The organism is Rhodococcus xishaensis, from assembly GCF_004011825.1.
Lineage (GTDB): Bacteria > Actinomycetota > Actinomycetes > Mycobacteriales > Mycobacteriaceae > Prescottella > Prescottella xishaensis.
Genome location: NZ_RKLO01000006.1, coordinates 172,158 through 229,828 on the forward strand (window position 1 = coordinate 172,158; position 57,671 = coordinate 229,828).

50 protein-coding genes, 1 tRNA gene, 1 pseudogene and 1 riboswitch (2 of these 53 cut by a window edge) are annotated in these 57,671 nt (G+C 66.9%); of the genes and pseudogenes, 33 read left to right on the forward strand and 19 right to left on the reverse strand.

The window, feature by feature from the left end; genetic code table 11:
* The 3 genes from EGT50_RS14980 to EGT50_RS14990 form a co-directional block, all read left to right on the forward strand.
* Window positions 1-6,836 carry the end of a non-ribosomal peptide synthase/polyketide synthase gene (locus EGT50_RS14980; RefSeq protein ID WP_127955461.1) on the forward strand. The gene continues 10,111 nt to the left of window position 1, outside the view, so only the last 6,836 of its 16,947 coding nucleotides appear in the window; its start codon lies beyond the left edge, outside the window; it ends in the stop codon at window positions 6,834-6,836.
* Window positions 6,837-6,977: 141 nt separating this feature from the next.
* Window positions 6,978-8,312 (forward strand): lysine N(6)-hydroxylase/L-ornithine N(5)-oxygenase family protein, encoded by a 1,335-nt coding sequence (locus EGT50_RS14985; RefSeq protein WP_127955462.1) that lies wholly within the window; start codon window positions 6,978-6,980, stop codon window positions 8,310-8,312.
* Window positions 8,309-8,542, forward strand: a complete 234-nt coding sequence (locus tag EGT50_RS14990) for an MbtH family protein (RefSeq protein WP_127955463.1) — start codon at window positions 8,309-8,311, stop codon at window positions 8,540-8,542. Before EGT50_RS14985 ends, EGT50_RS14990 begins: the two co-directional genes overlap by 4 nt.
* A 208-nt stretch (window positions 8,543-8,750) precedes the next feature.
* On the opposite strand, the gene EGT50_RS14995 is transcribed toward EGT50_RS14990, so the two are convergent.
* Window positions 8,751-9,131, reverse strand: coding sequence for a nuclear transport factor 2 family protein (locus EGT50_RS14995; RefSeq protein WP_127955464.1), 381 nt, complete (start codon window positions 9,129-9,131; stop codon window positions 8,751-8,753).
* Between the two features lie 83 nt (window positions 9,132-9,214).
* On the opposite strand from EGT50_RS14995, the gene EGT50_RS15000 reads away from it, so the two are divergent.
* Window positions 9,215-9,286, forward strand: a tRNA-Thr gene (locus tag EGT50_RS15000).
* Between the two features lie 186 nt (window positions 9,287-9,472).
* On the opposite strand, the gene EGT50_RS15005 is transcribed toward EGT50_RS15000, so the two are convergent.
* On the reverse strand, window positions 9,473-10,834 hold the full coding sequence (locus EGT50_RS15005) for a beta-propeller fold lactonase family protein (protein WP_127955465.1): 1,362 nt from the start codon (window positions 10,832-10,834) through the stop codon (window positions 9,473-9,475).
* Window positions 10,835-11,258: 424 nt separating this feature from the next.
* On the opposite strand from EGT50_RS15005, the gene EGT50_RS15010 reads away from it, so the two are divergent.
* A complete protein-coding gene (locus EGT50_RS15010; protein ID WP_127955466.1) occupies window positions 11,259-11,567 on the forward strand; it encodes an alkylmercury lyase in 309 nt (102 codons plus the stop codon).
* A gap of 11 nt (window positions 11,568-11,578) precedes the next feature.
* Here the strand turns inward: EGT50_RS15010 and EGT50_RS15015 are convergent.
* From EGT50_RS15015 to EGT50_RS15025, 3 genes and pseudogenes are all read right to left on the reverse strand, one after another.
* A pseudogene (locus tag EGT50_RS15015) lies at window positions 11,579-11,722 on the reverse strand (IS30 family transposase); the annotation flags it as partial.
* A gap of 98 nt (window positions 11,723-11,820) precedes the next feature.
* Window positions 11,821-12,522, reverse strand: a complete 702-nt coding sequence (locus EGT50_RS15020; protein ID WP_235870771.1) for a potassium channel family protein — start codon at window positions 12,520-12,522, stop codon at window positions 11,821-11,823.
* A gap of 179 nt (window positions 12,523-12,701) precedes the next feature.
* Entirely contained in the window at window positions 12,702-12,887 is a 186-nt protein-coding gene (locus EGT50_RS15025; RefSeq protein ID WP_127955468.1) for an enoyl-CoA hydratase, read from the reverse strand.
* A 968-nt stretch (window positions 12,888-13,855) separates the two neighbouring features.
* On the opposite strand from EGT50_RS15025, the gene EGT50_RS15030 reads away from it, so the two are divergent.
* The gene (locus EGT50_RS15030; RefSeq protein ID WP_127955469.1) at window positions 13,856-14,575 is read left to right on the forward strand and encodes a dienelactone hydrolase family protein; all 720 of its coding nucleotides are present in this window, start codon (window positions 13,856-13,858) and stop codon (window positions 14,573-14,575) included.
* Here the strand turns inward: EGT50_RS15030 and EGT50_RS15035 are convergent.
* Window positions 14,558-15,334: an ABC transporter gene (locus EGT50_RS15035; RefSeq protein WP_127955470.1), complete on the reverse strand. Its 777-nt coding sequence runs from the start codon at window positions 15,332-15,334 to the stop codon at window positions 14,558-14,560. The two genes, EGT50_RS15030 and EGT50_RS15035, sit on opposite strands and share 18 nt — an antisense overlap.
* Before the next feature lie 42 nt (window positions 15,335-15,376).
* Entirely contained in the window at window positions 15,377-15,691 is a 315-nt protein-coding gene (locus tag EGT50_RS15040; RefSeq protein WP_127955471.1) for a DMT family transporter, read from the reverse strand.
* 15 nt (window positions 15,692-15,706) lie between these two features.
* A riboswitch (guanidine-III (ykkC-III) riboswitch) is annotated at window positions 15,707-15,767 on the reverse strand.
* Between the two features lie 200 nt (window positions 15,768-15,967).
* On the opposite strand from EGT50_RS15040, the gene EGT50_RS15045 reads away from it, so the two are divergent.
* Both EGT50_RS15045 and EGT50_RS15050 read left to right on the forward strand, forming a co-directional pair.
* Window positions 15,968-16,669: a response regulator transcription factor gene (locus EGT50_RS15045; protein ID WP_127955472.1), complete on the forward strand. Its 702-nt coding sequence runs from the start codon at window positions 15,968-15,970 to the stop codon at window positions 16,667-16,669.
* 9 nt (window positions 16,670-16,678) lie between these two features.
* A complete protein-coding gene (locus tag EGT50_RS15050) occupies window positions 16,679-18,091 on the forward strand; it encodes a sensor histidine kinase (protein WP_127955473.1) in 1,413 nt (470 codons plus the stop codon).
* 6 nt (window positions 18,092-18,097) lie between these two features.
* Here the strand turns inward: EGT50_RS15050 and EGT50_RS15055 are convergent, their stop codons facing one another.
* Window positions 18,098-18,523 carry an HIT family protein gene (locus tag EGT50_RS15055; protein WP_127955474.1) on the reverse strand — a complete coding sequence of 142 codons (426 nt, stop codon included), beginning with the start codon at window positions 18,521-18,523 and terminating at the stop codon, window positions 18,098-18,100.
* Window positions 18,524-18,706: 183 nt separating this feature from the next.
* Here EGT50_RS15055 and EGT50_RS15060 point away from each other — a divergent pair, with 183 nt between their 5' ends.
* From EGT50_RS15060 to purD, 4 genes are all read left to right on the forward strand, one after another.
* Entirely contained in the window at window positions 18,707-19,366 is a 660-nt protein-coding gene (locus tag EGT50_RS15060) for a YdcF family protein (RefSeq protein ID WP_127955475.1), read from the forward strand.
* A 125-nt stretch (window positions 19,367-19,491) separates the two neighbouring features.
* Entirely contained in the window at window positions 19,492-20,724 is a 1,233-nt protein-coding gene (locus tag EGT50_RS15065) for a bifunctional glycosyltransferase family 2/GtrA family protein (RefSeq protein WP_127955476.1), read from the forward strand.
* Window positions 20,721-22,847 (forward strand): glycosyltransferase family 39 protein, encoded by a 2,127-nt coding sequence (locus EGT50_RS15070; protein ID WP_127955477.1) that lies wholly within the window; start codon window positions 20,721-20,723, stop codon window positions 22,845-22,847. The genes EGT50_RS15065 and EGT50_RS15070 overlap by 4 nt, the downstream gene beginning before the upstream one ends.
* A 93-nt stretch (window positions 22,848-22,940) precedes the next feature.
* Entirely contained in the window at window positions 22,941-24,194 is a 1,254-nt protein-coding gene (gene purD / locus EGT50_RS15075) for a phosphoribosylamine--glycine ligase (protein ID WP_127955478.1), read from the forward strand.
* 78 nt (window positions 24,195-24,272) lie between these two features.
* On the opposite strand, the gene EGT50_RS15080 is transcribed toward purD, so the two are convergent.
* On the reverse strand, window positions 24,273-25,346 hold the full coding sequence (locus EGT50_RS15080) for a methyltransferase domain-containing protein (protein ID WP_206615841.1): 1,074 nt from the start codon (window positions 25,344-25,346) through the stop codon (window positions 24,273-24,275).
* Between the two features lie 222 nt (window positions 25,347-25,568).
* On the opposite strand from EGT50_RS15080, the gene EGT50_RS15085 reads away from it, so the two are divergent.
* The 6 genes from EGT50_RS15085 (at window position 25,569) to EGT50_RS15110 (ending at window position 31,149) form a co-directional block, all read left to right on the forward strand.
* Window positions 25,569-26,792: a pyridoxal phosphate-dependent aminotransferase gene (locus tag EGT50_RS15085; protein ID WP_127955479.1), complete on the forward strand. Its 1,224-nt coding sequence runs from the start codon at window positions 25,569-25,571 to the stop codon at window positions 26,790-26,792.
* A gap of 64 nt (window positions 26,793-26,856) precedes the next feature.
* A complete protein-coding gene (locus tag EGT50_RS15090; RefSeq protein ID WP_127955480.1) occupies window positions 26,857-27,468 on the forward strand; it encodes a TetR/AcrR family transcriptional regulator in 612 nt (203 codons plus the stop codon).
* Between the two features lie 36 nt (window positions 27,469-27,504).
* Complete coding sequence (purB, locus tag EGT50_RS15095; protein WP_127955481.1) at window positions 27,505-28,926, forward strand: adenylosuccinate lyase; 1,422 nt, start codon at window positions 27,505-27,507, stop codon at window positions 28,924-28,926.
* 14 nt (window positions 28,927-28,940) lie between these two features.
* A complete protein-coding gene (locus EGT50_RS15100; RefSeq protein ID WP_127955598.1) occupies window positions 28,941-29,642 on the forward strand; it encodes a dienelactone hydrolase family protein in 702 nt (233 codons plus the stop codon).
* Between the two features lie 69 nt (window positions 29,643-29,711).
* Window positions 29,712-30,140, forward strand: a complete 429-nt coding sequence (locus EGT50_RS15105) for an HIT family protein (RefSeq protein ID WP_127955482.1) — start codon at window positions 29,712-29,714, stop codon at window positions 30,138-30,140.
* Window positions 30,133-31,149, forward strand: a complete 1,017-nt coding sequence (locus EGT50_RS15110) for a 1-aminocyclopropane-1-carboxylate deaminase/D-cysteine desulfhydrase (protein WP_127955483.1) — start codon at window positions 30,133-30,135, stop codon at window positions 31,147-31,149. The genes EGT50_RS15105 and EGT50_RS15110 overlap by 8 nt, the downstream gene beginning before the upstream one ends.
* A gap of 18 nt (window positions 31,150-31,167) precedes the next feature.
* Here the strand turns inward: EGT50_RS15110 and EGT50_RS15115 are convergent, their stop codons facing one another.
* Window positions 31,168-31,452, reverse strand: coding sequence for a SelT/SelW/SelH family protein (locus EGT50_RS15115; RefSeq protein WP_127955484.1), 285 nt, complete (start codon window positions 31,450-31,452; stop codon window positions 31,168-31,170).
* Between the two features lie 84 nt (window positions 31,453-31,536).
* Here EGT50_RS15115 and EGT50_RS15120 point away from each other — a divergent pair, with 84 nt between their 5' ends.
* Complete coding sequence (locus tag EGT50_RS15120; protein ID WP_127955485.1) at window positions 31,537-32,886, forward strand: lipase family protein; 1,350 nt, start codon at window positions 31,537-31,539, stop codon at window positions 32,884-32,886.
* 59 nt (window positions 32,887-32,945) lie between these two features.
* Here EGT50_RS15120 and EGT50_RS15125 read toward each other — a convergent pair whose 3' ends face one another.
* The gene (locus EGT50_RS15125; RefSeq protein WP_127955486.1) at window positions 32,946-34,394 is read right to left on the reverse strand and encodes an MDR family MFS transporter; all 1,449 of its coding nucleotides are present in this window, start codon (window positions 34,392-34,394) and stop codon (window positions 32,946-32,948) included.
* 210 nt (window positions 34,395-34,604) lie between these two features.
* On the opposite strand from EGT50_RS15125, the gene EGT50_RS15130 reads away from it, so the two are divergent.
* Together EGT50_RS15130 and EGT50_RS15135 are read left to right on the forward strand one after the other, a co-directional pair.
* Window positions 34,605-35,489, forward strand: coding sequence for a phosphoribosylaminoimidazolesuccinocarboxamide synthase (locus EGT50_RS15130; protein WP_127955487.1), 885 nt, complete (start codon window positions 34,605-34,607; stop codon window positions 35,487-35,489).
* Between the two features lie 7 nt (window positions 35,490-35,496).
* A complete protein-coding gene (locus EGT50_RS15135; RefSeq protein ID WP_127955599.1) occupies window positions 35,497-37,644 on the forward strand; it encodes a S9 family peptidase in 2,148 nt (715 codons plus the stop codon).
* A 30-nt stretch (window positions 37,645-37,674) separates the two neighbouring features.
* Here the strand turns inward: EGT50_RS15135 and EGT50_RS15140 are convergent, their stop codons facing one another.
* Window positions 37,675-38,376, reverse strand: a complete 702-nt coding sequence (locus tag EGT50_RS15140) for a response regulator (RefSeq protein WP_127955488.1) — start codon at window positions 38,374-38,376, stop codon at window positions 37,675-37,677.
* A complete protein-coding gene (locus tag EGT50_RS15145; RefSeq protein WP_127955489.1) occupies window positions 38,373-39,983 on the reverse strand; it encodes a sensor histidine kinase in 1,611 nt (536 codons plus the stop codon). The genes EGT50_RS15140 and EGT50_RS15145 overlap by 4 nt, the downstream gene beginning before the upstream one ends.
* Before the next feature lie 173 nt (window positions 39,984-40,156).
* On the opposite strand from EGT50_RS15145, the gene EGT50_RS15150 reads away from it, so the two are divergent.
* The 3 genes from EGT50_RS15150 to EGT50_RS15160 all read left to right on the forward strand — a co-directional run bounded on the left by EGT50_RS15150 (window position 40,157) and on the right by EGT50_RS15160 (window position 42,997).
* Complete coding sequence (locus EGT50_RS15150) at window positions 40,157-41,596, forward strand: cation:dicarboxylate symporter family transporter (protein WP_127955490.1); 1,440 nt, start codon at window positions 40,157-40,159, stop codon at window positions 41,594-41,596.
* Between the two features lie 115 nt (window positions 41,597-41,711).
* Entirely contained in the window at window positions 41,712-42,206 is a 495-nt protein-coding gene (locus EGT50_RS15155; protein ID WP_127955491.1) for a glutathione peroxidase, read from the forward strand.
* 86 nt (window positions 42,207-42,292) lie between these two features.
* Window positions 42,293-42,997 carry a DUF2334 domain-containing protein gene (locus EGT50_RS15160; protein ID WP_127955492.1) on the forward strand — a complete coding sequence of 235 codons (705 nt, stop codon included), beginning with the start codon at window positions 42,293-42,295 and terminating at the stop codon, window positions 42,995-42,997.
* Between the two features lie 42 nt (window positions 42,998-43,039).
* On the opposite strand, the gene EGT50_RS15165 is transcribed toward EGT50_RS15160, so the two are convergent.
* Window positions 43,040-43,687, reverse strand: coding sequence for an MBL fold metallo-hydrolase (locus tag EGT50_RS15165; RefSeq protein ID WP_127955493.1), 648 nt, complete (start codon window positions 43,685-43,687; stop codon window positions 43,040-43,042).
* Between the two features lie 141 nt (window positions 43,688-43,828).
* On the opposite strand from EGT50_RS15165, the gene purS reads away from it, so the two are divergent.
* The 6 genes from purS (at window position 43,829) to EGT50_RS15195 (ending at window position 50,811) form a co-directional block, all read left to right on the forward strand.
* The gene (gene purS, locus EGT50_RS15170) at window positions 43,829-44,065 is read left to right on the forward strand and encodes a phosphoribosylformylglycinamidine synthase subunit PurS (protein ID WP_127955494.1); all 237 of its coding nucleotides are present in this window, start codon (window positions 43,829-43,831) and stop codon (window positions 44,063-44,065) included.
* Complete coding sequence (gene purQ / locus EGT50_RS15175; protein WP_127955495.1) at window positions 44,062-44,742, forward strand: phosphoribosylformylglycinamidine synthase subunit PurQ; 681 nt, start codon at window positions 44,062-44,064, stop codon at window positions 44,740-44,742. The genes purS and purQ overlap by 4 nt, the downstream gene beginning before the upstream one ends.
* Before the next feature lie 47 nt (window positions 44,743-44,789).
* Window positions 44,790-45,140 (forward strand): VOC family protein, encoded by a 351-nt coding sequence (locus tag EGT50_RS15180; RefSeq protein ID WP_127955496.1) that lies wholly within the window; start codon window positions 44,790-44,792, stop codon window positions 45,138-45,140.
* Window positions 45,141-45,163: 23 nt separating this feature from the next.
* Complete coding sequence (locus tag EGT50_RS15185; protein ID WP_164873426.1) at window positions 45,164-46,501, forward strand: M18 family aminopeptidase; 1,338 nt, start codon at window positions 45,164-45,166, stop codon at window positions 46,499-46,501.
* Between the two features lie 245 nt (window positions 46,502-46,746).
* Complete coding sequence (gene purL, locus EGT50_RS15190) at window positions 46,747-49,026, forward strand: phosphoribosylformylglycinamidine synthase subunit PurL (protein ID WP_127955498.1); 2,280 nt, start codon at window positions 46,747-46,749, stop codon at window positions 49,024-49,026.
* Between the two features lie 3 nt (window positions 49,027-49,029).
* Complete coding sequence (locus EGT50_RS15195) at window positions 49,030-50,811, forward strand: alpha/beta hydrolase (RefSeq protein ID WP_127955499.1); 1,782 nt, start codon at window positions 49,030-49,032, stop codon at window positions 50,809-50,811.
* 9 nt (window positions 50,812-50,820) lie between these two features.
* On the opposite strand, the gene EGT50_RS15200 is transcribed toward EGT50_RS15195, so the two are convergent.
* Window positions 50,821-51,258, reverse strand: a complete 438-nt coding sequence (locus EGT50_RS15200) for a PPOX class F420-dependent oxidoreductase (protein WP_127955600.1) — start codon at window positions 51,256-51,258, stop codon at window positions 50,821-50,823.
* A gap of 69 nt (window positions 51,259-51,327) precedes the next feature.
* Here EGT50_RS15200 and EGT50_RS15205 point away from each other — a divergent pair, with 69 nt between their 5' ends.
* From EGT50_RS15205 to purM, 3 genes are all read left to right on the forward strand, one after another.
* Complete coding sequence (locus tag EGT50_RS15205) at window positions 51,328-51,714, forward strand: sterol carrier family protein (protein WP_127955500.1); 387 nt, start codon at window positions 51,328-51,330, stop codon at window positions 51,712-51,714.
* A gap of 143 nt (window positions 51,715-51,857) precedes the next feature.
* Window positions 51,858-53,438, forward strand: a complete 1,581-nt coding sequence (gene purF / locus EGT50_RS15210; protein ID WP_127955501.1) for an amidophosphoribosyltransferase — start codon at window positions 51,858-51,860, stop codon at window positions 53,436-53,438.
* 151 nt (window positions 53,439-53,589) lie between these two features.
* Window positions 53,590-54,669 carry a phosphoribosylformylglycinamidine cyclo-ligase gene (gene purM, locus EGT50_RS15215; protein ID WP_127955502.1) on the forward strand — a complete coding sequence of 360 codons (1,080 nt, stop codon included), beginning with the start codon at window positions 53,590-53,592 and terminating at the stop codon, window positions 54,667-54,669.
* A 252-nt stretch (window positions 54,670-54,921) separates the two neighbouring features.
* Here the strand turns inward: purM and EGT50_RS15220 are convergent, their stop codons facing one another.
* From EGT50_RS15220 to ygfZ, 4 genes are all read right to left on the reverse strand, one after another.
* The gene (locus EGT50_RS15220; RefSeq protein ID WP_127955503.1) at window positions 54,922-55,122 is read right to left on the reverse strand and encodes a DUF3073 domain-containing protein; all 201 of its coding nucleotides are present in this window, start codon (window positions 55,120-55,122) and stop codon (window positions 54,922-54,924) included.
* A gap of 187 nt (window positions 55,123-55,309) precedes the next feature.
* The gene (locus EGT50_RS15225) at window positions 55,310-56,263 is read right to left on the reverse strand and encodes an asparaginase (RefSeq protein ID WP_127955504.1); all 954 of its coding nucleotides are present in this window, start codon (window positions 56,261-56,263) and stop codon (window positions 55,310-55,312) included.
* A 2-nt stretch (window positions 56,264-56,265) separates the two neighbouring features.
* Window positions 56,266-56,910 (reverse strand): MOSC domain-containing protein, encoded by a 645-nt coding sequence (locus EGT50_RS15230; protein ID WP_127955505.1) that lies wholly within the window; start codon window positions 56,908-56,910, stop codon window positions 56,266-56,268.
* A protein-coding gene (ygfZ, locus tag EGT50_RS15235; RefSeq protein WP_127955506.1) for a CAF17-like 4Fe-4S cluster assembly/insertion protein YgfZ crosses the window boundary here: on the reverse strand, window positions 56,907-57,671 show its 3' portion. It continues 366 nt past the right edge of the window; 765 of the gene's 1,131 nt are visible here — the last part of the coding sequence; the start codon falls outside the window, past its right edge; the stop codon is at window positions 56,907-56,909. Before ygfZ ends, EGT50_RS15230 begins: the two co-directional genes overlap by 4 nt.

Consider the following 57,671-nt stretch of genomic DNA (forward strand, 5'->3'; position numbering starts at 1 on the left):
TGCGACCGAACGAGTCCGTCGCGGATCTCATGCGTCGCACACAGTCGGGGCGGCTCGAACTGATGCCGTACGACTACCTCGGACTCGCGACGATCCAGCGAGCGAGCGAGCACCGCGAACTCTTCGACGTGCTGTACGTGTTGCAGAACTTCGTCGACGAGCGGCAGGTGTCGGCGCTGCATGCCGCCCACGACATCAGCGGCGGCGACAGCATCGACCACACGCACTACCCGCTGACAGTGGTCGTCACCCCGGGCACCGAGACCAAGGTGAAGTTCGAGTTCCATCCCGACAAGGTGTCGGCGTCCGACACCGAACGCCTGCTGGCGGGATTCGTGCGGTTGCTCGAGCAGTTCGCCGATGACGTGGACGTGCCCGTCGGGCGGACGGGCACTCTCGCACCGCCTGACCGCGCCCGCCTGGAAGCCCGGCTCACCGAGACCACACACCCGGTGCCGGAGAAGACGATCGCGGACCTGTTCACCGCGACCGCACAGCGGATCCCCGACGCGACCGCGCTGGTGTTCGGCGACGACCTCGTCACCTACGCGGACCTCGACGCGAGGATCAACCGCCTGGCGCGGATGCTGCTCGCACACGGTGCCGGCCCGGAACGGATCGTCGCTCTGGCACTGCCGCGGTCGGTGGAGACCGTCGTCGCGCTTTTCGCAGTGCTGCGGACCGGCGCCGCGTATCTCCCGCTCGAACTCGATCACCCCTCCGAGCGCCTGGTCGGGATGCTCGAGGACGCACGACCGGTGACGATGGTGACCACCACGGCGGTCGCCGAAACCCTCAGCGCGGCAACGGTCGATGTGATCCTGCTCGACGACTCGGCGGTTCACGACACGCTCCGAGCCACCGACGACTCGGTCCTCGCCGACGCCGAACTCGGCGGCTTCGCACCCGGAACCCCGGGCCGCATGGACCATCCCGCGTACGTGATCTACACGTCGGGCTCCACCGGCAAGCCCAAGGGTGTGGTGACGCCGTACCGCGGCTTGACCAACATGCAGTTCAACCACCGCGAGGAGATCTTCGAACCCATCGTTCGTTCCGGGGGCGGGCGCACGCTGCGCATCGCTCACACCGTGTCGTTCGCGTTCGACATGTCCTGGGAAGAGTTGCTGTGGCTCGTCGAGGGGCACGAGGTGCACATCTGCGACGAGACGCTGCGTCGTGACGCGCGGGCGCTCGTCGAGTACGGCGACCGGCACGCGATCGACGTCGTCAACGTGACGCCGACCTACGCACGGCACCTGATCGAGGACGGGTTGCTCGAGGACGGGCCGGGACAGCACCGGCCCCCGCTGGTCCTGCTCGGCGGTGAAGCCGTCTCCGACCAGGTGTGGGACGCGTTGCGCGAGACCGACGGAACCTGCGGCTACAACCTGTACGGCCCCACCGAGTACACCATCAACACGCTCGGCGGTGGCACCAGCGACAGTGTGACGCCCACGGTGGGCCGGCCGATCTGGAACACCGTCGCGCACATCCTCGACGGCTGGCTCCGCCCCGTCCCGGACGGGGTCGCGGGCGAACTGTACATCTCCGGTGTCGGACTCGCGCGCGGCTACCTCGGCCGGTTCGGCCTGACCGCTGAGCGGTTCGTCGCCGACTCGATCGTCGGCGGTGGCGCTCGCATGTACCGCACCGGCGATCTCGTCAGACGTGGACCCGACGGCAACATCGACTTCCTCGGGCGCACCGACGACCAGGTGAAGATCCGCGGGCATCGCGTGGAACTGGGCGAGGTCGAAGCGGTGCTGGCCGCGCACGACTCGGTGCGGCAGGCCGCGGTGATCGCCGACGCCGGGCCCGGCGGCATCAAGCGCCTGGTCGCCTACGTGGTGTCGGCACACGCGACCCCGTCCGCGGAGGTGGCCGCTCACGCGCGCAAGGCGCTGCCGGACTACATGGTTCCGGTCGCTTTCATCGCCGTCGAGACGTTGCCGATGACCGTCAACGGCAAACTCGACGTGCGCGCGCTGCCGTCTGCGGACACCGTCCTCGGACGCGCCGGGGGTGAGTCCCGCGCGCCGCGGAACCCCGTCGAAGACACGCTGTGCCGGCTGTTCGGCGAGGTTCTCGAGCTTCCCGAGGACACGGGACCCGGGATCGACGACAACTTCTTCGACCTCGGCGGTCACTCATTGCTCGCGACCCGGCTCATGAGCCGGGCACGTGCCGAATTGTCCGCCGAGTTGACGATGCGGGACCTGTTCGAGGCGCCCACTGTGGCCGAACTCGCGGAGCGCATCGCGGGTCGATCCGAGTCGATCCGTCCGGTCCTGGTCACGGGACAGCGACCCGACCATCTGCCGCTCTCGCCTGCGCAACAGCGGCTGTGGCTGATCCAGCAGATCGAGAAGGGCAGCCAGGAGGGCACAGAGAAGGGCACCGAGCAGGACACAGCGGCGTCCTCCGCCTACAACTTCCCGATCGTTCTGCGCCTACGCGGTCTCCTCGACGTCGAGGCGTTCACACAGGCCCTCGGTGACGTCGTCGCCCGACACGAGGTGCTCCGCACTGTGTTCGACGAGCACGAAGGCGATCCGGTCCAGGTGATCCTGGACGACGCCCACCTCGAGGTGAACGTTCTCGACGCCCAACCCGACGACGCAGAGCCCGACGAGGCCAGCCGCCTAGTGGCGGCCGCCGTCGCCCGACCGTTCGACCTAGCCTCCGAGATCCCCGTGCGTGCCACGGTGATCCGTGTCGGTGATGACGAGTACGTTCTTGCCCTCGTTCTGCATCACATTGCAACCGACGAATGGTCGGACCGGCCGTTCCTGCGGGACCTGATGGTCGCCTACGCGGCCCGCATCCACGGCGCGGCACCCGAATGGACGCCACTACCGGTGCAGTACGCGGACTACACGTTGTGGCAGCGGGCGTTGCTCGGCGATCCGTCCGATGCCGACTCGCTGATCAGCCGCCAACTCGACTACTGGACAGAGGTTCTCGACGGCGCGCCCGAGGAACTGGCGCTGCCCACCGACCGCACGCGGGCTGCCCGGCCCAGCTTCGCCGGCGGTGCAATCGAACTGGACCTTGCCGCAGAGACAACCGTCGCCCTGCGAGCCCTCGCCCGTGAACGCGGCGCGAGCATGTTCATGGTGCTGCACGCCGCTTCGGCGGCTCTGCTGCACCGGCTGGGTGCCGGCGACGACCTGCCGTTGGGGGCGCCGGTCGCCGGGCGCGCCGAGCAGGGCCTCGACGATCTCGTCGGCTTCTTCGTCAACACCGTCGTGCTCCGCACCGATGTCTCGGGCGACCCGACGTTCGCGCAGCTGCTGGGCCGGGTCAAGGAGCTCGACCTGGCGGCGTTCTCGCACGCGGACGTGCCGTTCGAGTCGGTCGTCGAACGCGTCAATCCGGCGCGCACGCTGGCCCGGAATCCGTTGTTCCAGGTGATGGTCGGCTACCACAGCCGAGTCGCCGAGGCGGTGTCGTCGCCGGAGCTGACGCTCGCGTCGGTGTCGTCGTCGGACCTGGCGCTCGCGCCGGTGTCGATCGAGGAGCGCAGCGCCAAATTCGATCTCGCGTTCAACTGGACCGAGTTCCTCGACGAGGACCGGGTGCAATTGCGGCTCGAGTACAGCGCCGACCTGTTCGACCACGACACCGCCACGCGCATAGCGCGCCGCCAAGCGGCCGTACTCGGTGCTGTCGCGTCGAATCCCACGGCCCGTGTATCCGCCGTCGACGTGTTCCTCGACGGTGAACGCGGCGCCGTCCTGCACCAGTTCAACGACACGCTCCGCCCGGTCGAGGAGCTGACGTTGCCGGACGCCTTCGACCGCTGGGTGCGGTGGACCCCCGATGCTGTGGCCGTGTCGGACCGGGACGGCGCGGCCACCTTCGCCGAGCTCGACGAGCGGTCCCGGCGCATTGCCGGAGTGCTCGCCTCACGTGGGATTCGCACTGAAAGCGTTGTGGGTCTAGCGGTCCCGAGGTCGATCGACATGGTCGCCGCGGTCCTCGGGGTGCTGCGGCTGGGCGCGGCGTACCTGCCGCTCGATCTCACCCATCCGGCGGACCGCATAACGTACATGCTCGAGGACTCGGGTGCTCAGATCCTGCTCACCACAGCGCCCGAATCGGCGCGAATCGTGACCGACGTGACCAGGGTGCTGCTCGACGATCCGGACGTGCGGGGCGAACTCGCAGGTCCACTGCCCGACGACCTGCCAACCCCGCCTGGGGGCCTCGACCATGCGGCCTACGTCATCTACACGTCTGGATCGACGGGACGGCCCAAGGGCGCTGTGCTGCCGCACGAGGGCATCATGAGCTTGGTCGCCACGGCCGAGGACCGGATGAGGCTCACGACCGGTTCGGTGGTCATGCAGTTCGCGTCTGTCGGCTTCGACGTCGCTGTGTTCGAGTTGTCGATGGCGCTGTGCACAGGGTCGAGGTTGGTGATCATCCCGGAGGAGGCGCGGGTTGCCGGACCGGAGCTCACCGATTTCATGCACGAGCGTGGCGTCACGCATGCGATCCTGCCGCCGTCGCTGATGGCGGCGCTGCCTCCGGGATGCCTTGTACCGGAGGGTTGCACCGTGCTTGTGGGCACCGAGACGGTGCCGCCGGACCTCGTCGGACGCTGGGCCGAGCGACTGAATCTGTTGGCCGCCTACGGGCTCACCGAGGCAACCGTCAACAACACTCTGTGGCAGGCGCAGCCGGGCTGGACCGAGGCGGTGCCGATCGGCATCCCCGACCCCAACGAACAGGCATACGTGCTCGACGACCTGCTGCGTCCGGTACCGCCGGGCATCGCCGGCGAGCTGTACATCGCCGGGCGTGGCCTGGCTCGTGGCTACCTCGGCAGGCCGGCGCTCACGGCGGGACGGTTCGTCGCGAACCCGTTCGGTCCCGGCCGCATGTACCGCACCGGGGACCGAGCCCGGTGGCGGGTGGACGGGAACATCGACTTCCTCGGCCGCGTCGACGACCAGGTGAAGATCCGCGGATTCAGGATCGAACTCGGCGAGATCATTGCCGCGCTCTCGAGCCATCCGGCGGTCAGCCAGGCCGCGGTGGTCGCGGATCGGGACGTCGGCATCACCCGCCTCGTCGGGTATGTCTCGCCCGAGTTCGACGACGGCGCGGACTCCGTTGTCGCCGTGGACGCCTCCGACGTCAAGGCACATGCTGCGGGACTGCTGCCGGACTACATGGTGCCCACCATGGTCGTGGTATTGCCGGGTGCACTGCCCCTCACCCCGAACGGCAAGCTCGACCGCCGGGCGCTGCCCGCGCCGGACTGGGCGGCCCTGGCCGGAGATGGCACTCCGCGCGACGAGGTCGAACGGCAACTCTGCGAGATCTTCTCGGAGATCCTGCATCTGCCGGCGGTCGGCGTCCACGACGGCTTCTTCGACCTCGGAGGGCACTCCATGGCGTCGATGAGACTCGTCGGACGGGTCCGCGCCCTGTTCGGGTGCGAGATCACCATCCGGGACATCTTCGACACCCCGACGGTGGCAGAACTGGCCGAGGTCGTTCGCCGCCGCAACACACCCGCTCGGCCGGCGCTCGTCGCGGCCGGCGCCGCGACACCCGTTCCGTTGGCGCCCGCACAGCGACTGCACTGGTTGCGGCATCGTGCGGCGGGTTCGTCCGCGCGCGCCGACCACGCGCTCGCGCTGCGACTGCACGAGACGATCGACGCGGACGTGTTGGCACGGGCGCTCGATGATGTCGTCGACCGCCATGTCACGCTGCGAACCGTGTTCGCTCCAGATGGTTCGGAGGTGTTCGCCTACGACGGTCCGCGGCCAGGAATCGACGTCATCGAGGTGGGTGATGACGACCTGTACCGTCGGGCGTACGAGTTGGCGCAGTTGCGGATCGACCTCACCGGAGAAGCGCCGCTGCGAGTGCATGTGGTCAGTGACGACGCCGGACGTCAGGTGCTCCTGCTGACGATGCACCATCTCGCGGTCGACGAGTGGTCGGTAGTGCCGCTACTCGGAGACCTGTTGTCCGCGTATGTATTCCGTTCTTCTGGTGTCGAGCCGCAGTGGGAGCCACTCACGGTGGAGTACCCCGACTACGTGCGGTGGCAGCACGTGGTGCTCGGCGATCCGGCCGATCCGGATAGTCGGCACGCGCGCCAGCTCGACTACTGGCGGAAGCGGTTGTCGGGCATGCCGGCCCGGATCCCTCTCCCCGCCCCGGCGGGGATGCGAGAGGCGCGCCGCGAGATGGTGCCAATCGAGATCGATGCCGGTCTGCACGAGGGGATCGACCGGCTAGCCGGCCGCACCGGGACAAGCATGTTCATGGTGCTGCAAGCGGCGTTGGCGACGCTATTGACGATGCACGGTGCGGGCAGCGACATTCCGATCGGTGCGCTCGTCGCGGGGCGGACGGAGGACGCGCTCGCGCCGATGGTCGGGTGCTTCTTCAACCTCGTTGTGATGCGGACCGACACGAGCGGAACGCCCGACTTCGAGGAGTTGCTCGCCCGGATCCGCGTCTCCAATCTCGACGCGCTCGATCATCCGGATGTCGGTTTCGCCGACGTCGCCGCCGAAATCGATGGCGTGGGATCCGGAAGCCGCTTCCCCCAGGTGATGCTGATACACCACGAGCAGGCGCGCTTCGACGCGCTCGACGGCGTACTGGACGGGTTCTTGCCGGTGCCGGTCGGGTTGCCGTCCGCGGAGTTGGCGCTCAGCTTCTACGAACCGGTCGGCCCCGGTCCGGTCCATGCCTACTTCGAGTTCTCGACCGCAACCGTCGATGGTGACGTTGTCGCGGCATGGGCGCGCGAGCTGCCGGCGCTGCTGACCTCGGTCGTGGATGCCAGCGAAGGAAGGTGACGGGGAAGGGAAGTGATGGCTTTGTGACGAGCCACACCCTGTCCGAATGATCCCTTAGGGTTACTTAATGAGGATAGCCTTTGCTATCTTCTGCAACGGACAAAGAACGAACCAAACAGGCTACGAAGACGGGTATGAGCGATGACTGAGGATCGACCATTCGACACCGAAACATTCGACGTAGTCGGGATCGGGTTCGGCCCGTCGAACCTCGCGCTGGCGATCGCGATCGAGGAGCACAACGCGGGCTGCGGCCCCGACGAGAAGATCACCGCATGCTTCATCGAGAAGCAGCAGCAGTTCAGCTGGCACGCTGGCATGCTGCTCGACGGCGCAACCATGCAGATCGCATTCCCCAAGGATCTGGTCACCTTCCGCAACCCGCGCAGTAGCTACAGCTTCTTCTCGTATCTGCATGACCGCGGTCGTCTGGTCGACTTCGTGAACCAGCAGACGTTCTTCCCCACCCGAGTCGAGTTCCAGGACTACCTACAGTGGGCGGCCGGGCGCGTCACCGCAGACGTCCGGTACGGCACCACCGTCACAGCCGTTGATGGCGTCGATGGCGGGGCAGTCGTAGACCGCCTCGCAGTGTCGCTGTCCGACGGCACCACCGTTCACGCCCGAAACGTCGTGGTGGCTGCGGGGTTGCGTGAACGGCTACCGGAGTGGGCGACGCCCTCGGCGCGGTGCTTCCACAACCACCAGTTCCTCCACCGGATCGCCGCTATGCCCGAGCCTGTGCATCAGCGGTTCGTCGTTCTCGGTGCCGGTCAGAGTGCCGCCGAGGTCGTTCAGTACCTGCACAGCAACTACCCGCAGGCCGAGGTCCACAGCGTTTTCTCCAAGTTCGGGTACAGCCCGGCCGACGACAGTCCGTACGCGAACCGGATCTTCGATCCTGCCGCAGTGGACGAACTGTACGCGGCACCCGCGTCCGCGCGTGAGCACCTACTCGAAGTGCACCGAAGCACCAACTACTCGGCGGTCGACATCGAGTTGATCAACGAGCTCTACGCCACCGAGTACCAGGAGCGGGTCCAGGGACAGCGGCGTCTGTTCATGCGGCGTGCATCCGAGGTCAGCGCAGTCCAGGAGACGGGCGACGGCATCGAGGTGTCGGTGACCAGCGCACTCGACGGGCTCACCGACGCACTGATGTGCGACGCTCTGGTGCTGGCTACCGGCTTCGAGCCGACCCCGCTGGAGTCGTTGTTCGGTGCGTCGATGCCCGGGATCGGTACGCACCAAGATGTGGGACGTGACTACAGGCTCGAGGTCGGTCCGGCCGGTCACGCCGGCATCTATCTACAGGGCGGAACGGAGAAAACACACGGTCTGACATCGTCGTTGTTGTCGAATGCCGCGGTGCGTGCGGGGGACATACTCAATTCGATTCTCGCTCATCGAGATATTAGCGCTGGCCTTGCTAGGCTGAGCGAAGACAACCCATACGCGACAAGCGAGGTTAGATGAGCACCAACCCGTTCGACGACGAAGACGGCCGCTTCTACGTGCTGGTCAACGACGAAGATCAGCACTCCTTGTGGCCCACGTTCTCCGAGGTCCCGCAGGGCTGGAGGATTGTTTTCGGTGAGGATTCGCGTCAGGCGTGTGTCGAGTACGTAGAGAAGAACTGGACCGACATGCGGCCCAAGAGCCTGCGTGAAGCCATGGAGCAGGACCAGAAGAACGCCGACAAGTGATACGCCCGCTCCGGTTACCGAAGTGCTAGGCGCACCGGAACCGGACACGGAAATGCTCATCACCACACTGCGTCGCCCGAATCGCGGGCGGCGCAGTTTGGCGTTTCGGCATAAAGCCGTATTTCTCCGTATTTCTCCGTATTGCTCCGAACCCGTCGCGGCTGCCGTCTCGAGGAGACTGCCGATCGACGCCTGAGACTCGCGCGCGTCAGAGGTCGGTGACGAGATCCTTGTCGGTGAGCTCGGTGGCCTCCAGTGCGGCCTCGAGGGTTTCGTGCCGGAAGACGGCGGTTACCTGATCGTTCACGACGCGGAAGGCGGTACCCACAGTGCTGGACTCGCCCGGCTTCGACGCCAAGGTGGCCTGCTCCTCTACCACGATGACACCGTCGTGCTGGAACATTCGGCCGGGCACCAGTCTGATGTCTGCCGATGCCGCCCACTCCCGCAGTGCGGCCAAGCCCTGCGCTGCCCCCTCGGAATCGGCGAGTTCGATGTCGTCGCTCGAGACCATGAGCAGCGTCTCGATGTCCGAGTCGTTGAGTGCGTCGTGCCACGCGAGAACGGTGGCGATCTCCGAGATGCTCATGCGACAACGCTAACGAAGTCGGGCGGTCGGGGCACCGGTACGCGTTCCACCGTGGGCTATGGATATGATGGGCGCGCTCGACTGCCTCCTTAGCTCAGTGGTAGAGCACTCGCCTTGTAAGCGAGCGGTCGTCAGTTCAATCCTGACAGGGGGCTCCGCTAAGAAGGCCCCCTACCTGCAGTGATGCAAGGTAGGGGGCCTTCGGCGTTCTCGGTTACCCCGTCTCGTTGTCACAGGATGTCACAAGAGCCTCCAAACTCGCCGCGGCGGCTTGCGTCCTCCTACCGCGACACAGGTAAGCCGTCACCAGGCCGCTGCGCCGCGCCGACGGAGCCTGTCGATCAGAACGGCCAGGTCAGTTCTTCGAGGCTGCCGAACGGCCCGGTCGAAGGTGCGTCGGTGATCTCGAGGACGACGGGCAGCGCGGCGCCGTCACCGATTCCGTTGCTCGCGGTGACGGTGAACTCGAACCGTCCGGTGGTAGTGGGGGTTCCGGACAGAACACCGTCGGCACTGAGCTTGACCCCGTCGGGCAGGGCGCCGGCCGTGACGGTGGTGGTCGGGTTGGGCCGTCCGGTGAGGGTGAAGGCGTATTCGTAGGGCTGCCCAACGGCACCGGCAGGAGGAATGCCGGACAGGGCCGGTGCCTGCTCGATCGCGATCACCGACACCGTGTTGTCCTGCTCGTTGGCGACGTAGGCGTGGGCCCCGTTGGGGCTGACCGCCACCCCGGTCGGGCCGTCGCCGACGTCGATGGTGGTGGTGACGGTGTTGGTGCCGGTGTCGATCACCGACACCGTGTCGTCGTCCATGTTGGTGACGTACGCGCGGGTGCCATCGGGGGTGATCGCGAGAAGGGCGGGACCATCCCCTACCGTGACGGTCTCGACCACCATGTTGGTGCCGGTGTCGATCACCGACACTGTGTCGCCGTTGAAGTTGGTGACGTAGGCGCGGGTGCCGTCGGGGGTGAATGCCACCCCGATCGGGTCGTCGCCGACGTCGATAGTGCTGGTGACAGTTTCAGTGATGGTGTCGATCACCGACACCGAGTCGGAGCCGCCCCACCGGTCGGTGACATAGGCGCGGGTGCCGTCGGGGATAATTGCCACGCCGAGCATGCCGACGCCGACGTCGATGGTGCCGGTGACGGAATTGGTCGCGGTGTCGATCACCGACACCGTGTTGCCGTTGACGTTGGTGATGTAGGCGTGGGTGCCATCAGGAGTGATTGCCACCCCGATCGGCCCCGAGCCGACGTCGATGGTGTCGACGATGGTGTTGGTGGCGGTGTCGATCACCGCCACCTGGCCGACGACGTCGCCGACGCTGTGGGTGATGTAGGCGCGGGTGCCGTCAGGGGTGATCGCCATCCCGGCTGGATTCTCTTCGATGGGAATGGTGGCGGTGACGGTGTTGGTGGCGGTGTCGATCACCGACACGGTGTCGCTGAGTCCGTTGGTGACGTGGCCGATGTTGGTCACGTAGGCGCGGGTGCCGTCGGGAGTGATCGCCACAACGAACGGGTCGGTGCCGACCTGAATCGTGGAGGTGACGGTGTCGGCGTGCGCGGCCGGGGACGTCGTGAACAACAGCCCCGCGGCTAGGGCGGCGACGAGTCCCGCCGTGCGCTGCCGCCGGCCGGGGTGCCCCGAACGCGCGTTGCTCCCCCGTCGGGACGGGTCAATGACGTTGAGAGGCATCGTGATCGGACTCCTTCGACCGATGAGTGTGGATAGACGCGACATCTCTGCGGGCGCAGCGCCGTAGGATGAATAATGAAAACCGAATGGTCTCCCCGCGTAGGTGCGGACTATACGGGACAAAGCGGACACCCTTTTTGATCGACACGACCTGCTGGGGTGCTGACCTCGGTCCCGCGAGTGCCAGCCAACTTGGAATTGATCGGTGAGCTGGGGCGTCCAACCCCACATGGACCCGATCGAAGCGGCAGTAATCCGCGACGAAGGCTTCAACCGTTTCGACCCGCACCTGCGTGCAGTGACTCTTCGGGGTTCGAGTCCCTGTGGTCAGTAGGCGGCGCCCTCCATTCGCGCCGGATAGTTCTCGGCAGGATGGCGCGGACTGTCCGGCGATGTCTGGCGCGCAAGGGGAAGAATCGCCGACATGAAGGTGGAGATTCTGTATTTCGACGGGTGCCCGAACTGGCGGGAGGCAGCCGACCGTGTCCGCGAGGCGGCGACAGTGATCGGGCGTCCGGGTATCGAGATTGGGTATCGGCGGATCGCTTCGGACGCGGAGGCGGCGAGGTCGCCGTTCTCAGGCTCACCCACGATCCTCGTCGACGGTGTCGATGCGTTCGACGATGCGGTGCCTGTGACCGAGCTCGCGTGCCGCGTCTACGCGACCGAGACCGGGTTGGCTGGGCTGCCGACCCTGGAACAGCTGGCCAGCGCGCTGCGCGCAAGAGGCTAGGCGGCGCTGGTGTTGAGCTTGTGAGCGACGCGTTCGAGCTCGACGGGGCTGTGGATCGACAGGTCCGTGCGTTCCGGGAAGTGTTGACGCAGTGGCCCGTTGGTCTTCTCGTTCGAACCTCGCTGCCACGGGTAGGCGGGATCGCAGTAGTAGACGATCAGTTCGCTCCCCCGGCGCTGTGGAACGGCACAGGCCTCAACGTCGGGCAGGCCGGGCGCTGATCATGACCATCGGATCGCCGTTGGTCGAGCGACTAACGCTCTCCGGCCATCTCTGTCAGCCGGGTTTCTCTGAGCGCGCTCACCTCAGACCGAAGCGTCTCGATCTGAGCAGTCAACCCGATGATGTGTTCGCGCGTGACGGCTTGATTCGCCTCGTCCTCTTCTCCGATGCGCTGCACAAGATAGGACGCGAGGGTTGCAGTCACGACACCGAGCAACGCGATGCCGGCGACCATCAGGCCCACCGCAATGACGCGTCCGGTTGTTGTGACTGGTGCGTAGTCCCCGTAGCCGACGGTGGTGACGGTAACGGTCGACCACCATAGTGCGTCGGGATATGTGGTGATGCCGGCGTCCGGAGCGCCTCTCTCGGCGTCGAGCATCGCGAGTGACGAAACCAGAATCAGCAGGATCGTGGATCCGGCTGCGTAACTGACGACCCTTCCACGTAGCGCCGTTCCGACGGAGCGTTGGAGGACGCCGAAAAGAGTGACGAGCCGGAGCAACTTCAGAGGTCTCAGTAGTGGTAGCACCACCATCGCGAGCTCGTGGAGGTGACGAAGCAGCCATTGCCCGCGTTGTTCGGCGAGTGCAAGTCTGACGAAGAAGTCCACCGCGAACAGGCCCCATGTGAGGGTCATTGTTGTGGCCGTGATCTGTGCCGATGCACCCGCAGGTTGGGCGAGAACGTTGAAGGCATAGGCACTGAGGAAAACGATCGATGCTCCGATCATTGGCCACTCGGTTCGTCGCCGCCAAGACTCAGTGCTCATACCCGTGGTGCTCATACCCATGTCCGATTCATACCAAATCTGTCGATGCTCGAGCGGACTGCCACTGTTTAGCTGTGGACCCCTCGACGCACACCAGAGGCCGGTCTTGGAGACGGAACCGGCCCCTGGTGCTCTTCGCTCTACAGAGCGAAGCCGTCGCCCGCGTTCGGGGCGGCGATTGTGAAGGTCGGGTGCTTCTGGCCTGCGCCGTGCTTCTTGAGCTGGACACGGAAACCGGACGCACCGCGGCGGGGGCCGACGACTCGGCCGAAGCACCAGTCTCCGTTGTCCAGTGAAACGAGCGTCTTTCGCCCGCGACGCATCATGGCTCACTCTCCCAAACTTCCCGACGACCCGACGCATTCAGAATCCCGCTTCGGTAACGGGGGGGACACGTCCGAAGTACCCATCCGACTACCTGTTTCGGCCCCGTGGGTATACATCAGCTGCCGTGAGCAGGCCCGATCCGGTTGATCGTGGGCTGTGCGGCCGTGTGCCGGGTCACTGCCGTGGCGTCACTGTGACCTATCCCGCACGCCCCGAGCGGCCGCGCCTGTCGGATCCGATCAGTTGGTCCGTCGGCTTCGCAGTGTGGGCGCGGTCTCTGCAGCGCGGACTCGGCGAGCTCGATCACGTTGGGTGAGTTCGTGGGCGTGGCACCGATCACTGCCTCACTGTGGGTCGTGTCCCTGCCCACCGATGTGCGATCTATATCGACGGGCCGCGGCCGGTCACCCCGACGGCGGGCTTGCGTTGATCGAGAAGAACAAGCACCAGGGCACGGATTCGGCCGCGCCCTGGTGCTTGTGTCGGGTATGTCGTCCGCCGTCGCTCGGGCAGCGGCCGCTAGATCTCGATCCTCGCGTTCTGCTGCCGACGACGGGTAGGTGCTGCGTGCGTCAGTTCCGTCGAGTGCCCTTTATCGGTCCTGGGGCGCGGTGGCGGGTGCATCTTCGAACATTGCCGCGATGCGAGACTTTATCTCTTCGGTGCTGATCGTTCCGGTGCGGAGTTCGCTCGCGTTGGTCTGACGGCTGTTCGTGGGGTGATTCATACGACTGTGTCCGTGCCTTCCAGGTAAATCGTTTGCCGTCCGGCAATTTTCGATACCGGAGTGATCGGTAGCGTGGCCTACGGGTCGGGTCGCAGCGCCAAGATCAGGTTAGTGACGGGCAGGCCACCCGGAAGCGAACCGAACGAGTGGTTATACAACCGGAATCAACGTGCTCCGAACGGTAGCGCAATCGTTACGACCGCCCGGCGTGTCCGGGACGATGGTCCCTAGGCTCGGGGAATGTCCGCACTTTCGGTCCCCGCCCCCGACGGTCCGATCGACGCCGTACTCGAAACTCCCGGCGATGCGATACCTTCGCCGTGGCCGGGTGTGGTCGTGGTGCACGACGCCCTCGGCGTCGGGCGCGACATCCGAGGCATCACCTCGAGAGTCGCCTCCCACGGCTATCTGACACTGACCCCGGACCTGTACTCGCGTGGAGGCCGTGCTCGGTGCGTCGTCCGGGTCTTCCGTGAACTGATCGCCCAACAAGGCCGGGCCGTCGACGACCTGCTCGCGGCTCGCGATCTGCTCGCCGCCCGTCCGGACTGCACCGGTCGGGTCGGGGTCATCGGATTCTGCATGGGCGGCGGGTTCGCACTCGTCCTCGCGCCCAAGGACTTTTCGGCGTCGGCGCCCTTCTACGGGCTGCTGCCACGCAATATCGACGACGCACTGCGCGGTTCCTGTCCGATCGTCGGGAGTTACGGCCGACGGGACCCGACGTTGTGGAAGGCAGGGCCACGGTTGGATGCAGCCCTGACTCGACTCGATGTCGAGCACGATGTAAAGGCCTACCCGGGTGTGGGGCACAGTTTCGCGAACCGCCTCGCAACCGGGAACACGGGCAACACTCTCCTGCGGATTGTCGGTATGGGGTACGACTACGAGAAGTCCGAGGACGCGTGGCGTCGAGTCTTTACCTTCTTCGACGACCACCTGTCAGGTGGGGCCGAGTGACAGGTCGGGCCCGCGGACGCCCTTGAGCCAACGCCCGGGGAAGCGTCCGGCGAGGTCGCCGAGCGGGCCCACCGCGGCATTGAGGATCCCGACGGTCTCCTGCAGGACGTCGATGCTGGCACCCATACGTTGCAGGTTCGGCGCCAGCGACGTCAGCGTTTCGGACAGCGCGACGATCTGATCGAGCGGACCGCCTTCGGCGATCAGCCGTTCGAACGCGCCCTCCTCGGCAAGGATCGTGTCGAGGATGCCGTTCTCGGCAAGTGCCTTGTCGACGATGCCCCCCTTTTTCGTGAGCCGTTCGAGTGCTCCGTCGTCGGCGGTGAGCCTGTCGAGCAGACCGCCCGGCGCGAGGAGACGTTCCAGCGGCCCGTCCTCCGCGAGGACGCGATCGAGGGGCCCGTCCTCGGCGAGTACCCGCTCGAGCGGGCCACCCGGAGCGAGCACACGCTCGAGCGGGCCACCGTCGGATGTGAGGCGGTCGATGACGCCACCCGGCGCGAGTAGACGGTCCAGCGGACCCTCCGGCTGCAGCGCCTGGCCGAGCGGGCGGTCTTCGGAGGCGAGCGCTGCGAGCTGCTGGACCAGCTGGAGCGGGCCTCGCGGGTTGGCGAGCGGCACTGCACCCACGCTCGCCGCAGTGGTGCTGGACAGAGCCACCCGCGCGGTCGACAGCACGATCTCGGCGCCCTCGAGGGCCGAGACCGCGATGGTGAACCCGGCTCGGACCGGAATCGAGACGGCTGACACCAGGTTCATCGGTTTACTGTAACTCCCGCGCACGGCAAAACGGGCGGTCGGTCAGTGCAGGACCTTGAGTCCGATGACACCGCCGATGATGGCGACGACCAGCAGCCCCTTCGCGATCGAGGCGCTCTCGCTGCCGGTGAGCATCGCGAACGCGACCGTGAGTGATGCGCCGATTCCAACCCACACCGCGTAAGAGGTGCCCGTGGGTAGGGTGCGCATCGCGTAGCCCAGTCCAACCATGCTCAACAGCAGCGCGACCCCGAAGACGACCGTCGGCCAGAGCCTTGCGAATCCTTCGGACCTTCCGAGTGCAGTGGCCCACACCGCTTCCAGGACACCGGAGATCACGAGGACGATCCAAGCCATGATGATTCAACTCCCCAGACACCGTCTTGTCGCTGGCCGGGTACGGTGTGCTCGTCCGGGTGTCGATCGACAGGTTCAAAAATACCCAATCCGATCACCGATTCCCGCAATGGTTGCCCAAATCACCGCCTTCCCCCATTTCCTGAACGGTAGTTCACGGCACGGTTCCGGCCGCCGAGCGTGCCGTGAACTCCCGTTCGGTGAGCGGCGAGCATTCACAGGAACCTCCCAGGGAATGCCCAGCCAGCCTCCAGATTGGTCGCGGACCCTGACGGGGTGAACGAAACGCCGGAGGCCCGTGTCCTGATAGTCGACGACGAACCGACGCTGACCGAACTGCTGTCGGTCAGTCTCCGCTTTCAGGGATTCGAGGTGGGTACCGCCACGAACGGTGCGGAGGGCCTGGACAAGGCACGGACTTTTCGGCCCGATGCGTTGATCCTCGACGTCATGATGCCGGGTATGGACGGGTTCGGAATGCTGCGGCGTCTGCGAGCCGACGGAGTCGAGGCACCGGTCTTGTTCCTCACTGCGCGAGATGCTGTGGAGGACAAGGTGGCCGGTCTGACGATCGGAGCCGATGACTACGTCACCAAACCGTTCAGCCTCGAGGAGGTCGTCGCCCGGCTGCGGGTGATCTTGCGCCGGGCCGGTCACGGCGACCAGGAGAAGGAGTCGTCCCGTGTCCGTTTCGCCGATATCGAACTCGACGACGAAACTCGTGAGGTGTGGAAGGCCGGCGAACTGGTGCCGCTCTCGCCAACCGAATTCACGCTGCTCCGGTACTTCATGGTCAATGCGGGAACCGTGCTGAGCAAGCCGCGGATCCTCGACCACGTGTGGAACTACGACTTCGGTGGTGAGGTCGGGGTCGTCGAGTCGTACGTTTCATACCTGCGTCGCAAGATCGACACCACCGAGCCGCGCCTGATCCACACGCTGCGGGGCGTCGGCTACGTGATGCGTGAGCCACGGTAGGCGGAGACGATGACGCGCCTGCGTGCGTTGCCGTTGCGGATCACGCTCGTAGCGGCGTTGCTCCTACTCACCGCCACCGGACTGCTCGTATCCGGGGTCGCGGTGACCTCGGCGATGGAGCGTTCGCTCCTGGACCGCACGGACAGGCAACTGTTGGACGCCGCGCACGGTTGGGCGAAACCGCGGGATTTGCGGATGATGCCGCCGCAGTCCGCGCCCATTCTCGACCGCGCCCCCAGCCCCGATCGCCCACCCAGCCCGTTCTACGTCCGGGTCACCCAACACGACGGCACCGTGCGGCTGGAAGTCAACGACGAAAGTATCGGTACAACACCGGAAATCGTGAGCGATCCGGGCCCAGTGACGGTCGGATCCACCGACGGCAGCGATATTCGCTGGCGGGAGATCAGCGTGGCCACGCCGGTCGGCAGGACCACGTTGGCGGTCAAGTTGACCGACATCGACGCCACCGTAGAACGCTTGATCATGCTCCAGGTGGGCGTCGGGGCAGGGGTGCTGGTGGTGTTGGGGTTCGTCGGCTACCTCGTGGTGCGGCGCAGCCTTCGACCGCTGCGTGAGGTCGAGGAGACTGCCGCCAGGATCGCGGCTGGCGACCTGCACCGTCGGGTGCCCGAGCGGGATCAACGCACCGAGGTGGGCCGCCTGTCCTCGGCGTTGAACGGCATGCTCGCTCAGATCCAGTCGGCGTTCGCGTCCACCGCCGCGTCGGAAGAGTCGGCGCGACGGTCGGAGGAAAAGATGCGCCGATTCGTCGCTGATGCCAGCCACGAGCTCCGCACCCCTCTGGCGACTATCCGCGGGTTCGCCGAGTTGTATCGGCAGGGTGCGTCGACCGACAGCGAGATGGTGATGAACCGGATCGAGAACCAGGCGAAACGCATGGGGTTGCTCGTCGAAGATCTGCTGATGCTCGCCCGCATGGACGCCCAACGTCCCATGGAATTCCATCCAGTGGATCTGTTGGCGCTGGCCACCGATGCCGTGCACGACGCGCGTGCGATCGCGCCGCAGCGGCGAATCACGCTGGAGATAATCCCCGAGTCGGGTCCGGCCGAGGTGATGGGTGACGATGCCCGGCTGCGGCAGGTAGCCGGCAATCTGGTCAACAACGCGCTCGAGCACACGCCCGACGATGCGTCGGTGACCGTACGGGTGGGAACAGACGGTGCCGATGTGATCCTCGAAGTGGCCGATACCGGACCTGGGCTTGGCGAGGACGACGCGGCTCGGGTGTTCGAGCGGTTCTACCGCGCCGACGAGTCCCGGACCAGGACGAGCGGGGGCAGTGGACTGGGCCTCTCGATCGTTGCGGCGATCGTCAAGGCGCATCAAGGAACCGTGACCGTCGACAGCACGCCCGGGCGGGGCGCCACCTTCCGGGTGCGACTTCCGCAGGGGTGAGCCCTGTCAGCTGGGAACGAACTTGCCGTTGCCGAGGTCGCGCAAGGCCGACTTGATCTTGCCGGCGGCCTCGTCCATGGATTCCGGGGATGGGTTCGGGTCGGCATTCGAGATGTCGAAGTCGCCCATGCTGTACGCCGGGAACACGTGCATGTGCAGGTGAGGAACCTCGAGGCCGGCGATCAGGAAACCCGCGCGGGGCGCGTCGAACGCCTTGCGAACGGCCCGTGCGATTTCGCGGGAGACCCCGGTGCACTTGTCGAACAGTTCACCGTCGACGTCCTGCCAGTGGTCGACCTCCTGGCGCGGAACCACGAGCGTGTGGCCCTGTGTGATCGGCGCGATGGTAAGGAAGGCGACGACGTCCTCGTCCTCCCAGACGAACCGTCCCGGTATATCGCCGGCGATGATGGCGCTGAAGACTGAAGGCATACGGCGAGGATAGGCGGCAGCGACCCCGTGTCGGTACTGCGGCCGCGGCTGTGTCGGTTCGGCGACCTGAGACCGGGTCGTGACCTTCCAATATCACGGAACGGTATGTCTGATCAAGTTTCGTGGTCCACACTGATTGTCGATTGCCACATCCGGTCGGGGACGGTTACCCGAGGGAGTGTCATGTCCAAGTTCTCGTTGCGTCCTCGTCGGCTCTTGGTACCCGCGGTCATCGCTTCGGCCGCAATCGGATTGGCGCTGCCCGGCCATGCCAGTGCCGCGTCCTCGCTCGACGTCGTCGATGCACTGTCGGCGACGACCCTGGTCAACGGGGCACTTTCTTTGGTGGGCGGATGTCAGACATCCAACCGTGACCTGATCACGACCTGCACCCGGCTCGAGACCCTGACGACCCAGGTTCCGGTGATGTTGGCCGTCAACCCGTTCACCACGAACATCGTCGTGCTCGGTGCTGGTCTCTACCCGAATGGGACGATGCGACCAGTCCTGGTGTCCCGGCTCCAGGCGGCCCTCCAACTGGCGCAGCGGTTTCCGTTCGCGCCGATCATCGTGACCGGTGGCGTTCCACAGTCCGGGGTCACCGAGGCGCAGGCGATGCGGCAGTGGTTGGTCGCGAACGGTATCCCGGCGTTCCGGATCACCGAGGAGAACACGTCACGCTCCACCGTCGAGAACGCGATCAACACGAACGTGATTCTCCGGCAACGTGGAGCGCCCGGAGCGGTCGTGGTGACCAGCCCCGACCACTTGGAGCGGGCCATGATCGACTTCCGCGTCGCCGTCGCGGGGAGGATCCCCATAGCGGGCGTGATCGCGCCCTGACGAGATTCCGATAGGACCGGGCTACAAGAACATTCGCGACCTCCTGGACATCTCGGTCCCGGCTGACAGGAAGCTCACAGCCCGGATTCAGCGGGTGCGGAGAGACGCTCCGCACCCTTGTGGGCATGACGACCGAACCCCAGCCCACGGTTGCCCTGCAGCATCCCGAGACCGCCGCACCCGCTCTCGACATCGTGGTACCCGTGTACAACGAGCAGGCCGCGCTCGGCAAGTGCATCCGACGCCTGCGAAGCTACCTCCTTGCCGAGGTCCCGTACTCGGCCCGGATCACCATCGCGGACAACGCGAGTGTGGACCGGACTCTGAATATTGCGCAGGCGTTGGCCGACGAGTTCCCCGACGTGCGTGTCCTGCACCTCGACGAGAAGGGGCGGGGCCGGGCACTGCGTGCCGCGTGGGGACGATCCGACGCCAAGGTGCTGGTCTATATGGACGTCGATCTGTCGACCGGACTGGAAGCGCTGATGCCCCTCGTCGCCCCGCTGCTGTCGGGGCATTCGGATCTCGCTATCGGTTCACGCCTGGCCCGCTCGTCCCGAGTGGTGCGCGGACCGAAGCGTGAATTCATCTCCCGTGGTTACAACCTGATCCTCCGGGGGACGTTGCACGCGCACTTCTCCGACGCCCAGTGCGGGTTCAAGGCGGTGCGAGCAGACGTGGCGCAGGCACTTCTGCCCTTGGTGGAGGACGGACATTGGTTCTTCGACACCGAACTGCTCGTGTTGGCCGAACGGGCGGGGATGCGGATCCACGAGGTCCCCGTCGACTGGATCGACGACGCGGACAGCCGGGTGAACATCGTCGCGACAGCTGTCGCCGACCTCAAGGGCATCGCACGGGTGGGGCGCGCTCTCGCGACCGGTGCGCTGCCCCTGGCGTCGCTACGGGAGAGCCTCGGTCGGGGCTCACTCGTTCCCGGATCGCAGCCCGCGATGCTGAGGCAGCTTGTACGGTTCGCGGTGGTCGGCGTCTCGAGCACGCTCGCGTACGCAGTGCTTTTCCTTGCGCTCCAGGGTGCGGTGGGGTCGCAGTGGGCGAACGCCATCGCACTCCTGATCACCGCGATCGCGAACACCGCGGCCAACCGGGCCTTCACGTTCGGTGTGCGTGGTCGCCGAGGCGTGGGCCGCCACCAACTACAGGGGCTGATCGTGTTCGGGTTCGGCCTCGCCGTCACGAGCGGATCGCTCGCAGCTCTGCACGGCTTCGCGCCGGCAGCCTCTGCACATCTCGAGCTCGCGGTTCTGGTAGTCGCGAATCTCGTTGCCACACTTTGTCGATTCATCGGTCTGCGCTGGGTGTTCCGCCACGGCGCCGCGGAAGGAGTCACCCGATGAGCATCACCGTCGATCGCTCGATGGAGGCCGCGCAGCCGGCTGCACCCAAGTCGAACCGCGAGTACTGGGCGCTAGCCGGGCTGCTTCTCGCTACTGCGGTCGCGTACCTGTGGAACCTCAGCGCATCCGGATGGGCCAACGTGTTCTATTCAGCTGCAGCGCAGGCAGGTTCGGAATCGTGGAAGGCATTCTTCTTCGGCTCCTCTGACGCGGCCAACTCGATCACCGTCGACAAGCCACCCGCTTCGCTGTGGGTGATGGCGCTATCGGTGCGAGTGTTCGGGCTCAACTCGTGGAGCATCCTGGTTCCACAGGCGCTCATGGGCGTGGCGTCCGTCGCGCTGCTGTGGGCTACCGTGCGTCGTTACTTCGGCGGCGCCGCGGGTCTGCTCGCGGGCCTCGTACTGGCGCTCACACCCGTTGCGGTGCTGATGTTCCGGTTCAACAATCCGGACGCCCTACTGGTTCTGCTGATGATCGCGGCGGTGTGGGCGTTGCTTCGGGGGGTCGAGGACGGCCGCACCCGGTGGCTGGTGCTGACCGGTGCGCTGGTGGGCCTGGGCTTCCTCACGAAGCAACTCGCGGCGATGTTGGTGATACCACCGCTCGCGCTGACCTACCTGATCGCCGGCCCGCCCAAGCTGGGCAAGCGGATCTTGCAACTGTTCGCGGCCCTCGGCGCACTGGTCGTCTCGGCCGGATGGTGGGTGCTCGCCGTCGAGCTGTGGCCTGCTGACTCACGACCGTGGATCGGTGGCTCACAGAACAACTCGATCCTCGAACTTACTCTGGGCTACAACGGTTTCGGTCGGCTCAACGGTATCGAGCCGGGGAGCGTAGGGATGGGGGCGAGTATGTCCGGCGGCGAGTCCGGTGGAGGCACACCCGGCCCCGGCAGTTGGGGCGGGACCGGCATCACGCGGCTGTTCGATTTCGAACAGGGCGGGCACATTACATGGTTGGTGCCTGCCACACTGATCCTGCTGGTGGCCGGCCTCGTGCTGCGCGGGCGCGCCGCCCGCACCGATCTGCGTCGAGCGTCCTTTGTGGTGTGGGGATCGTGGCTGCTCGTCACCGGCTTGGTGTTCAGCTACATGGAGGGCATCTTCCACGCGTACTACACGGTGGCACTGGCCCCGGCGGTCGCGGCACTCGTCGGTGCCGGATCGGTGGCGCTCTGGCGCCACCGTGACGCGGTCGGTGCGCGGATCGTTGCGGCCGTGACGGTTGCGACGATTGCGGTGACGGCGTGGATCCTGTTGGGACGCAGCGCCGATTTCGTTCCTTGGCTGCGGTGGATGGTCGTGGTGGCAGGCGTAGTCGTGGCGGTCGCGATGCTGGTGCCCGCCGCGCTGCGCGGGCGCGGGACTGTCGTCGTGATCGGGGCGGCGCTGTTCACCGGGCTTGCCGGTCCAGCGGCCTACGCGGCCGACCAGGTTACGTCAGCGCAGACCAGTGGACTCCCGTCGGTCATGACCACGACCGCGAACACCCGTTCGGTCCCCTCGGTCAGGGCTCAGGTTGACGGTGAGACGCTGGGTGCTCCCGGTGGCGCTCCGGGTGCTCCCGGTGGGCGGCCGGGTGGCGGACCCTCGCCGGACGGGATGGGCGGCGCACCAGGTGGTCCTGGTGGGACGCCGGGTGACGGATCCCCGCGAGCCGGGATGGGCGGCGTTCCGGGTGGTCCCGGTGGGCGGCCGGGTGGCGGACCCTCGCCGGACGGGATGGGCGGTGCCCCGGGTGGTCCCGGTGGACGGCCGGGTGGCGGAATGATGTCTGGCAGCACGCCCGGTGACGAACTGACGGCTCTGCTGCGTACCGACGCCGACAACTTCACGTGGGTGGCCGCTACAGTCCGCTCGAATGCTGCGGCAGGCTACCAACTCGCCACCGAGAGTCCGGTCATGCCGATCGGGGGGTTCAACGGCACCGACCCGTCACCGACGCTCGAGCAGTTCCAGCAGTACGTGGCAGAAAGCAGAATCCACTACTTCATCGCCGGCGGCACAGACCAAGGCGGCGGGGGAGCACGGGGAACCGCGTCGCAGATCACCGAGTGGGTGCAGTCCGAATTCACGCCGGTCACGGTCGACGGGGTCACGATCTACGACCTGACGCAATGACTGGACGGCCACTGATTCGGCCCGCAGCGGCGAGGGTGGGGTCGTCGAGGCCTCGTCGCTCGGGTCGGTCGCTCGGGTCGTAGGCTGGCACCCGTGCGCGTACTCGTGATCGGCTCCGGAGCCCGTGAACATGCCCTTCTGCTGGCCCTGGCCCGCGACCCGGGTGTCGACAAGCTGATGTGTGCCCCCGGCAACGCCGGGATCGCTCGGATCGCCGAGACCCATGCGGTCGACGTCGCTTCCGGTGACGCGGTCGTTGCGCTCGCGAGGACTGTGCTGGCCGACCTGGTCGTCATCGGGCCCGAGGTGCCGCTGGTCCTGGGGGTCGCCGACGCTGTACGGGCGGCGGGTATCGCGTGCTTCGGCCCGTCCGCCGCGGCCGCGCGCATCGAGGGCTCCAAGGCGTTCGCGAAGGACGTCATGGCGGCAGCCGGCGTCCGCACCGCTCACAGCGAGGTCGTCGACAACCCGGCCGAGCTCGATGCCGCCCTCGACCGCTTCGGTCCCACCTGGGTGGTCAAGGACGACGGACTGGCGGCGGGTAAGGGCGTCGTCGTCACGCCCGATCGTCACGCCGCACGCGACCACGCCGCCGAGTGCCTCGAGAACGGCCATCCGGTGCTTCTCGAGTCGTTCCTCGACGGCCCGGAGGTGTCGCTGTTCTGCTTGGTGGACGGCGAGACCGTGGTCCCGCTGCTCCCGGCGCAGGACCACAAACGCGTCGGCGAGGGCGACACCGGCCCGAACACCGGTGGCATGGGTGCCTACACGCCGCTGCCGTGGCTGCCGGCCGAGACGGTCTCACAGATCGTGGAGGAGGTCGTCAAGCCGGTCGCGGCCGAGATGGTGAAGCGGGGCTGCCCGTTCACTGGCTTGCTTTATGCGGGCCTGGCGATCGGACGCGGCGGCCCTGCCGTCGTCGAGTTCAACTGCCGCTTCGGTGACCCCGAGACCCAGGCCGTCTTGGCCTTGCTCGAGAGCCCGCTCGGCGAGGCCCTCAGTGCTACTGCGACTGGCACCCTCGCGTCGATCCCGCCGCTGCAGTGGCGGGACGGTTCCGCGGTCACCGTCGTGCTGGCGGCCGAGAACTACCCGTCCACCCCGCGCACCGGCGACGCGATCACCGGCGCGGACGGGGACGGCATCCTGCACGCAGGCACCGCACTCGCCGACGAGCGGGTGGTCTCCGCTGGCGGTCGCGTCCTCAGTGTGGTCGGCGTGGGAGCCGATCTGAGCGAGGCCCGGGAGGATGCCTACGAGAAGATCTCCGGGATCAAGCTGCCCGGCAGCCACTTTCGCCGGGACATCGGCCTCGCGGCGGTCGAGGGCCGGATCGCACTGCCCTGAAAGGGCTCGACGGCTCTGCCCTGAAAAGGTTCGACGGCTCTGCCCTGAAAGGGTTCGACGCACTGCCCTGAAAGGGCCTCAACAACAAGAGCTGCCCTGCGTACTCCCGTCTCGAGCATCGGCAGTGAACGGCATGTCGGTTCCACAACCGGCGAAGATGCCGTAGTGGCGGGAGAAATCTCCCTGGAACTGAAAATGCGGAGAAAAGCGGGTCTCCGAAAGCATGCGCCAGGTGTTGCCGCAAACGGGAAACGCCCTGCCGGTCTCGATGTCGTGATGCTTGTCGAGCAGGAAGCGCCCAGGCTGGTTGGGGATGCTGCCCTGGTAGACGACCGCTTGGCCGTAGTCCTCGCAGGCGCTTTCGAGCCCCTCCAGCTTGAACAGGCGGTAGGTTGCGGAATGGAAGCGGATGTTTCCGGTCTTGGACGCCACCTCGGGGCTGCTGATTTCGAGCGGACGATCGGTCACGAGGCGGGGATCGGTGAACCCGCAGCGTTTGGCCAGCGTCAGGAAATCGTTCCAGTACAAGGCGCCGCTCAGGCACTCTCCGTACAGCACTGGGTCCTCGCGCAGCGCTTCTGGCACCCTGCGATCCGCGTAGACATCCGAGAAGTAGAACTCGCCGCCGGGCTCGAGAAGCCTGTAAACCCCGCGCAGCACTGCTTCCTTGTCGGCCGCGAGGTTCACCACGCAGTTGGAAACGATGACATCGAAACTGCTGGGCTCGAGGGGCAGAGCCTCCAGTTCCTCGATGTAGCCCTTCAGGAAGTTCGTGTTGGCGAAGCCGAAACGTTCGCTGTGCCAGTCTTGATGCTCGCGGGCCACGTCGAGCTGCTCATCGGTCATGTCGACGCCGGTCACCCGGCCCTCGCTGCCGGCAAGTTGTGCGAGGGCATACACGTCGCGCCCAGTTCCACAGCCGAGATCGAGAATTCGACAGCCATCCAGCAGAGCCGGGGACACGAGCCCGCACCCGTAGTAGCGGGCGAGCACCTCCGGATGGATAGCGGACAACACCGGCTTCAACCAGTCGGGGATGCTCTCGGCATCACAACAGGCGCTGGTCTTGAGATCGTCACTGCTTTGTAGCTGCCGACCGTAGTAATCGCTGACTTCACGTCGCAGCTTGTCGATGGCGAGGGACTCGTTCATGGTGCTGCACTCCCGGTTGTCGGGCTCCTGGAGTTGGTGACGGATTCGCCGAGGGAGATGCGGCCAACCGTCCACGCTTCCCTGGGCACAGCCGCCGCCTCGACCCTACGCGCGAAATCGCGGTGATGCCGTGCCCGCTCAACAGCGCCGGGAGCGGCGGACGGCCGGGAGGTATCGGGGACGTGTCGCGCCTGAACGAGTGGGCCACGATAGCGTCAGGGTGTGCGCTCCGAATCCCAGCGGTCCAACATCCAGACCTTCCACGTGATGGACGTGTTGAAGGCGGCCACCGAGCGTCAACGCACCCACGGTGACGTCTTGTCGCTCGCGGCCGGTCAGCCGTCCACGCCCGCGCCGGCGCCGGTGCTGCGTGCGGCGCGGGAGGCTCTGGACAACCAGCTGCTCGGTTACACCGAGACGTTCGGGATCGAACCGCTCCGCGAGGTCATCGCCGACTACCACAGCCGACGGTCGGGCATCTCCGTGCACGCCGACGAAGTCATCATCACCACCGGCTCGTCGGGTGCGTTCACGTTGGTCTTCCTGGCCGCGTTCGAAGCCGGGGACACGGTCGTCGTGGCCCGTCCGGGTTATCCCGCCTACCGGAACACGTTGGCGGCACTGGGCTGCAATGTCGTCGAGATCGACTGCGGCCCGGAGACCCGATTCCAGCCGACGGTCGCGATGCTCGAGGCTCTGGAGCACTCGGGCACCTCACCGGCGGGGCTGATCGTTGCGAGCCCTGCCAACCCCACCGGCACGGTGATCGACCCCGCCGAGCTCGCGGCGCTGGCCCGCTGGTGCGAGGCGCACGACACGCTGTTGATCTCCGACGAGATCTACCACGGTATCGAGTTCGGTGGTGCCGACAGTGCCGACAGTGCCGACAGTGCCGACAGTGCCGACAAGGGCGTCCAGTCGACAGCCTGCGCGTGGGAGACGTCGCGTGAGGCTGTCGTCGTCGGGTCGGTGTCGAAGTACTTCTCGATGACCGGGTGGCGACTGGGCTGGACGCTGGTGCCCGAGTACCTCCGTCGGGCGTTGCAGCGCCTCTCGTCGAACATGACAGTGTGCCCGCCGACGATCTCGCAATATGCCGCTCTCGAGGCGTTCTCCGACGAATCCCGGGCCGAACTCGACGGCCACGTCCAGCGGTATGCGGTTAACCGGGAGCTGCTCCTGACGGGCCTGCCGAAGTTGGGACTCACCGATCTGGCACCTGCGGACGGCGCGTTCTACGTCTATGCCGACATCGCGCACCTGACCGACGACTCGACGTCGTGGTGCGCTCGGCTGCTCGCCGAGACCGGACTGGCGGTGGCGCCGGGTGTCGACTTCGACACCGCCCATGGCGACCGCACTGTGCGCCTGTCGTTCGCGGGATCTACCGCCGAGATCCGGGACGCCCTGCGCCGGCTCGAGCGATGGCTGCCCGAGCCGAAGTAGCGGCGTGCGCGCGGCGATCCCCCAATGCGCCGTGGCACGGTTCCCGAGCTGGCACGATGAAGGGATGACATCCGCCCCGACCCCTAAGGGTGAGAGGCGTCGGCAGGCACTCGTGACTGCGGCGGCGGATCTTCTGCTCGAGGGCGGTTTCGACGCCGTCCGACATCGCGCTGTGGCCTCCCGGGCGGATCTCCCCCTCGCGTCCACCACCTACTACTTCGGGTCGCTGGACGAGCTGGTGGCGCTCGCCGTCGAACACAACGGCAACCGTGAACTCGACACGATGCGTGAGCGGGTCGACGGCCTCCCTCAGCGGCGACGCGGGGGCGAGGCCACGGTCGACCTGATCGTGGAGTTGCTGGTGGGGCCGGAGGAGGTCGACGACGGCGGACGGGAGCGGTTGATCGCACGGTATGAGCGGTTCCTCGCGTCCGCCCGACATCCCGAGTTGCGGGATGTCCAACTGCGGCTGCGGGCTCAGCTCGACGATCTACTCGCCGAGGTGCTGCGGCGGTCCAGCCGTATTGTCTGGGAGACGCGCCTGCGCCGGTTGGTCGCCGTCGTCGACGGCGTTGTGGTGGGGGCGCTCAGCGAGGTCGATCCCGATCCGCGGGCGATGGTACGGGCGATGCTGCTCGACCTGATAGACGACCTGGCGCCGTCGAGAATGCACTGACGTGAGCGTTCGGGTCCGGCCGTAGACTGGGGTCTCGTGAGTCGCATCCCGAACGTCCTTGCCACCCGTTACGCCAGCCCCACCCTGAGGGAGCTGTGGTCGCCGGAGCGCAAGATCGTGCTCGAGCGTCAGCTGTGGTTGGCAGTGCTTCGGGCACAGGCTGAGCTGGGTATCGATGTCCCACGCGAGGCCCTCGAGGACTACGAGCGCGTCCTGCGACGGGTGGATCTCGACTCGATCGCCGAGCGGGAGCGCGTGACTCGGCACGACGTGAAGGCGCGCATCGAGGAGTTCAATGCCCTCGCGGGACACGAGCACGTCCACAAGGGCATGACCAGCCGCGATCTCACCGAGAACGTCGAGCAGCTGCAGGTGCTCCGCTCGCTCGAGCACGTATACGACCACGGTGTCGCGGTCGTCGCCCGTCTGGGCGAACGGGCCGCCGAGTACACCGGCATCGTCATGGCCGGACGCTCGCACAACGTCGCCGCGCAGGCCACCACACTCGGCAAGCGTTTCGCGTCGGCCGCCGACGAACTGCTGGTCGCTCTCGCACGCGTGCGTGAGCTCATCGACCGCTACCCGTTGCGCGGGATCAAGGGGCCGATGGGCACCGCCCAGGACATGCTGGACCTCCTCGAGGGTGACGCCGCGAAGCTCGAGCAGCTCGAGGCCAAGGTCGCCGAGCATCTCGGCTTCGCGCACGTGTTCACCAGCGTCGGTCAGGTGTACCCACGCTCGCTCGATCACGATGTGCTGTCCGCGCTCGTGCAGGTCGGTGCCGCGCCGTCCTCGCTGGCCCACACCATCCGCCTGATGGCCGGCCACGAGCTGGTCACCGAGGGCTTCCAGCCCGGTCAGGTGGGCTCGTCGGCGATGCCGCACAAGATGAACACCCGCTCGTGCGAGCGGGTCAACGGCCTGCAGGTGGTGCTGCGCGGCTACGCCTCGATGGCCGCCGAGCTGGCCGGCGCGCAGTGGAACGAGGGCGACGTGTTCTGTTCGGTCGTCCGCCGTGTTGCGCTGCCCGATGCGTTCTTCGCGATCGACGGCCAGATGGAGACGTTCCTGACGGTGCTCGCCGAGTTCGGTGCCTATCCGGCCGTCATCGAGAACGAACTGGCCCGCTACCTGCCCTTCCTCGCCACCACCAAGGTCCTCATGGCGGCCGTCCGCGCCGGGGTGGGGCGCGAGACCGCGCACGAGGTCATCAAGGAACACGCCGTCGCGGTCGCGCTCGGGATGCGTGAGGAGGGCAGGGAGCCCGACCTGCTCGACCGGCTCGCCGGCGACGAGCGTCTGGGGCTGGACCGGGCCGCACTCGACGAGGCGCTCGCGGACAGGAGCGCGTTCGTCGGCGCCGCGGGTGCGCAGGTCGATTCGGTGGTCGCCGAGGTGCAGAAGCTCGTCGACGCCAATCCCGATGCCGCTCGATACGTCCCCGGAGCGATTCTGTGACAACGGATTTCGAGATCGATACGCAAACGGTCGCGGTCGGCGACCTTTCCGCGCACCTGGCGCGGCCGGAGGGCGGCAGCGACGGTGTCATGCTGCTGCTGCCGATGATCACTGGGATCGACGCGCAGGTGCGCACCTTCGCCGCCGACGTCGCCGCAACCGGGATCAACGCACTGGTGTGGGATCCGTGGCACGGACCGAGCCTCGACGACACCCCGCAGGAGCGCCTCTTCGAGCTCATGGGACAACTAGACGACGAGACGTGCCTGTCGGAGATGGGCGCGTTGCTCGACTATGCGCATGGTGACCTTGGCGCGCGTCGTGTCGGTGTGATGGGCTGGTGCCTCGGTGGCCGTTTCGCGCTACTGCTCGGTGCACGTGACGCCAGACTGGCGAATGTCGTTGCCTACCACCCGTCGATCTGGGATCCGGCGCCGGCGAACCACGCGCTCGACACCGTTGCCCTCGCTGCGACGACTACCGCACCCGTGATGGTGCTGCATGCCGGTGCAGACACCATACTCACGACCGGAACCTTCGAAGCGTTGCAGGCGGCGCTCCAGTCGCGTGAGAGCGGGGCGACGATCGTGCACGCGTATCCCGGCGCGGAACACGGGTTCAGCGCCCCCGCTCGCCACGACAACGTCGTGAACAAGGCGGCCTGGGAGTTGTCCTGGCCGCAGGTGCTGGCGTTCGCGAAGGCGACGCTGGGCTGACAGGCGGCGACACACGCGCAGTACCTCGTCGCTCGTCACCCCGGCTAATGCCGCATACCATCGTCCAGCATGAGTCACTGCGTCTTCTGTGCCATCATCGCGGGCCAGGCTGAGTCGAGCGTCGTGCACGACGATGCGCACACCATCGCCTTCATGGATATCCGTCCGTTTACCCGCGGGCACCTGCTCGTGGTGCCGAAGACGCACGCGGCGAACTTGGCCGAGTTGGATGCCGCGGACGGCGGCCGCCTGTTCCAGGTGGGTCAGCGGATGGCCGCGGCGTTGCGGGGGAGTGCCGTCGCAGCGGAGGGAATCAACTTCTTCCTGGCCGATGGTGTGGTGGCCGGCCAAGAGGTCTTCCACGTGCATCTGCACGTGGTCCCGCGGAAGGCGGGTGACGGGTTCGGGCTGCGTGGTCGCCCGGCCTCGTCGTCGCGGCCGGCCCTCGACACCCTGGCCGGTTCGATCCGCGAACGGCTCGGTGCTCACCATGGATGACGCAGCGCCGACATCACCGCGCCTGCATCGGCGGTTCCCGGAACTGGTCGAGTCGTTGCCGCACGTTCGTCTCGGCGATGTACCTACGCCGCTGCGCAAGCTCGAGGGACTGGGCACCCGAAACCGGGCCTGGCTCAAGGACGACAGCACGTTCGGATCTGGAGGCTGGGGCGGCAACAAGGTCCGTAAGCTCGAGTGGATCATCCCGGATGTACTCGCCCACAAGTCCAAGCAGATCATCACCGTCGGCGGTATCGGTACCAACTGGGGCCTCGCGGCAGCCTTGTACGCCAAGCAGTTCGGTATCGAGACGGCGATCGCGCTGGTCGACCAGCCCGTGGACGACCATGTTCGCGCGCAGCTCGCGCGATTGCAGCGGTCCGGTGCGACGCTGCACTTCACCCATACCAAGCTGCGAACGGTCGCCGCTGCGCCGTACCTGATGTTGCGTCACGTCCGCGGCGGTAGGTTGCCGTACTACCTGCCGGCGGGCGGCTCCTCCCCGATTGGCGCGCTCGGATACGTCGAGGCGGGACTGGAGTTGGCCGCGCAGGTAGAGGCGGGGGAGATCCCGGAGCCGGCGTACGTCGTCGCCGCGGTCGGATCCGGTGGGACCGTGGCGGGGCTGCTGCTGGGGCTGCGCCTGGCCGGTCTGCGCACGGGGGTCGTCGCGGTGGTCGTCAACGACACCTTGCCGCTCGGTCCGAAAGACCTTCGCGACCTAGCCCGTCGCACCGAGACCCTCCTGCGTCGTCGGGGCGCGAAGCTCGGAGACATCGACCTCGATTCGATGGAGCTCACCGTGACCCGCGACTACTTGGGCCCCGGATACGGGTACACCACCGCAGAGGGGCGGGCAGCTCAGCGTGTGGGTGAGGAGTTCGGAATCCCGCTCGACCCGGTCTACACCGCAAAGACCTTCGCCGGACTGCTCGAGGTCGAGGCGACGTCGCGGGGCGGCGACCGGCCCATCGTCATGCTCGACAGCTTCGGACCGCGAACGGATTGACCGCCCGTGCGATCCGAGTCAGCTCTTCCGGTCGGCGTGCCCCAAGTCACGGTCCGGGACGACGGTGTCCCGCACGAGCTTCTTGAGTGTCACGATGTCCGGAAAACCGCCGTCGGCCTTCCGGTCCCAGATGACTGTGCCGTCGGCTGCGATCTGGAAGACGCCACCGGTCCCCGGGACGAGGGCCACCTCGCCGAGGTCGGTACCGAACGTGCTGAGCAGTTCCTGTGCCATCCATCCGGCGCGCAGTAGCCAGTTGCATTGCGTGCAGTAGGTGATGGTGACGCGAGCGGGGGAGGTCATGCCTCCAGGGTGTCAGATCTCTGCGATCGGTGCGCTCGGCGCGGCACATCAACTGCGGGCCCTCGGTGGGCTACTCTCCGGCTCGTGCGCTTGTCGAACATCTCGAGGGCAGTGATGGCGTTAACGGCTCTAGCCCTCCTTTCAGCGGGCGCGGTCGCGACCCCCGGATCGGCGGTGGCCACTCCGGTGCCGGCGAGCGACGACGCCTTCTACCGTGCGCCGGACGGATTCGAGTCGACCGAGCCCGGCACGATCTTGCGGGAGCGGCCGGTGGAACTGGCGTCCTACGCCGAGCTACCGTTCAATGCACTGGCCTGGCAACTGCTCTACCGGACAACGGATCTCGCGGGCCGACCCATGGCGACAGTCACCACGGTGATCCTCCCGGAGGGCGCAGCCCCTCCCGCTGGGCGTCCGTTGCTGTCCTACCAGGTCGCCCAGGACAGCATCGATCCCGAGTGCGCTCCCTCGATCGCGATGCGGGCCGGGTCCGGCCCGGAAGGCTTCGTTACACAGGGCGAGATGACGTTCATCAGCCATGCGCTGCAACAGGGTTGGGCGGTCTCGGTTCCCGATCACGCGGGGCCCGCAGCCCGTATCGGTGCGCCCCGCGAGCCGGGATACGCAGCCCTGGATGGGGTCCGCGCCGCGGTGCAGTTCGACCCGCTCGGGCTCGCCGGATTGCAGACACCGATCGGGCTGTGGGGCTACTCCGGCGGCGGCCTGGCGACCGGGTGGGCGGCGGAGGTGCAGCCGTCGTACGCGCCCGAGTTGAACATTCGTGGAATCGCGATGGGTTCGCCCCTTCCCGACCCGGTCGCATTGAACTCGTTGAGCGGAACCTTCTGGTCGGGACTGCAATTGATCGGTCTTGCGTCGGCACGAGAGGTCTATCCCGACGCTGCACGGGAGATCGACGCACATCTCACACCCGCGGGGCGCGAGGCCGTGAGCGCGATGGCCGATCAATGCCTCGCGCGCACCCTCGCGACGAACGCCTTCCGCGACAACAGTCCCTACCTCACGGTTCCCTACGCTCAATTGATGCAGTTGCCGGTGGTCGCGGCGGCTGTGGACGAAACCAAATTGGGCGGCGCGTCCCCGTCGGCCCCGGTCTATCTCTACAGCGGCGTGAACGACGAGATCGTCCCGATCGCCACCGTGGATTACCTGGTCGATGCGTATTGCGCGGGCGGCACCCCGGTGACCTACCGCCGAGATGAGATGAGCTTGCACGCCAGCCTCATAGTCACCGGTGCTCCGGACGCACTCAACTGGCTCCGTGACAGGATCGACGAAGTGCCGAGCGCGGCCGGTTGCGACGTCCAAACGGTGACGTCCACCCTGCAGGCTCCCGGAGCCGCCGAAACGTACGCGTCGACCAACCTCCGGCTCATCGAGATCCTGATGGGCGGGCCGATCGGGCCACGGTAGATCGTTCCTCTCCCTCTGCCCGGCTCCCTCCGCCCGGCGCCGGTGCGGGTGCCGCGCGATCAACCCACTGGTTGCGCGACGCGGTCCACTTTGTCTGTCTTCCCGCGCCCAGGCATAAGTGCCGACGCCACGGTCTGCAGGATCGCGACGGCGAGGATGCCGAGGAAGACGAGGTGGATCGCACCGGAGAGCTCCGTCGGATCGGGTTCGACATTCTCGCCGACCCGCGAGTTCACGAGGGCGCCGAACACCGCAACGCCGACCGAGCTGCCGATCGCGCGGGCGAACATGTTGGTCGAGGTGACCACCCCGCGATCGCCCCAGTCGACGCTCGACTGCGCCGCGATGAGCGTGGGCGCGGCGACCAGGCCCATGCCCAATCCGATGACGAAACAGAACGCACCGACCTGCCACACCTGCGAGCTGCCGGAAAGCAGCAGCAACAGAACGGACCCGGTGAGCGCCAGCGCGCTGCCGATGAGCGCAGTCGTCCTGAAGCCGACCCGCAGGTACACCCGACCCGCCAGCGACGCCGCGATCGGCCAGCCGATGGTGAGGAGGGCGAGGGCGAACCCTGCGACCAGAGCGCCCGTGCCGAGCACGCCCTGAACGAACGTCGGCACATACGACGTCAGCCCCAGAAGGATCGCGCCGACCGCCATCGACACCAGGCTGCTCGCCACCAAGATCCTGCGGGTGAGCATGTGGAGCGGCAGTATCGGGTCAGCGGCACGCCGTTCAACGAGCACGAATGCGATCAGCGCGAGCGCGCCGACGACGAAGACGCCGATGCCGACCGGTGACACCCAGGCCCATGTTTGCCCGCCCTCGAGCAGGCCGAGGATCACCAGCGACGCGCCGGTCGTGAGGAGAACGGCGCCCAGGTAGTCGATGCGCTGCCGCCGCGCATGACGGTCTACCGCGTTCTCGGTGAAGTTGCGGATCAGCGTCCACGCCGCGATCGCGCACAATGGCAGGTTGATCAGGAAGATCCACCGCCACGAGAGATATTCGGAGAACAGGCCGCCGAGCGTCGGGCCCAGCACTGACGAGATGCCCCATACGCTGGCGATATAGCCCTGCACCCTGGCGCGTTCGGCCACGGTGTAGATGTCACCGGCGATCGTCAGGGCCATGGGCTGCACTGCGCCGGCTCCCAGGCCCTGCAGCGCCCGGAACATGATGAGCGCCGGCATGCTCCACGCGATGCCGCAAAGCAGTGAACCGGCCGCGAACAGCGCGATACCCAGCAGCATGATCGGTTTGCGTCCGAAGATGTCGGCTAGCTTCCCGTAGATCGGTACGGACACGGCCTGGGCCAGCAGGTAGATCGAGAACAGCCACGGGAACTGGGCGAAGCCGCCGAGGTCGCCGACGATCGTGAGGACCGCGGTCGCGATGATCGTGCTGTCGAGCGCGACGAGTGACGTGCTGAGCATCAACGACAGCAGGATCGGGCCTCGCTCCGAGTTCAGGCCCACCGACTTCGTGCCGGTACCGATCGCCATAAATCTCCCGCCGGTCGATCGCAAAGTCCATAATATGGCTAACAATCTATGCCAACACTCTGCGGGCCGAGATGTTCCCGGCCCATCACCGGGCCCCCGAAGAACAGCCCGACGCATCTGCGGTGTGGAGCCGCGACCGGCCGAGACGGTCACCGCACCCTCGCTCGTGGTGCCCCATGCGCTCATACGCGGGACCGATAGGGTGGCCACGTGCGTCCTTCACTCGACTCCTACACCCATCTGACCGGCGGCAAGGTCCGCGATCTGTACACGATCGACGACGAGCACCTGCTGCTGGTCGCGAGTGACCGGATCTCGGCCTACGACCACGTGCTCTCCACCCCCATCCCGGACAAGGGTCGGGTGCTCACCGCGATGAGCGTGTTCTTCTTCGAGAAACTCGGCGGCAACAACCACCTCGCCGGAGATCCGCTGGACGAGCGCATCCCAGCCGAGGTCCTCGGTCGCGCGCTGGTGGTTCGCAAGTTGAAGATGGTCCCGGTCGAGTGCGTGGCCCGTGGTTACCTGACCGGCTCGGGTCTGCTGGACTACCAGCGCACCGGCGCGGTCTGCGGCGTCGCGCTGCCTGAGGGCCTGACCGAAGCCAGCAAGCTGCCGGAGCCGATCTTCACGCCGGCCAGCAAGGCTGAGATCGGAGACCACGACGAGAACATCGACTTCCAGGCGGTCATCGACATCGTCGGTCAGGATCTCGCAGTGAAGCTGCGCGAGGACACTCTCGAGATCTACACCCGGGCAGCCAACTTCGCCGAGGATCGTGGAATCATCCTCGCCGACACAAAATTCGAGTTCGGTCTCGACTCCGACGACAACCTGGTCCTCGCCGACGAGGTTCTGACCCCGGATTCGTCACGCTACTGGCCGGCCGAGGGCTACGCGCCCGGCAAGGTGCAGCCGAGTTTCGACAAGCAGTTCGTCCGCAACTGGCTCACCGGGCCCGAATCCGGTTGGGATCGTTCGTCGGACACCCCGCCACCACCGTTGCCCAGGGAGATCATCGACGCGACCCGTACCCGATACATCGAGGCGTACGAGCGTATCTCGGGCCTGTCGTTCGAGGAGTGGGTGGGCTGACATGACAATGCCCCTGATGCCAACTCCGCCTCCGGTCGCCAAGCGGGTGCCGTTCGAGCGCACCCATCACGGGGACACGTTCGTCGATCACTACGAGTGGCTGCGGGACAAGGAGAACCCCGAGGTCATCGAGTACCTCGAGGCGGAGAACGCTTACACCACGCAGCAACTCGAGCACCTGGAGCCGTTGCGCGAGAAGATCTTCCAAGAGATCAAGGCACGCACACAAGAAACGGACATGTCGGTGCCGACTCGGTTCGGCGACTGGTGGTACTACTCCCGCACGGTCGAGGGCAAGCAGTACGGCGTCCACTGCCGTTGCCCGATCGCGGCTCCCGACGACTGGACCCCACCGGAGCTGTCCGCGGACGTCGCCATCGAGGGCGAGCAGGTACTGCTCGACGGCAACGCGGAAGCCGAGGGGCACGAGTTCTTCGCGCTCGGTGCGTTCTCGGTAAGCCACGACGGGACGCTGCTCGCGTACTCGGTGGACGTGGTCGGCGACGAGCGGTACACGCTGCGTTTCAAGGATCTGGGCACCGGCGAACTGCTCGTCGACGAGATCTCCAACACCGCTCCCGGAGCGACGTGGGCAATCGATCACCGGCACGTCTTCTACCAGACGGTCGACGAGTCGTGGCGGCCGGACACGGTGTGGCGGCACAAGCTCGGGACCCCCCAGGACGAAGACTTCCGGGTATTCCACGAGCCCGACGAACGCTACTGGGTATCAATCGGATCGACCCGCAGCCAGAAGTACCTGATGATCTGGCTCGGATCGAAGGTGACGACGGAGGGCTGGATTCTCGAGTCGGCCGATCCCGAAGGCGAGTTCCGGGTGATCCTGCCGCGGCGCGAGGGTGTCGAGTACACCGCCGAGCACGTCGTGATCGGCGGTGAGGACCGGTTCCTCATCCTGCACAACGACGTCGTCGACGGCGAGAAGGCCGAGAACTTCGTCCTGGCGCAGGCTCCGATCGCCGATGCAGGCGCGATGGAGATCCTGATCCCGCACAGGCACGATGTGCGACTCGAGGAGGTCGACACGTTCTCCGACCACGTCGTCCTCAGCTACCGGCGGGATGTGCTGACGCGGCTGGCGATCTGGCCGCTCACCGCGGACGGCTACGGCGAGCTGACCGAGATCGCGTTCGACGAGGAACTGTTCTCGGTGGGGCTCGGGTCGAACCCCGAGTGGGAACAGCCCACGCTGCGCTTCGGCTACGGTTCGTTCATCACACCGTCGCGGGTCTACGACTACCGACTGGCGACCGGCGACCTGCTACTGCGCAAGGCTCAGCCGGTGCTGGGCGACTTCGACCCCGCGGACTACGAGCAGCACCGTGCGTGGGCCACTGCGGAGGACGGCACCCGCATTCCGCTGTCGGTGGTGCGGCGCAAGGGAATCGGCGCCCACCCAGCGCCCACCCTGCTGTATGGCTACGGTTCGTACGAGGCCAGCATGGATCCGGCGTTCTCGGTGGCGCGGCTGTCGCTGCTCGACCGGGGCATGGTGTTCGCGGTCGCGCACGTCCGCGGCGGCGGCGAGATGGGCCGGTACTGGTACGAGAACGGTAAGACCCTCACCAAGAAGAACACCTTTACCGACTTCGTGGCGTGTGCGCGGCATCTCATCGACGAGGGGCGGACGACGGCCGAGCAGTTGGTCGCCGACGGCGGCAGCGCGGGCGGACTGCTCATGGGGGCAGTCGCGAACCTCGCGCCAGAGTTGTTCGCGGGCATCCTTGCGAACGTGCCGTTCGTCGACCCGCTCACCTCGATCCTGGATCCGTCGCTGCCGCTGACGGTGATCGAGTGGGACGAGTGGGGCAACCCGCTGGAGGATCCGCAGGTGTACGAGTACATGCGGTCCTACAGCCCGTACGAGAACGTCGAGGCCAAGGACTACCCGGCGATCCTCGCGATCACGAGTATCAACGACACCCGGGTGTTGTACGTCGAACCGGCGAAATGGGTTGCGGCACTCCGTTCTACGAAGAAGGGTGACGAGCCGCTGCTGCTCAAGACCGAAATGAGCGCCGGCCACGGTGGCGTCAGCGGCCGCTACGAGAAGTGGAAGGAAGTGGCGTTCGAGTACGCCTGGGTACTCGACACAGCGGGTACGGTCCCGTCCGTCGCCGCCCGCGGCAACTGATCCCGCGCCGCGCGAGTGCACTCGATGCACTCAACGTGACGCCGCCGACCAGGTGTAACGAACCTGCGGGCGTCCGGTCCGACCGTACGTCGTCTCTCGGGTGAGTACGGAGTCGTCCGCGAGCTGTTCGAGGTACCGCCACGCGGTCACCCGCGAGACCCCGACGGCGGCCGCGACCTCGGCGGCCGTCAGCGGCCGGTCCGCGTCCCGCACACACGCACCGATCAGGTCCGCCGTTCGCGGGGCAATGCCTTTCGGCGCTGAGGCGCGCAGGTCGGCGGTGCGTAGCACGGCCATCGCACGATCGATGTCGCGCTGGCTCGCGGCCGTCCCGCCCTCTCGCAGCGCTGCGCGGAACTCCCGGTAGTGCCCGAGTTTGTCGCGCAGTGCCGCGAAGGTGAACGGCTTGAGAAGATAGAGCAGCACGCCGCGGGTGACAGCCGTCCGCACGACGTCGAGGTCGCGGGCCGACGTCACCGCGATGATGTCCGGGCTGGGCCGAAGGCTGCTGAGCGCGCTCGCGAGGTCGAGTCCGCTCGCGTCCGGCAGGCCGATGTCGAGCAGGACCAGGCCGATCGGGTCGCCGGACGCGGCCGCATCGGCAACCGCCCGCATCGCGGCGGTGGCGGTATGTGCGACGCTGTGAACCGAGAAACCTTCGATGCGTCCGACATACGAGCGATGTGCCTCGGCGATCAACGGTTCGTCCTCGACGATGAGAACACGGATCATCTCTCAGAGTCCTCCCCGGCGTCGATCTCTCCAGGCTCTTTCGGCAGCGGAATCTCCACAACGAGCATGCCAGCCAACGAGGGCTCGGTGCGCAGCCGTCCGCCGTGCCGCGCCACTACCTGGGCGACCAGAGCCAGACCCAGTCCTCGCTGGCGTGCCGGCCGTCCGTCCACCTGTTTGGTGGAGTATCCGCGGGTCGTTGCCAGCTCGAGCGTGTCGGGGTCCATGCCCGGCCCGCTGTCGGCTACGCGGACTACGAGCATCGAAGCCTCCTCCGCTACAGTAACTTCCACCCACGGATTCTCATCGGGTCCGGACCTCGCGGCATCGATCGCGTTGTCGATCAGATTGCCGACCACGGTCACGATCTCGAGCGGACTGAGGACGCGGACAGGGCCGAGCGCGGTGTCCTCGGTGACCGTGAACTCCACGCCCTGCTGCGCAGCCTCGGTCACCTTGCCCAGCAACAGGGCTGCAAGCGCCGGCTCATGGACCGCCGCCGTCAAACGGTCGATCAGCTGCTGGGACGTCGTCAGCTCGGCCGCGGCGAATGAGACCGCGTCATCGCCCCGGCCCAACTCGACCATCGTCACGATCGTGTGCAGTCGGTTGGCGTACTCGTGGGCTTGTGCGCGCAGGGAGTCGGCGACGCTGCGCGCGGAATCGAGTTCGCCCAAGGCCCTCTGCAACTCGGTGTGATCGCGCAGCGTCACGACGGTGCCGATCCTCCTGCCCTCCCACAGGACCGGTGCGTGCCTGACCATCAGCACCCGGTCGGCCGTCACGTGCACCTCGTCCCGTTCCTCGTCCGAGTCCGGGGCGATCCGTTGCAGCGTCTCGGGCAACTGGTAGAGCGTGATCGGACCGTCCGGCAGCCACAGCAGTCGGCGCGCTTCGTCGTTGACGACATCGACGCGCACGCGTCCGTCACGGCTCCGGCCGAACACGATCAGACCCTCGCCGATCGACCGCAACACGGCGTCGTTGTGCTCGTACAACCGACGTAGCTCCTCGGGGTCCAGGCCCAGTGTCTGCCGCCGCAGGTGTCTGCTCACCAGGAGCGATCCGAGGGTCGCGACGGCGACCCCCACCGCCAAGATTCCGAGCAGCGCCGGCCACCCTTCGGCGAACTCCTCGCCGATCCGTTCACGGGTCACCCCTACCGACACGAGCCCGAGTAGCTGCCCGTCGGCCTGGACCGGTGCCACCGCGCGGATGGACGGACCGAGTGATCCCGTGAATGTCTCCGTGAACGTCTCCCCGGCCAACGCCCGTTCGGTGTGCCCCTCGAATTGCTGGCCGATCAGCGTCGGATTGGGGTGGGTGTAGCGCGTCCCGTCGGGCGCCATGACGACGACGAAATCGGTGTCGGTCGCCACCCGGATCTGTTCGGCCTCCGGCTGCAGCACTGCGGAAGGGTCCGGGCTGCGCAACGCGGTGACCGTCGACTCCGACAGTGCGACCGCCTCTGCGATGCTGCTTACGTTGCGACGGGTTGCGGCGTCCGAATCGCGTCGCTCGTCCAGGATCGTGAGCACCGAGAGGGCGGCAACCACCACGCCCAGCACGACCATCTGCAGGATCAGTAGCCGCCGCGCGAGGCTCATCGGCCGACGGGCAGTGCCGCGGGACGTCGATCCACTCGTGAAACTAATGAACACAAACTTCACCGGTGCCGCGGGTGGGTCCAGCATTCATTCTCGGGTTGGCGTGATCCCGATCACTCTCGGGGATCATCCGCCCGACTCTCCGAGTATCCATCCAATCAAGAGGACACCGCATGAGCACGAGTGGAACAGGGAATGCGGCATCGGTGCAACCCTCCGAAGGAGCAAAGCAACCCGCCGAAGGCGCGAGGAAGCGTGACCGTACGCACTGGCTCTACGTCGGCGTCGGTATCGCCGTCGTGGCTGGTGTGCTCGTCGGGTGGCTAGCCCCGGAAGCCGGGAAGTCTCTCGGTGTGCTCGGCACGATGTTTGTGAACCTGATCAAGATGATGATCAGCCCCGTTATCTTCTGCACCATAGTCCTCGGCATCGGATCGGTGCGGGCGGCCGCGAGTGTGGGCAGGGTCGGCGGGATTGCGCTGGCGTACTTCCTCGGCATGTCGACCGTCGCGCTCGGGATCGGCCTCGTCGTCGGCAACCTGCTCAAGCCAGGCAGTGGACTGGACGTCTCCGGCACCATGAACAGCGGTGTGGCACTTGCCGAGCAGGCCCATGCCGCCGGAGGAACGATGGACTTCATCGGGTCGATCATCCCGATGTCGATGCTGTCCTCGCTCACCGCGGGCAGCGTGCTGCAGACGTTGTTCGTGGCACTGCTCGTCGGGTTCGGACTGCAGTCGATGGGCAGGCAGGGCGAACCAATCCTGCGTGGCGTCGGCTACGTACAGAAGCTCGTGTTCAGGGTGCTCTCGATGATTCTGTGGCTTGCGCCGATCGGTGCCTTCGGCGCGATCGCCAACGTCGTCGGACAGACCGGACTCAGAGCCGTCGCCCAGCTCGGCACGCTCATGCTCGGCTTCTACCTGACCTGCCTGATCTTCGTGTTCGGCGTGCTCGGCACCCTTCTGCGGGTGGTCTCCGGGGTCTCGATCTTCAAGCTCGTGCGGTATCTCGCTCGCGAATACCTGTTGATCGTCGCTACGTCGTCGTCCGAGTCGGCCCTACCGCGGCTCATCGCAAAGATGGAGCACGTAGGCGTCGAGCGCTCCACGGTCGGCGTGGTAGTGCCCACCGGCTACTCGTTCAACCTCGACGGCACCGCGATCTACCTGACGATGGCGGCGATCTTCATCGCCGACGCCCTGGGGCAGCCACTGTCGCTGCCGGAACAGCTGTCGCTGCTGATCTTCATGATCATCGCGTCGAAGGGCGCGGCCGGCGTGAGCGGCGCCGGACTCGCCACCCTCGCGGGCGGTTTGCAGAGCCACCGTCCCGAACTACTCGACGGTGTCGGTCTGATCGTCGGTATCGACCGATTCATGTCCGAGGCCCGCGCGGTCACCAATTTCTCCGGCAACGCGGTTGCGACGCTGCTGGTCGGAACCTGGACCAATTCTGTGGACCACGAGCAGGTGCGCGTCGTCCTCGACGGCGGGCTGCCGTTCGACGAGGCGACCATGGTCGACGACCACGGCGTCTCGGATACCGAGACGACCACGGAACCGCCGGGCGCATCCGACGCGGCCGCGGAGCGACACATGGCACGTACCTGATGTTCGTGGCCCAATGTTGGTGGCCCCGATGTCATGGCACAGAAGGATTCTCCTGGGCGCGGGGTCGACCCGTAAGAGAAGCGCGAGCCCTAAGCGGTTGGCTAGGTTGATACATATGACGACTCGATTGCAGGACATCACGATCAACACCCTCGGCGGTGAGCCGACAAGCCTCGGTGAGTACGGCGGACGCGCCGTCCTTGTGGTCAACGTGGCCTCGAAATGTGGCCTGACGCCTCAGTACTCAGCTCTCGAGAAGTTGGCTGGCGAGTACGCCGACCGTGGCCTGACGGTCATCGGTATTCCGTGCAACCAGTTCATGGGTCAGGAGCCGGGTACACCCGAGGAGATCCAGACCTTCTGTTCCACTACGTACGGCGTCACGTTTCCGCTGATGGAGAAGATCGAGGTCAATGGGGAGAATCGGCACCCGCTGTACGCCGAGCTCACCAAGACCGCGGACATCGACGGCGAGGCGGGCGATATCCAGTGGAACTTCGAGAAGTTCCTGATCGCACCCAACGGCACTGTCGCGAACCGCTTCCGTCCGCGCACCGAGCCCGACGGTCCCGAGGTGATCGCGGCGATCGAGGCCATGTTGCCGCGCTAGACCGATAGCGCCCGCACACGAAATCGTCCACGAATGTGTGTGCGGGTGCCGTCTGGTGTTCACCTCCGACTGGAACGCTTGAACGCATGACCGGACAGGTGATCGTGTCGGTGTCGGGAATCACCGACGATACGCGCGACCTCGTCGCTGGGTTCGCTGCGGAGATGGATCGAAGATCCGTTCCGCTGTCGCTGTTCGTCGCGCCCCGGCTAGAGGAAAAGTACCGACTGGCAGCGGATCCGGGCACCCAGGAGTGGTTGCGCGAGCGCCGCGATCGCGGCGACGCAATCGTCTTGCACGGCTTCGACCAGGCCGCCACCAAGGGGCGCCGCGCCGAGTTCGCGATCCTGCCGGAACATGAGGCCCGACTGCGTCTGTTGGCCGCCGACCGCGTACTCGAGGAGACGGGCCTGCGCACGCGGCTGTTCGCTCCGCCCCGATGGGTCGCATCCCCGGGTGCCGTGGCGGTGTTGCCGACCGTCGGCTTTCGCCTGATCGCGGGGCTGACTGCGATCCGTGACCTCACGCGCGGGGTGAGCATCCGCGGCCACCTCATCGGGCTGGGCGACGGCTTCCGCACCGAGCCGTGGCGGTGCCGGGCGATGGTGCTGAACGCGTCCCGAGGAGCGCGGCGCGGGCGCCTGGTGCGCTTGGCTGTCTCGGCGAAGCAACTCGGCACGTCCGGGCCCCGGCAGGCAGTGCTCGACGCGGTCGATCTCACGATGCACCACGGCGCCGAGCCCACCGTCTACCGGTGGCCGCTGCCGGACCGGGCGCACGAGGCGGCGTGAGACGCGGCCCCGCCGCTCGCACCTCTCGTTGCCCGATGTCGTTCAGGACACCTCGACGCTCGACTCCTCGGGCAGAACGCGCAATTCCGTTCCGCCCGGGCCCATTTCGGTGAGACGCCCGTAGTAGATTCCCCGAGCTTCCCTCGCGACGACGCCCTGGTGGATCGGCACCGCGACCCGCGGATGCACCGCCCGCAGGTAGTCGATCGACTCGGAGATCTTCAGCCACGGAGCCGCCGCGGGGATCGCGAGGACGTCGACCTTCTGCTCCGGCACGAACAGCGAGTCCCCCGGGTGCATCAGCTTGGCTGGACTCTCGGCGTCACCGAGCAGGTAGGCAGTGTTGTCGATCAGCGGGACCTCCGGGTGGATCACCGCATGGGTGCCGCCAGTGCCTGTCACCTGCACCTCGCCGACGTTGAACACGTCGCCCGGATACACCGCAGTCCACGCCTCGCCCAGCAGCGCCGTCGTCTGCGGATCCGCGTACAACCCTGCTCCAGGGTTGGCCTCGACAAGTGCGGGCAGGCGCTCCGGATCGGCGTGGTCGGGGTGCTGGTGGGTGATGAGGATGGCGTCGAGACCGGTGATTCCCTCGAACCCGTGCGAGAAGTTTCCGGGGTCGAACAGGATCTTTGCGCCGTCGAGTTCCACCAGGACACAGCTATGGCCGAAGTGCGTCAGTCGCATGAGTCGAGTATGCGCGATCACAACCGTCAGCGCGCGGCTGTAAGGCGCTCACTCGGTTCGGGTGCGCACCGGGCAGCCCGGTAAACTCCCGCATGCCCGGTGCGATCCCGGGCGGAAGCCAGCCATAGCGAGGAGCAGCACGTGGCCCGTGTCGTTGTCGATGTCATGCCCAAGGCCGAAATTCTCGACCCGCAAGGGCAGGCCATTGTCGGGGCTCTTTCCCGACTCGGTCACGACGGTGTGGCGGACGTCCGCCAGGGTAAGCGGTTCGAGCTCGAGGTCGACGACACCGTCAGCGACGACGAGCTCGCCAGGATCGCCGAGTCGCTGCTGGCGAACACCGTGATCGAGGACTGGAAGGTAACCCGAGTCCAGTGAGCGCCGCACGCATCGGAGTCATCACCTTCCCAGGCACGCTCGACGACGTCGACGCGTCTCGTGCCGTACGCCTCGCCGGCGGTGAGGCCGTCAGCCTCTGGCACGGCGACGCCGACCTGCGCGGTGTGGACGCGGTCATCGTCCCCGGGGGCTTCTCCTACGGCGACTATCTGCGCTGCGGTGCCATCGCCCGCTTCGCGCCCGTCATGGGCGAGGTCGTCAAGGCGGCCGCCGGCGGGATGCCCGTGCTCGGTATATGCAACGGCTTCCAGGTTTTGTGCGAGGCCGGTCTGCTGCCGGGTGCGCTGACCCGCAATGAGGGCCTGCACTTCATCTGCCGCGACCAGTGGCTCGAGGTTGCCTCGAACACCACCGCATGGTCGTCGCGCTACGAGGTCGGCGCCGAGATCCTGGTCCCGCTCAAGTCCGGTGAGGGCCGCTACCAGGCGTCCGAGCAGGTGCTCGACGAGCTCGAGGGCGAGGGGCGCGTGGTGTTCCGGTATGCCGGCGACAACCCGAACGGCTCGCAGCGGGGCATCGCCGGCATCGCGTCGGCCAACGGCCGGGTGGTCGGCCTCATGCCGCACCCCGAGCACGCCACCGAGCCGCTCACCGGGCCGAGTGACGACGGACTGGGCATGTTCTACTCCGTCCTCGATGGAGTCCTGACAGCCTGACCCCGCGGTTCCCCCGGGTTGTCGGACCCCCGCGATAGCGTGCTGCCATGACACTTGGACTAGGCATGATCACAATCGATTCGGCCGACCCGGGCCCGCTCGCGAAGTGGTGGTCCGATCTGACGGGCGGCACGATCGAGGAGGAGAACGAAGGCTGGTTCTACGTCGTCGGGGTTCCCGGCTGGGGCCACAAGCTCGGCTTCCAGAAGGTGAGCGACCCCACCTCGGGAAAGAACCGACAGCACATGGATCTAGGGTCGTCCGACCTGGATGCTGAGGTCGAGCGAATTCTGGCTGCCGGTGCCACCGAGGTTCATCGACAGAGCATGGACAGCTTCCGCTGGGTCGTGTTCGCGGACCCGCAGGGCAACCAGTTCTGCGTGGCCGGAGGGCACTGAGCCCGTACTGCATGATTGTCGGTATGCCATCGATGACGCAGGCCGACGCCCAGGGATTGTGTTCGTTCGTCGACGCATCGCCGTCGCCGTTCCACGTGTGTGCGACGGTGGCGGCGCAGCTCGCCGAAAACGGATTCACCGAACTGCGCGAGACCGACGCATGGCCCGCCGTGTCCGGCCGGTACTACCTGACCCGCGGCGGATCGCTGATCGCCTGGAGCACGGAGAGCGCCGGGAAGGGGGGCACCGGGGAGTCCGGGCCGGCATCGCCGTTCCGGATTGTCGGCGGGCACACCGACAGCCCGAACCTGCGGGTCAAGCAGCACCCCGACCTGGTCCAGGCCGGCTGGCAGCTCGTCGGTCTCGAGCCCTACGGGGGTGCGTGGCTCAACTCTTGGCTCGACCGTGACCTCGGCATCTCCGGGCGGCTCAGTGTTCGGTCGGGTGGCGGGCGGTCGGGTGGCGGGCGGTCGGGCGATGCGGTCGAAGAGGTGCTGGTCCGGGTCGACCGTCCGATCCTGCGGGTGCCCCAGTTGGCGATCCACCTCTCCGAGGACCGCAAGGGTGTGCAGCTCGACCCGCAGCGGCATGTGAACGCGGTGTGGGGCATCGGCGGCGAGCCGCGCTCGTTCATCGGGTTTCTCGCCGGTGAGGCCGGAGTCGACGCGGACGCCGTCCTCGGCTGGGAACTGATGACGCACGACCTGGCTCCGTCGGCCGTGGTCGGGGAGGACTCGTCGTTGGTGAGTGCGCCGCGCCTCGACAACCAGGGCACCTGTTACGCCGGCACGCGGGCGCTGCTCGCCGCGGTCGCCGAGCCCGGTGACTGCACACCGGTACTCGCGTTGTTCGACCACGAGGAGGTTGGCAGCATGTCCGATCGCGGTGCTTTCTCGGACCTGCTCAACTCGGTGCTCGAGCGCATCGTGCTCCTCCGTGGCGGCGGGCGTGAGGACTTCCTGCGGGCGATGTCCGGGTCGGTATGCGCGTCGGGCGACATGGCGCACGCGACCCACCCGAACTACCCGGATCGTCACGAACCAGCCCACCGCATCCAGGTGGGCGGCGGACCGGTGCTCAAGGTCAACCAGAACCTGCGCTATGCATCCGACGCCGCCGGCGCCGCCGAGTTCGCACTCGCGTGCGACCGCGCCGGGGTTCCGCTACAGAGGTACGTACACCGCGCCGATCTCCCGTGCGGATCGACGATCGGACCGATCACCGCATCCCGGACCGGACTGTCGACCGTCGACGTCGGGGCACCGCAGCTGGCGATGCACTCCGCCCGAGAGTTGATGGCTGCGAGAGACGTTCGAATGTACGCCGACGCGCTCGCGGCCTTCCTCACACCGGTGCGCTAGTTGGATACGGTGTTCCGTTCCTGTTCGGACGGCGTGGTGATCTCGACCGCGCGGTGATCGCATCGAGGCTGTCGATGTCGTCCCCCGACCGGCGCAGCGCGAAGCGGGGCCAGCCCAACCCGCGAGCCAGGATCGGGCTCATGGCGCGCGGTGCGCGGTGCGTCGGCGACCGCCGCTAGACTTTGGCCTGGCAGCCCGCTGCCCGGCTCGCCGATTCATCTCAGAGGGAAGGGACCGCACGCCCCGTGTCTCCGCAGGTAGATACCGTCACTCACGCTTCCTCGACTCCTGAGGTCGCTCAGCCGTACAAGGAGCTGGGCCTCAAGGACGACGAGTACGCCCGCATCAAGGAGATCCTCGGTCGCCGGCCCACCGATGCAGAGCTCGCGATGTATTCGGTGATGTGGAGCGAGCACTGCTCTTACAAGTCGTCGAAGGTCCACCTCCGCTACTTCGGTGAGACCACGACCGACGAGATGCGGGCCTCGATGCTCGCGGGCATCGGCGAGAACGCCGGTGTCGTCGACATCGGCGACGGTTGGGCCGTCACCTTCAAGGTCGAGTCGCACAATCACCCGTCGTACATCGAGCCCTATCAGGGTGCGGCGACCGGTGTCGGCGGCATCGTCCGCGACATCATGGCGATGGGCGCACGCCCGATCGCGGTCATGGACCAGCTCCGTTTCGGGGCCGCCGACCACGTTGACACCCGCCGCGTCGTCGACGGTGTCGTGCGTGGCATCGGCGGCTACGGCAACTCCCTCGGCCTGCCCAACGTCGGCGGCGAGACCGTGTTCGACGAGTCCTACCAGGGCAACCCGCTGGTGAACGCGCTGTGCGCGGGCGCGATGCGCGTAGAGGACCTGCACCTGGCGTTCGCGTCCGGCGCCGGCAACAAGATCATCTTGTTCGGTGCACGCACCGGTCTCGACGGCATCGGCGGTGTGTCGGTGCTCGCCTCGGAGACCTTCGACGACAGTGCAGGCGGTCGCCCCAAGAAGCTGCCGAGCGTCCAGGTCGGTGACCCCTTCACCGAGAAGGTGCTCATCGAGTGCTGCCTCGAGCTGTACCGGGCCAAGCTCGTCGTCGGTATTCAGGACCTTGGTGGAGCCGGACTGTCCTGCGCGACGTCGGAGCTGGCCGCAGCCGGAGACGGCGGCATGCACATCGACCTCGACAGGGTCCCTATGCGGGCCACCGGCATGACCGCGGCAGAGGTGCTGTCGAGCGAGTCGCAGGAGCGCATGTGCGCGGTTGTCACCCCCGAGAATGTCGACGCGTTCATGGAGGTGTGCGAGAAGTGGGACGTGCTGGCCACCGTCATCGGTGAAGTCACCGACGGTGAGCGCCTCGTCATCGACTGGCACGGCGAGACCGTCGTCGATGTCCCGCCGCGCACCGTCGCGCACGAGGGGCCGGTGTACGAGCGCCCGGTTGAGCGGCCGGACACCCAGGACGCGCTGATCGCCGACACGACCGCGAACCTGAAGCGTCCGGAGGCTGCCGAGGAGCTCAAGGCGACGCTGCTCGAGATGATCGCGTCGCCGGCGTTGTGCAGCCGCAAGTGGATCACCGAGCAGTACGACCGCTACGTCCGTGGCAATACGGTGCTCGCGGAGAACGCTGACGGCGGAGTGGTCCGCATCGACGAGCAGACCGGTCGCGGGATCGCGCTGGCCACCGACGCGTCCGGCCGCTACACGATGCTCGACCCATACGCCGGAGCGCAGCTCGCGCTCGCCGAGGCGTACCGCAACGTGGCCGTCACCGGAGCCACACCGAAGGCGGTCTCCAACTGCCTCAACTTCGGTTCGCCGGAGGATCCGGGTGTGATGTGGCAGTTCCAGCAGGCCGTACGCGGCCTGGCCGACGGCTGCGCCGAGCTGGGCATCCCGGTCACCGGCGGCAACGTCAGCTTCTACAACCAGACCGGATCCACCGCGATCCTGCCGACACCGGTCGTCGCCGTGCTCGGCGTCATCGACGATGTGCAGCGTCGCATCCCGACTGGCATCGGCCTCGAGCCGGGCGAGACCCTGATCCTGCTGGGGGAGACCCGTGATGAGTTCGACGGCTCCATCTGGGCGCAGGTCGAGCACGGTCACCTCGGCGGTGTCCCGCCGAAGGTCGATCTAGAGCGTGAGCGACTGCTGGCAGACATCCTGCTGGCCGGCTCCCGGGACGGCCTGATCTCCGCCGCCCACGACCTGTCCGAGGGAGGTCTCGCGCAGGCCGTCGTGGAGGCCGCGCTGTCCGGCGAGACCGGGTGCCGAATCCTGCTGCCGGAGGACACGGACCCATTCGTGACCCTGTTCTCCGAGTCGGCCGGTCGCGTGCTGGTCGCGGTACCGCGTACCGAGGAGAGCCGCTTCACCGGTATGTGCTCGGCCCGTGGGCTGCCCTGGGTTCGCATCGGCGTCGTCGACGAGGGCTCGGACTCGATCGAGGTCCAGGGTCAGTTCTCGGTCACTATGGCCGAGTTGCGTGCGGCGTTCGAATCGACCCTCCCGGCGATGTTTGGATGATGCGTGACGGACTCGGGGGTCGAACGAGAGGGGCTCACTGAGCTGCGGGAGAGCCCGCAGCCAGTGCCCCCTGCCCGCCCCAGTTTCCAGCAGCGACATCCGTTCGTCGTCTGGGCGTGGAGCCTGCTCAGTCTGGACTTCACGGGAATCGCGTTCGGAACGCTGTTCTTCTGCTGGTCGCTGACGCCGTCGCTGCTGCCGCGCGACTGGCTGTACCAGGGACTGATCGGTGGCATCAGCGCCGCCATCGGCTATGCGGTCGGCACGGCGATCGGCTGGCTGGTCTACGAGTTCGGCCTTGCGCGCCGGTCCTGGTGGCCGTTGTCCGACCGGATCATCCGGCCCGTCAAGGTGGCCGTGCCGATCCTCTCGCTGCTCGCGGCGATCATCATGCTGGTCTACTCGGCCGGCTGGCAGCGGGAGTTGTCCGCGCTGATGAACGCGGAGGGCACGACCACTACCGGATACATCCGTACCCTTGGCCTGAGCATGCTCGTCGCGGCCGCGCTCATCGCCGTGTGGCGGGTGTTGCGCGACCTCGTCCGGTGGGTGGCACGCCAGCTCAACCGTTGGCTCAAGATCCCGAGCCCGGCCGCGTCGGCAGCTGGGTTCGCCGTCGTGCTCGTGTTGGTGTTCATGCTGGTCGACGGCATACTCCTGCGGGTCGGCTACGACGCGGTGAACTCGGCGTTCAGCCTCCAGAACAACGAGACCCGCCCCGGCGTGGTGCAGCCGCTACTGCCAGAGAAATCGGGCAGCCCGGTGTCGTTGGCGCCGTGGGACACCCTCGGATTCGAAGGCCGCAACTTCGTCTCCGGCGGCATCAGCGCCGCCGAACTGACTGCAGCCAACGGAGAACCCGCCCAGGAGCCCATCCGGGTCTACGCGGGGCTCGAAACGGCGCAGGACACCGATGCCCGCATGGACATCGTCCTCGACGAACTGGAGCGGACCGGCGCCTTCGAACGCAAGACGCTGGTGATCATCCCCACCACCGGGACCGGTTGGGTCAACCCGACCGCGGCACAGGCGATCGAACTCGTCGAGAACGGCGACAGCGCGCTCGTCGCCGCCCAGTACTCGTACCTGCCCAGCTGGATCTCGTTCCTCGCCGACCGCAGCAAGGCGGCGGCCGCCGGCAATGCGCTGATCAGCGCAGTCCACGATCGGTGGCTCACCAAACCGGAGGCGACCCGGCCCAAGCTGTACGTGTACGGCGAGAGCCTCGGAACGCAGGCCGGTGAGGGTGCCTTCGATGGACTCGCGGACATTCGTGAGACCGTCGACGGCGTGCTCTGGGTTGGGCCGCCCAACTCGAACCCGCTGTGGCGGTCACTCACCGACCGACGGGATCCCGGCACGCCGGAAATCCAGCCGGTGTATGCAGACGGTCTGATCGTGCGGTTCGCCGACGACGCCGCCGCGATACCTGGGGGGCCGGGGCCCTGGCTCGAGCCGCGCGTGCTCTATATCCAGCACCCGTCCGATCCCGTGGTGTGGTGGTCCACCGACCTCATCTTCAGACGTCCGGGCTGGCTGTCGGAGCCACCCGGGTTCGATCGGCTCCCGTCGATGAGGTGGTTCCCGTTCGTGACCTTCTGGCAGGTCAGTGCCGACCTGGCGAACGCGGCCGGAGTCCCCGACGGGCACGGCCACAACTACGGAACCACCATCCTCGATGGTTGGGTCGCGGTCACCACGCCCGACGGCTGGACGCAGGCAGACACCGAACGGGTCCGCGACGTGCTCGAGTCGCTCCGGGGGCGGGACGGTCCGGAGAAGTGAGGGAAGCGGTTAGGCCATCCCGTAGATGCGTCCGGTGTTGATCCGCAGAACCAAACGTTGCTCGTCGACCATCGCGCGCCGGAACTGGTCCCAGTCCTCGTGCTCGCCTCCGGTGGCGCTGCGGTAGACCTCGACGAGTTCGCCGACGGTCGAGTCCAGCGGGTCTGCGGCAACGGGCGAGAGCTCCGCGTCGCCCTCGACGACTGCGTAGCTCCAGAAGTCGGGAGCGCTCACGTGCAGGGAAACCCGGGGGTCCCGCGACGCATTGCGGGTCTTTGCCCGGTCCGCGGTCACCGACACCCGCGCAGTCCGGGTGTCCGGATCCCACGCGTACATGACATTCGACAGCTGCGGCCTACCGTCACGCTTGACGGTTACGAGAATCGCCTTGTTCTGCGACGCAACGAGATCGAGAAGCGGACGCGGCGTGCTGACCTCGGTGCTCATGACCTGTGCAACGGCTTCGTCCACGGGCTTGTTCCTCGAGGACGGTAGGTTCGGTTAGATTCCATGCCCATGCCAGCTCGTCGCGCCGTCGATCCAGCCGAACTTCGCAGCGCTCTGCTCGCCGTCGGACCGTGGCTGCGGGGCGAGGAAGAGGCGGCGCCGGCGCGCACTCAACTGGCCGCTGCCGTCCGGCTCAGTGCCCGCACCCTCGAACAGGTCGCCCCCGGCTCGAGCGTGGAGGTACGGGTGCCGCCGTTCGTCGTTGTGCAGTGCATCGAGGGTCCGCGGCACACCCGCGGCACACCACCGAACGTCGTCGAGACCGACCCGCGAACCTGGCTGCTGATGGTGATCGGACGGCTCGGTTTCGACGACGCTGCCGCGGCCGGTTCGCTGGACGTGTCGGGCAGCCGGGCCGGAGAGGTCAGCCACTGGCTGCCGCTGTTGCGTCTGTGACAACTGCCTGCGACCACCGCGACCTGTGACAACCGTTGCGTTGCGCGACTCACCGAAAGTCAGGCCACCGAAAGTCAACCGATGTGCCCGCGGTAGTTAGAATGGGCACGCCCCGCACCGAAGCCCCTAAGGGAGCGCCTGTAGTGACTCGTGCCGACCTGTCGGTCAACAGCCGGAACCTTCTCGCTACGACCACGCCGGAGGCGGACGAGAACGAACCTCGTGAGGAGTGTGGCGTCTTCGGAGTCTGGGCTCCAGGCGAGGAAGTCGCCAAGCTTTCCTACTACGGGCTCTACGCCCTCCAGCACCGCGGTCAGGAGGCGGCCGGCATCGCGGTCGCCGACGGCTCGCAGGTGCTGGTCTTCAAGGACCTCGGACTGGTCAGTCAGGTGTTCGACGAGCAGACCCTCGGCGCGATGCCTGGGCACGTCGCCGTCGGCCACTGCCGCTACTCGACCACGGGCTCGACGACGTGGGAGAACGCGCAGCCCATCTTCCGCACCACGGCCGCGGGCACCGGCGTCGCGCTGGGCCACAACGGCAACCTCGTGAACACGGCCGAGCTCGCGCAGCGCGCCCGGGAACTCGGACTGATCGACGACAAGCGCCCGGGTGCGGCGACATCGGACTCCGACGTAGTCGGCGCCCTCCTTGCGCACGAGGCCGCCGACAGCACGCTCGAGCAGGCCGCGTTGATGCTGCTGCCGACGCTGCGTGGCGCGTTCTGCCTGACTTTCATGGACGAGCACACGCTGTATGCGGCGCGCGACCCGTACGGTATTCGTCCACTGTGCTTGGGCCGCCTCGACCGCGGCTGGGTGGTCGCGAGCGAGACCGCAGCCCTCGACATCGTCGGTGCCTCGTTCGTCCGCGAGATCGAGCCCGGTGAACTGCTCGCGATCGATGCCGACGGCGTCCGATCATCGCGGTTCGCCAACCCGGAACCCAAGGGCTGTGTGTTCGAGTACGTGTATCTGGCTCGTCCCGACAGCGTGATCTCGGGACGTTCCGTGCACTCGACTCGCGTCGAGATCGGCCGCCGCCTTGCCAAGGAGCACCCGGCCGACGCCGACCTGGTGATCCCGGTCCCGGAGTCCGGCACGCCCGCTGCGGTTGGATACGCGCAGGGCTCCGGTATCCCGTATGGCCAGGGTCTGATGAAGAACGCCTATGTGGGGCGCACCTTCATCCAGCCGTCACAGACCATCCGTCAGTTGGGTATTCGGCTCAAGCTCAACCCGTTGCGGGAAGTTATCCGCGGCAAGCGTCTCGTTGTCGTCGACGACTCGATTGTGCGCGGCAACACCCAGCGAGCGCTGATCCGCATGCTGCGCGAGTCCGGTGCGCTCGAGATCCACGTGCGGATCGCATCTCCACCGGTCAAGTGGCCGTGCTTCTACGGCATCGACTTCGCCTCGCCCGCCGAGCTGATCGCGAACGGCGCCGAGGGCAGCGGTGTGAACGACACGCTCGACGACATGCTCGAGGGAGTACGTCGCTCGATCGGTGCCGACTCGCTCGGATACATCTCGATCGACGGCATGGTTGCCGCGACCGAGCAGCCCTCGACTCGCCTTTGTAAGGCGTGCTTCGACGGGACCTACCCGATCGCGCTGCCGAGCGAGGGGATGGGCAAGAACGTCCTCGAGGGCATGCTGGAGTCGGCCGCGGGCACCCCGATCTCGCACGACAACGACAACGCGAACGCGCTGTCCCGCCCCTAGAGCAAGGACGATTCCGCGTGCCTCGCGCACTCCGGTAGCGTAAGGGCGCAATCGAGGTGATTGCCGTGTACGCGCATGCATGCGTATGCATGACTTCCGTGATTGCGTCAGTGGAGACGTTCACCGAAATCAAGGCTGGAGCCAGAACCCAATGACCGAGGACAGTACCCGCACGCAGGGCGCTTCGTACGCCGCCGCCGGAGTGGACATCGAAGCGGGCGACCGGGCAGTCGAGCTGTTTGCTCCGCTGGCGAAGAGGGCCAGCCGCCCCGAGGTCATGGGGGGTCTCGGTGGGTTTGCCGGTCTGTTCTCGCTCAAGGGTCACTATAAGGAGCCGCTGCTCGCGGCCTCGACCGATGGTGTCGGCACGAAGCTCGCCGTCGCACAGGCGATGGACAAGCACGACACGGTCGGTCTCGATCTCGTCGCGATGGTGGTCGACGACCTCGTCGTGTGTGGGGCCGAGCCACTGTTCCTCCAGGACTACATCGCCGTCGGCCGCGTCGTTCCGGAGCGGGTCGCGGAGATCGTCGGCGGTATCGCCGAGGGTTGCATCCAGGCCGGCTGCGCGCTGCTCGGCGGTGAGACGGCCGAGCATCCGGGCGTGATGGCGGACGGCGACTACGACATCTCGGCAACAGGTGTCGGTGTCGTCGAGGCCGATGCGGTGCTGGGACCGGACCGGGTCCGCCCGGGTGACGTCGTGATCGGTATGGGTTCGTCGGGCCTGCACTCCAACGGCTACTCACTCGCCCGCAAGGTGCTGCTCGAGATCGACCGGATGTCGCTGACTGGTCACGTCGACGAGTTCGGCCGCACGCTTGGTGAGGAACTGCTCGAGCCCACCCGTATCTACGCGAAGGACTGCCTGGCGCTCGCTGCCGAGGCTGACGTGCGGACCTTCTGTCACGTCACCGGTGGTGGCCTGGTCAACAATCTCGCCCGCGTGATGCCCAAGGGCTTGGTCGCCGAACTCGACCGTGGCACCTGGAGTCCGGCGCCGGTGTTCACGCTGATCGCGCAGCGCGGTCGCGTCGAGCGTGCCGAAATGGAGCAGACGTTCAACATGGGCGTCGGGATGGTCGCGATCGTCGCGCCGGAGGACGTGGATCGGGCCATGGCGGTTCTCACGGCCCGCCATATCGACTGCTGGACGCTCGGTACCGTCAGGAAGGCGTCTGACGCCGACTCGGTTCGCGCCGCTTTGGTCGGCGATCATCCGCGCTTCTGAAACGCCGCTCTGAACCACCCGCGCCGTCTGGCTCGTCCAGCGGGAGTCCAGCACTAGATTGCACGTCGAGGTAGCTGGCACGTAGCGGACGTCCCCGGACGGTGGTGCTGAGAGCGTCCACGACGCGTGGACAACCGGTTGTCGTCGATCGTGTTCGGGATGATCACGAACACCCACGCAAGTACCACGAATGAGGGGGAGCCCAGGTGGCTCCCCCTCATTCGTGTGCTTTGAGGCGTATCGGTTCGACGCTCAGCGACGCCAATCCTCGTAGTCGTCCTCTTCCCATTGGGAGCGACCATCCTGATCGGAGCGCTGATCCGCGAGGATGCCGTTTCGCGACGAGTTGCCCGAGAGCTCTCGTTGCAGGCTGTCGAAATCCGTGGCCGGAGAACTGTATTTGAGTTCCCGTGCAACCTTGGTCTGCTTTGCCTTAGCCCGGCCGCGGCCCATGGCTGACCCCCTCGCGCTTTTCGCGGGGCGGCCTGGGGAATTTGGCGGCCCCGCGTTGAGTGTTGAATGTTTTCCTGACCAACACTCTAGCGTGGAAAAGTCCGTTCCGCCTCCAGGTCCCGCTACTGGCTGTGTCTGGTTTGTCTCAGCAGGCCCGTGAACTGGTGTGATGTCAGAACTCTGCAGGCTAGAACACACCGGGGATAGCTCGAATTGTGCCTACACGGGCGCCGCCACCGAAGACCGGCTGCGACGCCAGTGCGGCGTGGTCCTCCGACCACGTCACACCTAGCCGGTGCAACAGGGCTGCGGTCAAGGGCAATCGGGCACGTTCGTGGCCGTCGTCGATCTTGAGTGCGAAAGCGGTGCCGTCCGGCAATGCACCGGCATGAACGCCGTCGGCCCCGGCCTTGCACAGCAGTCCCGGCACCGCAGGCATCAGTCGCGCGTCGTCGCGGCCGGTCCCGGAGATCAGGTGGGGGTGCGTGCGGATCGCTTCGGCGACTCGATGTTCGGGTGTGCCGGGAGCGGCGGTGACGAGCGTCGAGAACGCACGTGCCAGGTTCGTGAGCGAGAGCGGGATGATCGGCAGCCCACAGCCGTCGATGCCGAGTTCGGACTCGGGTTCGCCGCTGAGTTCGGCGATCGTCTCGATGACCACCTGCTGCAGCGGGTGGGTCGGGTCGAGGTACGAGTCCAGGGGCCAATCGTTGGCCACGCATGCAGCGAGCATCGCTGCGTGTTTGCCGGAGCAGTTCATGTAGACGGTGCGCCGAGGCTTGTCGGTCGCGATTACCGCCGCACGGGCCAGCTCGTTGGCCGGCAGCTCCGGCGGACACAGGAGGTGGGTCTCGTCGAGGCCGATCCGGCGCAGGAGCTTCTCGACGAGCGCGACGTGTTCGGGCTCGCCGTCGTGCGAAGCTGACGCGATCGCCAATTCCTCGGTCGAGCCGGGCGTGAATCCACTGCGGAGCACCGCCACCGCCTGCATCGGCTTGTTCGACGACCTCGGGTAGATGGGGGTGTGAACCTCGCCGAGCGAGAGTGTCGTCGTACCGTCCGGCGCCAGCACCACGAGCGACCCGCGATGAACACATTCCCGGAACCCGGACCGAACGACCTCCACCAGTTCGACGCTCACGACTACACCCGCTCTCCCGCACGATTCAGGAATTTCCGGACGCGCGCTTCAGTCACGGCCGCGAGATTCGGTTGCTGAGCAAGGAGGACCCGCAGCCTGTCCGGGTCGTCGCCGACGAACACGTCTCGGACCGTCACGCCGTGCGCCGGAACCGACAAGATCTCCACCGGGTCACCGGCCCGAAGATGCCCGGGTGCCAGCACCCGTAGGTAGGCGCCGACGTCGGCGCGGTCGGTGAAACGCTCGATCCACCGGGGTTCGCCTGTCCAGTGCGCGAATGTCGCGCACGGCACCCGCGGATGGGTGATCTCGAGTTCGGTGGTCCCGATCCGCCAGCGGGTGCCGATCACCGCGTCCGTCGTGGCCACCCCGGCCAGTCGGAGGTTCTCCCCGAACCAGCCAGGTGCCAGCGCTCGGCCCAGTTCGCGGCCCCAGCGGTCGGCCTCCGCCGCAGAGTAGGCGTAGACCGCCTTGTCCCGCCCACCGTGGAACTTGGTGTCACACACGTGGTCACCGGTGAGGCCGTCCGGCGTGACGAGCACGGGGCCGTCGACAGGCCGTTTGTCTATGGCGGTACGGGGCGCACGCTTGCTCGGTGTGTCGCGTTCGGCGAACACGACACACACCGCCTCTACCCGGCCGGTCACCGTCGGCCACGCAACCGGTCGACGGCCTCCCGCCCCGGCTGCACCTCGTCGTGTGCAGGCACCGAGTCCTCGTCGATCGACGCGGCACATGGTCCGGTTGCCAGCGCAGTGTCGGCGGGCACGGTCCGCTTCATCAGCGCGAGCGCGATGGGTCCCCATTCGAAGTGGTCGACGACGGTGCCGAGACGTCCGACGGTGCGGCCGTCCGCGGTCACCGCCTCACCCACCTCCGGGCGTCCCTCGGCGGAGCCGTCCAGGTGCAGCATCACGAGGTGTCGTGGGGGCTTGCCGAGGTTGTGCACGCGTGCGACGGTCTCCTGACCGCGGTAGCAGCCCTTGTCGAGGTGGACGGCACCGTGCTCGTCGGGGCCGCCGATCCAGCCGGCCTCATGGGGAATGGTCCGCTCGTCGGTGTCGACGCCGATCCGTGGCCGGAGGCTTGCCACCCGCAGAGCCTCGAAGGCCCACGACCCAGCCGGACGTGCCCCCGCTTCGGTGAGTGTGGCCCACCACCGCGTCAGGTCGGCGCGCGGTACCAGCAGGTCGAACGAGTCCGTTGTGGGCCACGGCATGCGGCGCACGAATCCGCCGCCGGCCAGTGGCGTCACCGCGTAGGTGGCCGGCAGCTCGGCAATGCCCAGCGCCGCGAGGATCGCGGGGGAGTTGGCATCGGGACCGATCAGGCTCAGTACCGCCATGTCGCTGCCGTCGCGGGGTTCGGCCTTGGCCCAGAACACCATCTTCGTCAGGAAACTCAGCAG

Coding starts and splice junctions, on each gene's coding strand:
- EGT50_RS15010 (WP_127955466.1), top strand. CDS start 11,259: ATGAAGGTGGAGATTCTGTATTTCGACGGGTGCCCGAACTGGCGGGAG.
- EGT50_RS15030 (WP_127955469.1), top strand. CDS start 13,856: ATGTCCGCACTTTCGGTCCCCGCCCCCGACGGTCCGATCGACGCCGTA.
- purM (WP_127955502.1), top strand. CDS start 53,590: ATGACCGAGGACAGTACCCGCACGCAGGGCGCTTCGTACGCCGCCGCC.
- EGT50_RS15180 (WP_127955496.1), top strand. CDS start 44,790: ATGACACTTGGACTAGGCATGATCACAATCGATTCGGCCGACCCGGGC.
- EGT50_RS15165 (WP_127955493.1), bottom strand. CDS start 43,687: ATGCGACTGACGCACTTCGGCCATAGCTGTGTCCTGGTGGAACTCGAC.
- EGT50_RS15220 (WP_127955503.1), bottom strand. CDS start 55,122: ATGGGCCGCGGCCGGGCTAAGGCAAAGCAGACCAAGGTTGCACGGGAA.
- EGT50_RS15140 (WP_127955488.1), bottom strand. CDS start 38,376: ATGATCCGTGTTCTCATCGTCGAGGACGAACCGTTGATCGCCGAGGCA.
- EGT50_RS15005 (WP_127955465.1), bottom strand. CDS start 10,834: ATGCCTCTCAACGTCATTGACCCGTCCCGACGGGGGAGCAACGCGCGT.
- EGT50_RS14990 (WP_127955463.1), top strand. CDS start 8,309: ATGAGCACCAACCCGTTCGACGACGAAGACGGCCGCTTCTACGTGCTG.
- EGT50_RS15050 (WP_127955473.1), top strand. CDS start 16,679: ATGACGCGCCTGCGTGCGTTGCCGTTGCGGATCACGCTCGTAGCGGCG.
- EGT50_RS15160 (WP_127955492.1), top strand. CDS start 42,293: ATGACCGGACAGGTGATCGTGTCGGTGTCGGGAATCACCGACGATACG.
- EGT50_RS15035 (WP_127955470.1), bottom strand. CDS start 15,334: ATGAACCTGGTGTCAGCCGTCTCGATTCCGGTCCGAGCCGGGTTCACC.
- EGT50_RS15055 (WP_127955474.1), bottom strand. CDS start 18,523: ATGCCTTCAGTCTTCAGCGCCATCATCGCCGGCGATATACCGGGACGG.
- EGT50_RS15145 (WP_127955489.1), bottom strand. CDS start 39,983: ATGAGCCTCGCGCGGCGGCTACTGATCCTGCAGATGGTCGTGCTGGGC.
- EGT50_RS15200 (WP_127955600.1), bottom strand. CDS start 51,258: ATGAGCACCGAGGTCAGCACGCCGCGTCCGCTTCTCGATCTCGTTGCG.
- EGT50_RS15135 (WP_127955599.1), top strand. CDS start 35,497: ATGCCCCTGATGCCAACTCCGCCTCCGGTCGCCAAGCGGGTGCCGTTC.
- EGT50_RS15020 (WP_235870771.1), bottom strand. CDS start 12,522: ATGATCGGAGCATCGATCGTTTTCCTCAGTGCCTATGCCTTCAACGTT.
- EGT50_RS15150 (WP_127955490.1), top strand. CDS start 40,157: ATGAGCACGAGTGGAACAGGGAATGCGGCATCGGTGCAACCCTCCGAA.
- EGT50_RS15105 (WP_127955482.1), top strand. CDS start 29,712: ATGAGTCACTGCGTCTTCTGTGCCATCATCGCGGGCCAGGCTGAGTCG.
- EGT50_RS15115 (WP_127955484.1), bottom strand. CDS start 31,452: ATGACCTCCCCCGCTCGCGTCACCATCACCTACTGCACGCAATGCAAC.
- EGT50_RS15125 (WP_127955486.1), bottom strand. CDS start 34,394: ATGGCGATCGGTACCGGCACGAAGTCGGTGGGCCTGAACTCGGAGCGA.
- EGT50_RS15110 (WP_127955483.1), top strand. CDS start 30,133: ATGGATGACGCAGCGCCGACATCACCGCGCCTGCATCGGCGGTTCCCG.
- EGT50_RS15025 (WP_127955468.1), bottom strand. CDS start 12,887: ATGATGCGTCGCGGGCGAAAGACGCTCGTTTCACTGGACAACGGAGAC.
- EGT50_RS15090 (WP_127955480.1), top strand. CDS start 26,857: ATGACATCCGCCCCGACCCCTAAGGGTGAGAGGCGTCGGCAGGCACTC.
- EGT50_RS15205 (WP_127955500.1), top strand. CDS start 51,328: ATGCCAGCTCGTCGCGCCGTCGATCCAGCCGAACTTCGCAGCGCTCTG.
- EGT50_RS15185 (WP_164873426.1), top strand. CDS start 45,164: ATGCCATCGATGACGCAGGCCGACGCCCAGGGATTGTGTTCGTTCGTC.
- EGT50_RS15155 (WP_127955491.1), top strand. CDS start 41,712: ATGACGACTCGATTGCAGGACATCACGATCAACACCCTCGGCGGTGAG.
- EGT50_RS15040 (WP_127955471.1), bottom strand. CDS start 15,691: ATGGCTTGGATCGTCCTCGTGATCTCCGGTGTCCTGGAAGCGGTGTGG.
- EGT50_RS15060 (WP_127955475.1), top strand. CDS start 18,707: ATGTCCAAGTTCTCGTTGCGTCCTCGTCGGCTCTTGGTACCCGCGGTC.
- EGT50_RS14985 (WP_127955462.1), top strand. CDS start 6,978: ATGACTGAGGATCGACCATTCGACACCGAAACATTCGACGTAGTCGGG.
- EGT50_RS15070 (WP_127955477.1), top strand. CDS start 20,721: ATGAGCATCACCGTCGATCGCTCGATGGAGGCCGCGCAGCCGGCTGCA.
- EGT50_RS15065 (WP_127955476.1), top strand. CDS start 19,492: ATGACGACCGAACCCCAGCCCACGGTTGCCCTGCAGCATCCCGAGACC.
- EGT50_RS15080 (WP_206615841.1), bottom strand. CDS start 25,346: ATGAACGAGTCCCTCGCCATCGACAAGCTGCGACGTGAAGTCAGCGAT.
- EGT50_RS14995 (WP_127955464.1), bottom strand. CDS start 9,131: ATGAGCATCTCGGAGATCGCCACCGTTCTCGCGTGGCACGACGCACTC.